This is a genomic window from Kribbella sp. NPDC055110, from assembly GCF_053607525.1.
Map to the genome: position 1 here is coordinate 149964 of NZ_JBSGTS010000014.1, position 41486 is coordinate 191449.

At 69.0% G+C, this 41486-nt stretch carries 38 protein-coding genes and 1 riboswitch (1 of these 39 only partly in view); of the genes, 25 read left to right on the top strand and 13 right to left on the bottom strand.

Annotated elements, in window-relative coordinates:
- The 6 genes from ACWF0M_RS22845 to ACWF0M_RS22870 form a co-directional block, all read left to right on the top strand.
- Window positions 1–565: the 3' portion of a carbohydrate ABC transporter permease gene (locus tag ACWF0M_RS22845; protein WP_452237702.1), read on the top strand. Its footprint begins 344 nt before the window's first position; 565 of the gene's 909 nt are visible here — the last part of the coding sequence; the start codon falls outside the window, past its left edge; it ends in the stop codon at window positions 563–565.
- Window positions 562–1806: a transglutaminase-like domain-containing protein gene (locus tag ACWF0M_RS22850; RefSeq protein ID WP_452237703.1), complete on the top strand. Its 1245-nt coding sequence runs from the start codon at window positions 562–564 to the stop codon at window positions 1804–1806. Before ACWF0M_RS22845 ends, ACWF0M_RS22850 begins: the two co-directional genes overlap by 4 nt.
- Window positions 1796–2986, top strand: a complete 1191-nt coding sequence (locus ACWF0M_RS22855) for an N-acetylglucosamine-6-phosphate deacetylase (protein ID WP_452237704.1) — start codon at window positions 1796–1798, stop codon at window positions 2984–2986. The genes ACWF0M_RS22850 and ACWF0M_RS22855 overlap by 11 nt, the downstream gene beginning before the upstream one ends.
- Window positions 2983–3750, top strand: a complete 768-nt coding sequence (locus ACWF0M_RS22860; RefSeq protein WP_452237705.1) for a 6-phosphogluconolactonase — start codon at window positions 2983–2985, stop codon at window positions 3748–3750. The genes ACWF0M_RS22855 and ACWF0M_RS22860 overlap by 4 nt, the downstream gene beginning before the upstream one ends.
- A 59-nt stretch (window positions 3751–3809) precedes the next feature.
- Entirely contained in the window at window positions 3810–4799 is a 990-nt protein-coding gene (locus ACWF0M_RS22865) for a LacI family DNA-binding transcriptional regulator (protein ID WP_452237706.1), read from the top strand.
- A gap of 83 nt (window positions 4800–4882) precedes the next feature.
- A riboswitch (SAM riboswitch) is annotated at window positions 4883–4996 on the top strand.
- Window positions 4997–5013: 17 nt separating this feature from the next.
- A complete protein-coding gene (locus tag ACWF0M_RS22870; protein ID WP_452237707.1) occupies window positions 5014–6378 on the top strand; it encodes an aminotransferase class V-fold PLP-dependent enzyme in 1365 nt (454 codons plus the stop codon).
- 27 nt (window positions 6379–6405) lie between these two features.
- Here ACWF0M_RS22870 and ACWF0M_RS22875 read toward each other — a convergent pair whose 3' ends face one another.
- Window positions 6406–8463, bottom strand: coding sequence for a prolyl oligopeptidase family serine peptidase (locus tag ACWF0M_RS22875; protein ID WP_452237708.1), 2058 nt, complete (start codon window positions 8461–8463; stop codon window positions 6406–6408).
- 37 nt (window positions 8464–8500) lie between these two features.
- Between ACWF0M_RS22875 and ACWF0M_RS22880 the strand changes: the two genes are divergently transcribed.
- From ACWF0M_RS22880 to ACWF0M_RS22890, 3 genes are read left to right on the top strand one after another with little or no spacing between them, the layout of a single operon-like run.
- The gene (locus ACWF0M_RS22880; protein ID WP_452237709.1) at window positions 8501–10342 is read left to right on the top strand and encodes a LuxR C-terminal-related transcriptional regulator; all 1842 of its coding nucleotides are present in this window, start codon (window positions 8501–8503) and stop codon (window positions 10340–10342) included.
- Window positions 10343–10390: 48 nt separating this feature from the next.
- Window positions 10391–11125, top strand: coding sequence for a mycothiol-dependent nitroreductase Rv2466c family protein (locus ACWF0M_RS22885; RefSeq protein ID WP_452237710.1), 735 nt, complete (start codon window positions 10391–10393; stop codon window positions 11123–11125).
- Entirely contained in the window at window positions 11122–11763 is a 642-nt protein-coding gene (locus ACWF0M_RS22890) for a maleylpyruvate isomerase family mycothiol-dependent enzyme (RefSeq protein ID WP_452237711.1), read from the top strand. Before ACWF0M_RS22885 ends, ACWF0M_RS22890 begins: the two co-directional genes overlap by 4 nt.
- Window positions 11764–11833: 70 nt before the next feature.
- Here ACWF0M_RS22890 and ACWF0M_RS22895 read toward each other — a convergent pair whose 3' ends face one another.
- Window positions 11834–13360 (bottom strand): alkaline phosphatase D family protein, encoded by a 1527-nt coding sequence (locus ACWF0M_RS22895; protein WP_452237712.1) that lies wholly within the window; start codon window positions 13358–13360, stop codon window positions 11834–11836.
- Window positions 13361–13607: 247 nt separating this feature from the next.
- On the opposite strand from ACWF0M_RS22895, the gene ACWF0M_RS22900 reads away from it, so the two are divergent.
- From ACWF0M_RS22900 to ACWF0M_RS22950, 11 genes are all read left to right on the top strand, one after another.
- The gene (locus ACWF0M_RS22900; RefSeq protein ID WP_452237713.1) at window positions 13608–15170 is read left to right on the top strand and encodes an amidase family protein; all 1563 of its coding nucleotides are present in this window, start codon (window positions 13608–13610) and stop codon (window positions 15168–15170) included.
- Complete coding sequence (locus ACWF0M_RS22905) at window positions 15167–16456, top strand: MFS transporter (protein ID WP_452237714.1); 1290 nt, start codon at window positions 15167–15169, stop codon at window positions 16454–16456. Before ACWF0M_RS22900 ends, ACWF0M_RS22905 begins: the two co-directional genes overlap by 4 nt.
- A 109-nt stretch (window positions 16457–16565) precedes the next feature.
- Window positions 16566–17594: an ABC transporter ATP-binding protein gene (locus ACWF0M_RS22910; RefSeq protein WP_452237715.1), complete on the top strand. Its 1029-nt coding sequence runs from the start codon at window positions 16566–16568 to the stop codon at window positions 17592–17594.
- A 1-nt stretch (window position 17595) separates the two neighbouring features.
- Window positions 17596–19212: an ABC transporter substrate-binding protein gene (locus ACWF0M_RS22915; protein WP_452237716.1), complete on the top strand. Its 1617-nt coding sequence runs from the start codon at window positions 17596–17598 to the stop codon at window positions 19210–19212.
- Window positions 19213–19215: 3 nt separating this feature from the next.
- A complete protein-coding gene (locus tag ACWF0M_RS22920) occupies window positions 19216–20160 on the top strand; it encodes an ABC transporter permease (RefSeq protein WP_452237717.1) in 945 nt (314 codons plus the stop codon).
- Window positions 20157–21119 carry an ABC transporter permease gene (locus tag ACWF0M_RS22925; RefSeq protein ID WP_452237718.1) on the top strand — a complete coding sequence of 321 codons (963 nt, stop codon included), beginning with the start codon at window positions 20157–20159 and terminating at the stop codon, window positions 21117–21119. Before ACWF0M_RS22920 ends, ACWF0M_RS22925 begins: the two co-directional genes overlap by 4 nt.
- Before the next feature lie 25 nt (window positions 21120–21144).
- Window positions 21145–22125, top strand: a complete 981-nt coding sequence (locus tag ACWF0M_RS22930; protein ID WP_452237719.1) for an ABC transporter ATP-binding protein — start codon at window positions 21145–21147, stop codon at window positions 22123–22125.
- 10 nt (window positions 22126–22135) lie between these two features.
- Window positions 22136–22339: a hypothetical protein gene (locus tag ACWF0M_RS22935; RefSeq protein WP_452237720.1), complete on the top strand. Its 204-nt coding sequence runs from the start codon at window positions 22136–22138 to the stop codon at window positions 22337–22339.
- Window positions 22339–23739, top strand: coding sequence for an amidase (locus tag ACWF0M_RS22940; protein WP_452237721.1), 1401 nt, complete (start codon window positions 22339–22341; stop codon window positions 23737–23739). The genes ACWF0M_RS22935 and ACWF0M_RS22940 overlap by 1 nt, the downstream gene beginning before the upstream one ends.
- Window positions 23740–23752: 13 nt before the next feature.
- A complete protein-coding gene (locus ACWF0M_RS22945) occupies window positions 23753–23935 on the top strand; it encodes a hypothetical protein (protein ID WP_452237722.1) in 183 nt (60 codons plus the stop codon).
- Complete coding sequence (locus tag ACWF0M_RS22950) at window positions 23932–25359, top strand: amidase (RefSeq protein WP_452237723.1); 1428 nt, start codon at window positions 23932–23934, stop codon at window positions 25357–25359. The genes ACWF0M_RS22945 and ACWF0M_RS22950 overlap by 4 nt, the downstream gene beginning before the upstream one ends.
- On the opposite strand, the gene ACWF0M_RS22955 is transcribed toward ACWF0M_RS22950, so the two are convergent.
- Window positions 25323–26165 (bottom strand): GntR family transcriptional regulator, encoded by an 843-nt coding sequence (locus tag ACWF0M_RS22955; protein ID WP_452237724.1) that lies wholly within the window; start codon window positions 26163–26165, stop codon window positions 25323–25325. The two genes, ACWF0M_RS22950 and ACWF0M_RS22955, sit on opposite strands and share 37 nt — an antisense overlap.
- 215 nt (window positions 26166–26380) lie before the next feature.
- Here ACWF0M_RS22955 and ACWF0M_RS22960 point away from each other — a divergent pair, with 215 nt between their 5' ends.
- A complete protein-coding gene (locus tag ACWF0M_RS22960) occupies window positions 26381–27460 on the top strand; it encodes a fatty acid desaturase family protein (protein ID WP_452237725.1) in 1080 nt (359 codons plus the stop codon).
- A gap of 75 nt (window positions 27461–27535) precedes the next feature.
- On the top strand, window positions 27536–28618 hold the full coding sequence (locus ACWF0M_RS22965) for a fatty acid desaturase family protein (RefSeq protein WP_452237726.1): 1083 nt from the start codon (window positions 27536–27538) through the stop codon (window positions 28616–28618).
- Here ACWF0M_RS22965 and ACWF0M_RS22970 read toward each other — a convergent pair.
- From ACWF0M_RS22970 to ACWF0M_RS22985, 4 genes are all read right to left on the bottom strand, one after another.
- A complete protein-coding gene (locus ACWF0M_RS22970; RefSeq protein WP_452237727.1) occupies window positions 28592–29623 on the bottom strand; it encodes a LacI family DNA-binding transcriptional regulator in 1032 nt (343 codons plus the stop codon). The two genes, ACWF0M_RS22965 and ACWF0M_RS22970, sit on opposite strands and share 27 nt — an antisense overlap.
- A 47-nt stretch (window positions 29624–29670) precedes the next feature.
- On the bottom strand, window positions 29671–31365 hold the full coding sequence (locus ACWF0M_RS22975; RefSeq protein WP_452237728.1) for a ribonuclease J: 1695 nt from the start codon (window positions 31363–31365) through the stop codon (window positions 29671–29673).
- On the bottom strand, window positions 31362–32255 hold the full coding sequence (gene dapA, locus ACWF0M_RS22980; RefSeq protein ID WP_452237729.1) for a 4-hydroxy-tetrahydrodipicolinate synthase: 894 nt from the start codon (window positions 32253–32255) through the stop codon (window positions 31362–31364). The genes ACWF0M_RS22975 and dapA overlap by 4 nt, the downstream gene beginning before the upstream one ends.
- A gap of 328 nt (window positions 32256–32583) precedes the next feature.
- Window positions 32584–33399, bottom strand: a complete 816-nt coding sequence (locus ACWF0M_RS22985) for a metal-dependent hydrolase (protein ID WP_452237730.1) — start codon at window positions 33397–33399, stop codon at window positions 32584–32586.
- 378 nt (window positions 33400–33777) lie between these two features.
- Here ACWF0M_RS22985 and argG point away from each other — a divergent pair, with 378 nt between their 5' ends.
- Window positions 33778–35211 carry an argininosuccinate synthase gene (argG, locus tag ACWF0M_RS22990; protein ID WP_452237731.1) on the top strand — a complete coding sequence of 478 codons (1434 nt, stop codon included), beginning with the start codon at window positions 33778–33780 and terminating at the stop codon, window positions 35209–35211.
- 87 nt (window positions 35212–35298) lie between these two features.
- Here argG and ACWF0M_RS22995 read toward each other — a convergent pair whose 3' ends face one another.
- From ACWF0M_RS22995 to paaA, 6 genes are read right to left on the bottom strand one after another with little or no spacing between them, the layout of a single operon-like run.
- Entirely contained in the window at window positions 35299–35901 is a 603-nt protein-coding gene (locus ACWF0M_RS22995; protein ID WP_452237732.1) for a hypothetical protein, read from the bottom strand.
- A gap of 26 nt (window positions 35902–35927) precedes the next feature.
- Entirely contained in the window at window positions 35928–37013 is a 1086-nt protein-coding gene (gene paaE / locus ACWF0M_RS23000; protein ID WP_452237733.1) for a 1,2-phenylacetyl-CoA epoxidase subunit PaaE, read from the bottom strand.
- The gene (gene paaD / locus ACWF0M_RS23005; protein WP_452237734.1) at window positions 37014–37484 is read right to left on the bottom strand and encodes a 1,2-phenylacetyl-CoA epoxidase subunit PaaD; all 471 of its coding nucleotides are present in this window, start codon (window positions 37482–37484) and stop codon (window positions 37014–37016) included.
- On the bottom strand, window positions 37478–38227 hold the full coding sequence (paaC, locus tag ACWF0M_RS23010) for a 1,2-phenylacetyl-CoA epoxidase subunit PaaC (RefSeq protein WP_452237735.1): 750 nt from the start codon (window positions 38225–38227) through the stop codon (window positions 37478–37480). Before paaC ends, paaD begins: the two co-directional genes overlap by 7 nt.
- A complete protein-coding gene (gene paaB, locus ACWF0M_RS23015) occupies window positions 38224–38502 on the bottom strand; it encodes a 1,2-phenylacetyl-CoA epoxidase subunit PaaB (protein WP_130379720.1) in 279 nt (92 codons plus the stop codon). Before paaB ends, paaC begins: the two co-directional genes overlap by 4 nt.
- Window positions 38499–39407 carry a 1,2-phenylacetyl-CoA epoxidase subunit PaaA gene (paaA, locus tag ACWF0M_RS23020; protein WP_452237736.1) on the bottom strand — a complete coding sequence of 303 codons (909 nt, stop codon included), beginning with the start codon at window positions 39405–39407 and terminating at the stop codon, window positions 38499–38501. The genes paaB and paaA overlap by 4 nt, the downstream gene beginning before the upstream one ends.
- A 162-nt stretch (window positions 39408–39569) precedes the next feature.
- Here paaA and ACWF0M_RS23025 point away from each other — a divergent pair, with 162 nt between their 5' ends.
- Window positions 39570–40754: a DUF418 domain-containing protein gene (locus ACWF0M_RS23025; RefSeq protein ID WP_452237737.1), complete on the top strand. Its 1185-nt coding sequence runs from the start codon at window positions 39570–39572 to the stop codon at window positions 40752–40754.
- 18 nt (window positions 40755–40772) lie between these two features.
- A complete protein-coding gene (locus ACWF0M_RS23030) occupies window positions 40773–41381 on the top strand; it encodes a GNAT family N-acetyltransferase (RefSeq protein ID WP_452237738.1) in 609 nt (202 codons plus the stop codon).
- Window positions 41382–41486: the final 105 nt, after the last annotated feature.

The window sequence follows — 41486 nt, forward strand, 5'->3', positions numbered from 1 at the left end:
GGCCGCATATGTGCTGTCCCGGATCCCCTTCCGCGGCAGCACGCTGATCAACTACTACTTCATCGCGGGCATGGGACTGCCGTTCCAGCTGATCCTCGTGCCGCTCTACGTGCTACTGGTGCAGATCGGGCTGATCGACACCCGGGCCGGCCTGACGCTGACGTACGTCGGCGTGTCCATCCCGTTCACGATCATCCTGCTGACCGGCTTCTTCAGGTCGCTGCCCTCGGAACTGGAGGAGGCCGGGGCGGTCGACGGCTGCTCCGAGCTCGGCATCTTCTGGCGGATCATGATGCCGATCGCGACGCCCGGGCTGTTCACGGCCGCGATCTTCAACTTCGTGATGATCTGGCAGGAGTTCCTGCTCGCCCAGCTGCTGCTGAGCTCGGACGGGAACAAGACGCTGCCGGTCGGCCTGATGGGGCTGCGCCAGACCATGCAGTACAACAGCAACTGGGCCGCCATGTTCGCGGCGGTCATGATCATCGTCGTCCCGTCGTTCATCGTGTTCGTCGCGCTGTCGAACCGGATCATGGCGGGCCTCACCCTGGGAGCCGGCAAATGAGTGGGCTGGTAGCAACCGAAGCAGGCCGGGTCGTGGCGACCCTGGGCGAGGAGGTCAACGGCCGGCGGCACGCGCGCAGCCGGCTCGACCTCGACGCCGGCGCCGAGACGCTGTACGTGCTGGCGCGATCGCACCGACCGGACGGACCACCGCTCGAGGTCCACGTCGGTGATACTCCGGTCGGCGCGATCCCCGCGACCAACGATCACGTGCTGACGTGGCGAGAACTGGTGCTTCCAGCCGGCGCGCGCACCGGCCCCGTCACGCTGTCGTCGTACGGCAATGCGATGGACGCGTGGACCGTCGGCGTCGACTACACGACCGGCGGTGGTGACGAGTTGTCGATCGATGCCGGGGGCACCTGGTCGGCCGATCGGATCGGCCACCTCCACCTGGCGCCAGGGCGTTACGTGGTTCGGGCGCGCGTCGAGGGCGTCGACGACCCGCATCCGCCGGCGCACGTCTGGGAGGACGTCGAGCATCCCGCCGTACGAGAGTTCCTCGGGCAGTTGCCGGCGGAGGCTCTGCAGTCGAGCGATCCGTTGGCCACAGCGCAGGCGCTGAGCACGTGGGTCTGCCGGTCGTGGCGGTACCGCAACACCAGCGAGGCCAGCCAGTACACGCCGTGGGACCCGCCGACGATCCTTTCCTGGGGTGCGAGCGAGCAAGGCCATGCGGGCAACCTCCCGGTGGTGATGTGCGTGCACTACGCGCTGGTGCTGACCGCGGCGTGTCAGGCGCTCGGGATCCCCGCGCGCTGCGCGGTGCTCACCGGTTCGATCAACGGGTACGACGGTCATTTCGTCAGCGAGGTGTGGAGCGAACGACTGGGCCGCTGGGTCATGCTCGATCCGACCTTCGACGTTGCCGTCGTGACACCGGACGGCCCCGCCGACCTGCGGACGATCCGCGACCTCGGCACCGACGTACGGCATCACGTGGTTGCCGGCCCTGGTATCGAGGACCGGCTGATGATGCCGTCGCAGCGGACGTGGTTCGAGGAGAACCTCTTGAAGGGGGTGTGCTTCCGCAACCGGAGCCTGTGGCCGCGCAGCGATTTCCTGTCGCGCCCGGACCTCACTCCCCCGGGTCATGGCTCAGCGTCCTACACCGAACTGGATCTGGTGTGGGAAGACCGCTGCCGGGATACCGGGTTCGGTATGTTCCAGTACTTCGCCGGCGACGACTGGTTCAAGGCCCCGCCGGCTGTGTGGGCGAAGGTTGCCGCCGATGCCCGTTGAGGCGCTGGTCGGCCCGCGCGTGGTCCTCGAGGACGTCGTGCTCGACGAACATGCCGTGCTCGTCCGCGACCGCCGGATCGAGGCGATCGTCACGGCGTCGGAGGTCCCTGCGGACGCCGTACGCCGGAATCTCGGCGACGGGATCCTGACGCCGGGTTTGATCGACGTCCACACGCACGGCGCCGGCGGACACAGCTTCAACGAGGGCACCGAGCCCGCGACCCGCGCCGCTCTCTCTGCCCTGCTGGCCGCTGGCGTCACCACCGTGCTTCCGACCATCGCAACCGCTCCGCTGGAGGACATCGAGGCAGCCGTGGGTGCGATCGCCTCCGTCCACGGCGACCCGGGCTTGCCGCGCGTACCGGGTGCGCATCTGGAAGGGCCGTACTTCGCTCGCGCCCAGTGCGGTGCGCAGGACCCGGACAATCTGCGCTCTCCGGACGACGGCTCGATCGACCGGCTGCTCGAACAGGCCGCCGCGATCCGGATGATCAGCTTCGCCCCTGAGCTGCCCGGTGCCGTGGCCCTGACCCGGCGGCTGGTCGACGCGGACATCCTGCCCGCGGCCGGACACAGCGACGGCCGCGACGAGGACCTGCGCGCCTGTCAGGAGGCCGGGCTGCGGCACGTGATTCACATCTTCAGCGGCCAGTCCAGCACGGTACGGCGGGGGCCGTGGCGGCAGCCCGGTCTGCTCGAGGCAACCCTGACGTCCGACGACCTGACCGTGGAAATGATTGCTGATGGCAAGCACCTTCCACCGACCCTGCTCCGGCTGGCGCACCGCTGCCTGCGCGGACGGCTGTGTCTGGTCTCGGACTCCACGCCGGGCGCCGGCCTGCCCGACGGCGAGCGCTACCGGATGGGCCGACGCGAGTACGTGGTCGCGGACGGCGTCGGCATGACGCTCGACCGGACGGCGTTCGGAGGCAGTACGACGCTGTTGCCGCAGATGATCCCGATCGCTGTGCAGGCGCTGGGAATCGCACTACCCGAGGCCGTCGCGATGGCGTCGGCCGTCCCGGCCCGCGCCGCCGGTCTCGACGACGTCGGCAGGATCGCGGCCGGCTGCCACGCGGACCTCGCGCTGTTCAACGAAGACCTCACCCTCAAGGCCGTCGCCGTCGGCGGCCACTGGAACGACAACGACTCATCAACTGGAAAGGAACCATCACGGTGAAACAACTCCGGTACGGCGCGCTCGAGGTGTTCGTCGCGGACTCGCCCGACGAGCTCAGCACGGCCGCCGCCGAACACTTCGCTGCCGCCGTCAAGGCGGAGCTCGCGGAGCGGGACGAGATCGCCGTCATTCTGGCGACCGGGAACTCGCAACTGGGTTTCATCAAGGCCGCCCGCGAACGCGACGACATCGACTGGTCCCGGCTGACCGTCCTGCACATGGACGAGTATCTCGGCATGGACGAGAACCACTCGGCCAGCTTCCGCCGGTGGATGCACGAGAACCTGGCCTCGTTCGTGAAGCTCAAGGCTTTCCACGGCGTCGAGGGCGACCATGAGCCGATCGAGGAGGAGCTCGAGCGGTACGGCGAACTGCTCCGCACCCTCGACCCGGCGATCTGCGTGATGGGGATCGGGGAGAACGGCCACCTCGCGTTCAACGACCCGCCCGCCGACTTCGAGACGCGTGAGCTCATCCACCTGGTGACGCTCGACGAGGCCGCCCGTAAGCAGCAGGTCGGTGAGGGCCACTTCCCATCGCTGGCGGAAACTCCGGAACAAGCGCTGTCGCTGACGATCCACGCGCTGCTGCGGCCGCGCACCGTGCTGGTAATCACGCCGGAAGCCCGCAAGGCGCCCGCGGTCGAACGAGCCTTGACCGGCCCGGTGACCCCGGACTGCCCTGCGTCCATCCTGCAGACGACACCGCACGTGCGGCTGTTCCTCGACGACGAGTCGTCGGCACGCCTCGGCAACGACCAGTAGACGGCAACGTTTCGGCTAGGGTTTGCGGTGTCGCTTCGGCGCCGTCGGGAGGGAGAACGGTGAGGGTCACTCTGGCCGACATCGCGAAAGCCTGCGATACGTCCTTGTCGACGGTGTCGCGGGCGTTGTCCGACCCGGACCGGGTGAACCCGCAGACCCGGGAACGGATCCAGCGGGTCGCCCGCGAGATGGGCTACATGACCAACCCGATCGCCCGGGCGCTCGCGGTCGGGCGGACCGGCGTGATCGGACTGATCGTGCCGGACATCGCGAACCCGTTCTTCCCGCCGATCATCAAGGCGGTCCAGGCGCGCGCCGGGCGGAAGAACACCGCGGTCCTGCTGGCCGACACCGACGAGCACGCCAGCGACGAGCTCGAACGGGCCGCCGTCCTGAGCAAGCAGGCCGACGGCCTGATCCTGGTCTCGCCGCGGACGGCGGAGCAGCGGCTGGCCGAGTTCATCGAGCTGTCGCCGGTCGTCTTCGTGAACCGGCAGGTCGAGGGTGCGCCGAGCGTGATCATCGACAATTCCGACGGCATCACCCAGGCCGTTCAGCACCTCACCGCGCTCGGCCATCGCCGGATCTGCTACCTGAACGGACCGCGCCGGTCGTGGTCCAACGAGCGCCGGCGGACCGCGCTGCAGGAGGCGTGCGCGCAGTACGGCGTCGAGCTGGTCGAGTTCGGCCCGTTCGAGCCGCAGGTCCAGGCCGGCGTCCGCGCGGCCGACCTGGTGCAGTCCAGCGGGACGACCGCGGTCATCGCGTACGACGACCTGATCGCGCTCGGCCTGATGGCGAGGCTGGCCGAGCACCGGCTGGTGGTGGGGCGCGACGTGAGCGTGATCGGCATCGACGACAGCCCGATGTCCGATGTCGCCTATCCCACGCTGACATCGATCCATGTGCCCGGCGCCGAGGCGGGCGCCGTCGCCGTGGATCTCCTGCTGGAGCAACTCGACGCCGACGGCGACGACCGGCCCGCCCTGGTGCAGCTGGAGACGCGGTTGATCATCCGCGGGTCGACAGGCCCCGCTCCCACCCGGTAGCCATCTCACGATGTGACCGCCTATCTCATTGAGCGAGATAGGCACTGGCGCCGGCCGTAGCCCGTTCGTTACGGTTCTCGGCAGGTCATGAGTGTCAGCGACAAGCCCCGGCTAGCTGGCCGGCAACCCTCCTCCGCGGTGGGGTGCCCCGGGTGAAGACCAGGCCGTGCGGATACCCCGCTCGGCAAGTGCGGACTTCCCTGGGAGCAGCATCATGTCGATCCTGTCCATTCTCGAGCCGGCCAGTACGACGACTCCGCGGCCGGCGATCGCCCGGCTCGCGACCGGGAGCATCCCCGCCACGGTCGGCTCGGACCTCCTGGTCCCGCTCGCCGACGGCCGGGTCACCGACTACGCGAACTTCGACCACGGTGCGAGCGCGCCGTGTCTGGAGTCCGTCCGGGCCAGTGTCGAGGCCGCGCTGCCGTCGTACGCGTCGGTGCACCGCGGCAACGGGTACGCCTCGCGGATCACCACCCAGTGGTACGAGCGGGCGCGCGCCGAGGTGCACGCCTTCGTCGGCGCCCGTGCGGACGACCAGGTGATCTTCACCCGGCAGACCACCGACGCGCTGAACCTGCTGGCCCGTGCGGTGCCGGCGGACGCGACCGTGATCGTGTTCGAGTCCGAGCACCACGCGGCGCTCCTGCCCTGGCCCAGCGACCGGACTGTGCGGCTCACAGCGCCGTCGAGCCCGGCCGAGGCCGTGACCCGTATCGCCGACGCGCTCCGTCAGGCGCCCGAGGGTCCGCGGCTCGTGGTGATCACCGGCGCGTCCAACGTCACCGGCGAGATCTTCCCGATCGCCGACATCGCCAAGGTGGCCAAGGCGCACGGCGCGCGCGTCTGCCTGGACGCCGCGCAGCTCGCCCCACACCGGCTGGTCGACATCGCCGCGCTCGGCGTCGACTGGGTCGCCCTGTCCGGTCACAAGCTCTACGCGCCGTACGGCGCGGGCGCACTGATCGGCCGCTCCGACTGGCTCGACGCCGCCGACCCGTACCTGCACGGAGGCGGCGCGACCCACGCCGTCACGAGCGACACCGTGGTGTGGACGACCGGTCCGGCCCGCCACGAGGGCGGCTCCCCGAACGTCATCGGCGCGATCGCTCTGGCGAGTGCCTGTGCCGCGATCAGCAAGCACCGCGACGCGATCGAGCAGCACGAGCGCAGCCTGCTGGCCCGTCTGCGCACAGGGCTCGCCCAGATCCCCGGCGTCACGACGTACTCGATCTTCGGCGAGGACGCGGACCGTGTCGGCACGGTCTGCTTCACGGTCGCCGGTCTGACCTCGACCCTGGTGTCCGCGGCGCTGAGCGCGGAGTACGGCATTGGCGTCCGGGACGGCAAGTTCTGCGCGCACCCGCTCGTCGGCCACCTCCTCGCCGGTTCCACCGAGCACGGTACGGCGGTCCGCGCCAGCCTCGGCCTCGGAACTACCCGTGAGCACGTGGACCGGCTCGTCAACGCCGTACGGACGCTGGCCACGAGCGGGACGCGCACGGAGTACGCGGAGAGCGCGCACGGCTGTCAGCCGGCCGACGATCCCCGCGATCTCCAAGCACCCCACATCTGGTGAACCCACGCATCTGGTGAAACGGCCCTCCTACTGCTCAGGAGGTACGAGACCTACATGGTGAGCAGCGAACGCCAGTAGGTCCGCCCACTCCGCCGCGATCATCGCGGCGGGCTTTCCGAAGCCATGGCCGGTGTTGACCTCGACCCGAGTCAAGACCGGCTGCGGACCGGACTGGGCATGCTGCAGCGCCGCGATGAACTTGTGGCTGTGCAACGGAACCACCCGGTCGTCGTGGTCACCTGTGGTCACGAGAGTTGCCGGGTACGCCGTACCGTCGCTGACGCGATGCAGTGGCGAGTACGCCAAGAGGTCCTCGAACTGCTCCGGGTCGTCCGGCAGACCGAAGTCGGAGGCCCACGCCGCTCCCACGGTGAACAGGTGGAACCGCAGCATGTCCAGGACCCCCACACCGGGCAGTGCGACGGCGAAGAGGTCTGGCCGCTGCGTCATGACCGCGCCGACGAGCAGACCGCCGTTGCTGCGACCGTGGATGGCCAGCTGCGCCGGTGTGGTCACGCCGGTGTCCCGCAGGTGTTCACCGACCGCAATGAAGTCGTCGAACACGTTCTGCTTGTTCTTGAGCCGCCCCGCGTCGTGCCACTCGGTCCCGTACTCGCCGCCACCGCGCAGGTTCGTGATCACGAGTACGCCGCCTGCAGCGAGCCACGCCGGCCAGCCGGGGCGGTAGTCGGCCTCGATCGGGATGCGGAACCCGCCGTACCCCCACATGAGCGTCGGACGCGGCGTCTCGAAGTCGAGGTCGGACCGGGTGATCAGGAAGTAGGGCACGTCACGGCCTGGAGCGATCCGGCGTGTGACGGTGACCTGCGGCGAGGTGAATCCACCAGAGCCTCGGACCAGCTCCGGCAACGCGCGTACGTCGCCTGACCCGGTCGAAACGGCGTACGCGAGCGTGGGGTCGGTTGTCGTCGACAGCCCGATGAACAGCTCGTCGTACTCCGGTCCGGCGTTGAGGCCGACCACTCCCCCACCCGATACGTCGACGACACGCTGCCCCGACCCGTCCAACGCGTAGAGCGTCAGCACCGGCTGCGCGTCGACAAGCGTCAACGTGGCCAGGCCGTCCGCCGTACCGCGGACTGCCTGCAGTGTCGACTCGCCCTCCGGGACGAGGTCGGTGAACTCGCCGGCCAGCGTAGAGAGGACCACGCGGCCACGGGACGCGTCCCGGTCGGTCCGCAGTACCAGCTGGTCGCCGGACATCCGTACGAAGGCGATCTCGTCCGCGAACTCGTCGACGACCTTCACCGGCTCACCGAAGCCGTCGGAGGCGATCGGATAGACCCAGAGCCGCGTGCTCGGGTCTGTCCCCTCGGTGATGTGGACTACGAGGTAGCGGTCGTCGTCGGACACCTCAGGCATGAAGAAGTACTGGTCCTTGCCCTGGAAGCTCAGCACCAGCTCGTCCTCGGACTGCGGTGTGCCGACCCTGTGCAGCATCAGCCTCCCACCACCGAGCGACGCCGTCTCGGTCCCCTCGCTGCGCCCGCTGGCCGGGTAGTGCAGATACAGGTACGCCGAACTGTCCGGAAGCCACGTCGCCTCGCTGAACTTGGCTTCCGACACCACATCGTCGACCGGCGCACCAGCCGCGATGTCGAGCAGCCGGAACGTCGTCCAGTCGCTGCCGCTCTCGTTGATGCCGTACGCGAAGTACTTCCCGTCCGGGCTCACGGTGAACGAGCCGAGTGAGTCGGTGCCGTCCTCGGAGAGGGTGTTCGGGTCGATCAGCACGCGACCGCGGGACACCAGCTCGTCGAGCGAATCGGCAACGTAGATCACGTCCTGTGCCTGCGTGCCGTCGTTGCGCCCGACGAAGTACCAGCCCGCCTTCTTGACCGGTACGCCGGCGCGTGGGCGGGCGAGGATCTCGGCCATGGTGGTCTGGAACCAGCCGCGCTCGGAGTACCCGGCCAGCTCGGCCTGCGTGTACTCGTTCTGCCGGTTCACCCAGTCCTGGGTGTCGGCCGAGTCAGGGTCTTCCAGCCAGCGGTAAGGGTCGGTGATCTGGTGCCCGTGCAACGTCTCGACCACATCGTCACGGCGGCTTTCCGGATAGGTCATGCTGACAAACCTAGCTCGTGACGGTCACACTGCGAGCGTGATTAATGACCTGCTGCTGGGTGCCGCTGCAGTGGCCGGTGAGCGGGTGCGTCTCGACGTACTCCAGCGGGTCGTCGACCTACCGCCGAAGGACTTCCTGGACGCCCTGGACGCACTGGTGCGTGCGGGCGTTCTGGTCGTCGCAGCGGACGTCGGCGAGGCCTGGTTCGCCGACGAGTCCGTACGCCGGGATACCGAGGCAGGACTGCCCCTGAGCGAGCGCGCCGACCTGCACCGGCGTACAGCGGAGGCCCTGGACGCGCCGGCCGAGGTGCAGCGGCACTGGTCTGCAGCCGCCGCAGTGACACCAGATCCACGAGAGCGCGCACAGCTGCAGCTGAACCTCGCACAGGCAGCTGTCGCAGCTGGCGACCTCCCGGCAGCACACGCGGCTGCCCAGGCCGCGGTCACGACCGCACGCACCTTGCAGGACTTCGACCTGCTCGCAGACGCGGCAGTGACGCTGGAGCCGATCGGCCAGTCCGCGTGGGACGGCGACATCCACCAGTGGTGCACCGAAGCGCTGGCCACGCCCAGCCACTCAGCAGCGACAACGGTCCACCTACTAGCCCGCCAGGCACAGACAGCGATCTACCTCGGTCGCTGGTCGGAGGCGGCGACTGCGAGCAGCGAAGCGCTCCGCCAGGCCGAGAGCATCCGCGACGACGACCTGCTCGTCGAGGCACTCACTGCACGCCAACTCGCCACCAGTGGACCTGACGACGTCGACGAACTGGCCACCGCGGCACGCCGGATGATCGAGCTCGGTACGTCAACCGGCCGCGCCGAGATCGAGCTACGCGGACGCCTGTGGCAGGTGGACGCGCTCTGGTACGCCGGCGACCTGGCCGCGATCGCAGCCGAGACAGGCCGACTCGCGAGCTGTGCCGGTCGTGTCAGCGGTCCGCACGGCCGCTGGCACGTGCTGCTCACACGGGCGTCGCTCGCACTGGCCAGGGCTGAGTTCGACGAGACCCAAGCCCTGCTCGACGACGCGCTGACCGGCTTCCGTCAGATCGACCACCCGGCGGCGCATGGTGCCGAGGTCGCCTTCCAGATCCTGCTCGGCCACCACCGCGGTCACACCGAGGACCTGCTGGGCCCCGCGGCCTGGCAGTTCGGGACGGATGTCCGCTGGGACCTGTCCGCCCGCCTGGCCCGCGCATTCGTACTGGTGGACGCAGGTCGGCTCGAGGAAGCAGCTGCGGCGTACGAACGCTGCGGCCGCCCCGAGTCCTGGCAACCCATGCGGGCCGCCGAACTGCTGATGGACGCCATCGCCGCGCGCGTGGCGGCCGCACTCAGCCGCACAGACGACGTACGGCGCTTTCGTGCGCGGCTGGAACCGCACCGCGGCCGGTACGTCGTTGGCGGTGCCGGCGCGACCAACTTCCTCGGTCCGGTCGAACTGGTACTCGGTGCGTGCGCTGCCTCGCTCAGCGATTGGGATGCGGCCGCTGCGGATCTCCAGAAGGCCGGTGCGCTCTGTCGAGCGATCGGTGCGCCCGGCTTCGCGGTCGAGGCCGCCTGTCTGCTGGCCGACGTGTACGAGCAGTCCGGTGATACAGCGCGGGCCCGAGCCCTGGCCGCCGAGACGCTGCCGCTGGCGAAAACACTGGGGATGACTCCCTGGATCCAAAAGCTGGCACCGCCCGCGGGCCCGTTGAGTCAGCGCGAGCGGGAAGTCGCCGATCTGGTCGCCAACGGCCTCAGCAACCGGGAGATCGCCGCTGCACTGGTCATCTCCGAACGAACCGCCCAGAACCACGTCCAGCACATCCTGACCAAGCTCAACTTCGCGAACCGCGCCCAGGTGGCCGCCTGGGTGAGTAAGCGATGAGCATTTCGGACGATGCGCCAGGCCTCCAGGCGGCGGACGCTGAGGAACATGACGCGACACGACCAGACCGGCGCCGACCTCGACCTGTGGGACCAGGTCACCAGCACCTACTTCGCTGAGCGCCTAGGCACCAAAGCGGCACGTACAGCACCCCGTGTGGACCTGTACGTCGACCCCGTCTGCCCCTACACCTGGGTGGTGGCCTGCTGGCTACGAGAGGTGGCCCAGCACCGCGAGCTCGACCTGAGCTACCACGTGATGAGCCTGCTGATGCTCAACGAAAGCCGCGACGACAGCTACAGCCGGCACCTCGACGCGTCGACGGGTCCGTCCCGGGTCGCGACCGCAGTCGTCACGCACCACGGCAGTGAAGCGTTCCGGACCTGGCACGGTGCTTTCGGCAACCTGATCTTCGACCACTGGCGCTACCCGACGCCAACGGAGTACCGCGACGCCTCGGCAGCGGCCCTGAGCGTGGCCGGACTGCCCGCGACGCTCGCGGCCGCCGCCGACACCACGGAGTACGACGAAGCGCTGCGGCGGAGCCATGACGAAGGAACTCTTCCGGTGGGGATCGACGGCGGTACGCCGGTTGTCCACATCGACGGGGCTGCCTTCTTCGGACCGGTCCTGAACGCGGTCCCCCGTGGCGACGACGCGCTCCGCCTGTTCGACGGCGTACGGCTGCTCGCGGGGTGTCCTGACTTCTACGAACTCAAACGCACCCGGACTGCGCCGCCCGATGTGCGCTACGTTCCCAACAAAACGAAGGCACGGTCATGAACGACGACGAACTCTGGGCCGCGATCGATGCGCAGCGGCTGCGCACGGCCGAATTGCTAGCAACGCTAGGGCCGGACGACTGGTCGCACCGCTCGCTGTGCGACGGCTGGACCGTGCGCGACGTCGCCGGCCACCTCACCCTCCAGCAGACGACCATCGGCGACGTACTCCGCCTCGCCCTGAAGCATCCGGGCGTTCACAGCCTCAACTGGATGATCCAGACCTCCGCCCGCGACCAGGCGGCCCTGCCGACCGAACAGCTCATCAGCGAGATCCGCGGCATGGTCGGCTCCCGCCGGCACAACCTCGGCGTCACGCCGCGAGAGACGCTGATCGACATCGTCGTCCACGGGCAGGACCTGGCGATCCCGATCGGCCGGACGCTCGCCGTCCCGCCAGAGGTCGCCGCGACGGCGGCCTCGCGCGTCTGGGAATGCCGGGGCACGCGGCTGTCCAAGGTCTTCAAGCCGGTGCCGTACGACGGTCTGAGACTGGTCGCCGACGACATCGAGTGGAGCGTCGGCGACGGGCCGGAGCTCCGCGGTCCCGTGCTGTCGTTGCTCCTGCTGCTCACCGGGCGTCGCGTCGTACTGCCGCAGCTCGTCGGTCCCGGCGCAGAGGTTCTACAGCGGGTGTGACGTCGTACTCACCGGCTCCGGCTGGCGGCATCCCGCGCAGGCGCCGGAGCCCGGTGAGCACGACTGGCCCTCAACTACGGGCCGGGGTGATGTCCTTGCTCCAGAGCACCGCGCCGAACAGGTTCCGCAGCGAGACCCTGAACACGCCGGTCCGCGGGTCGATCCGGGTGTGCCCGAAGAACTGGTTGCCGGCTGCCGGCGACTGGTTCGGGAAGTCGGCCGCCTTCGACCACACGACCTCGGGCCCGAACGTGCTGTCCAATGCGTTCGGCCCGAAGGTGCCGGCGTTGATCGGCCCGGCGACGATCTCCCAGAACGGGTCGAAGTCGGTGAACGCCGCTCGCGACGGGTCGTAGTGGTGCGCCGCGGCGTAGTGCACGTCGGCCGTCAGCCAGATCGCGTTGCGGACCTTGCGCTTCTTGAACTGGCTGAGCACCCAGGCGATCTCGTGCTCACGACCGCCGGGCGCACCGGGCAGACCGTTCGCGACCGCCTCGATCAGGTCACCGTCCGGGACCAGGAGACCGAGCGGCATGTCGCTGGCGATCACCTTCCAGGTGGCCCGCGACGCCGCGACCTCACGCACCAGCCAGGCGGCCTGCTCGGCGCCGAGCATCGCCACCGGGCCGACCGTCGACGGCACCGGGTTCGCGCCGCGGAACGTGCGCATGTCGAGGCAGAACACGTCGAGCTGCGGGCCGTAGCTCACCTTGCGGTAGATCCGGTCCCGCCCGCCGACGTGTTCCATCGGCAGGTACTCGAGGAAGGCCTTCTTCGCCCGCGCCGCGAGTACGTCGACCCGCTTCTCGGTGTACCGGTTGTCGGTGAGGATCTCGCCCGGGTACCAGTTGTTCAGCGTCTCGTGGTCGTCCCACTGCGCGACCAGCGGTACGTCGGCGTACAGCGAGCGCACGTTCTCGTCGAGCAGGTTGTACTTGTACCGGCCGCGGTACTCGGCGAGCGTCTCGGCGACCTTCGAGACCTCCTCGGTCACCACGTTCTTCCACACCGTGCCGTCGGCAACTTTCAGCTCGGCCTGGATCGGGCCGTCGGCGTAGATGTTGTCGCCGGAGTGCAGGAAGAAGTCCGGCCGGGTGTCGTGCATCGCCTTGTACGCGATCATCCCTCCGAGCTCGGGGTTGATGCCGTACCCCTGGCCCGCGGTGTCGCCGGTGAACACGAACGACACCGGCCGGTTGCGCCCCGGAGTGGCGAACGAACCGTCCAGCGTCTCGCCGATCCGGCCATCGGAGTCCTCGAAGCCGAGCCGATAGTCGTAGCGCTGTCCCGGGCGCAGACCGCGCAGCGGCAGCCGCGCGGTGAAGTCGTCCGCGGCGTCCGCCTTCGGGCCGCGCAGGCAGATCGCCTTGTCGAAACGCCCGTGGCTGGTCAGCTGCACGACCAGCCGGCCGGGCCGGTCGGCGCGCGACCAGACGACGGCCGAGTTCGGCGTCACGTCGGCGCTCGCGATGCCGGACGGCAGCGCGGCGCGACCACGACGGACAAGGTTCGGTGCTGCGGCAGCGACCCCGGGCACGGCGACAGACGCACCGGCGACGGCGGAGGCGGCAAGGAGTTGGCGGCGACTCAGTTTCATGACCCGAAGGTGCTCTCCGCGGATGACCGCCAGGTGACACCGGTGCGAACTGGGCGCCAACTTGCCCAATGCCCGGCGCTGGCCCGGCGGAGGACCCGCGTTGCCGGGCTGCCGCCGCCGGATCCGCCCAGGTCAGCGCCCGATTGGCGGTCCGCCGAACCCGCTTAACACGGTACGAACGCGACTGGGCGCACGACGTAACCGGGCCCGGCGACCGTCGGTGCATCAAACGATCGAGGAGGCTGCCATGTACCGAGTTCCCGATCTTCCCGAGTTGCAAGCCGCTGCCGAGCGGCTCGGCGTCACCCTCGGCACCGAGGAGGCGGCGGTCTTCCGCCTGCATCTGGGCCGGATGCTGGCCGAGTTCGACGACTTCGTCCAGAGCCGCACTCCGGAGGTCCGGCCGCCGCGGTTCCCCGGCGCGCGCGAACCCGGCTACCGGCCCGGCGCGGACGAAGACCCGCACAACGCCTGGACCTGGAAGTGTTCCGTCCCCGGCAGCGGCGAGGGCATCCTCACCGGCCGGACCGTCAGCTACAAGGACCACATCGCGGTGGCCGGGATGCCGATGGCGTTCGGCGCGCACGTGCTGTCCGGGCATGTGCCCGACTTCGACGCGACCGTCGTACAGCGCGCGCTGGAGGCCGGCGCCACGGTCGTCGGCAAGAACGTGATGAACGGGCTCGCCGGCGGTTTCGGATTCGGCGGCGGTGTCGGCGACTACGGCCGGCCGATGAACCCGCATAATCCGGACTACCTGACCGGCGGGTCGTCGTCGGGTTCCGCGGCCGCGCTGGTCGACGGAGACGTGGACATCTCGTTCGGCGGCGACCAGGGCGGCTCGATCCGGATCCCGGCATCGTGGTCGGGCACCGTCGGGCACAAGCCGACGTTCGGCCTGATCTCGCACTTCGGCATCGGGTTCGGCTCGGACCAGAGCATCGACTACACCGGCCCGATGACAATGTCGGTCCGCGACGCCGCTCTCGCCCTCGAGGCCGTCGCCGGGTACGACGGCCTCGACCCGAGGCAGACCCGTGAGGTCCCCGAGCGGTACGACGCGACGACCGGGCTGACCGGCGACGTCGAGGGCCTGCGGATCGGTGTCCTGCGGGAAGGTTTCGACGGCGCGACCGAAGCCGTCACCGACTCCGTCCAGCAGGCGATCGAGGTGTTCGAGAAGCTCGGCGCCGTCGTCAGCGAGGTGTCCGTTCCCGAGCACCTGACCATCGGCACGGCGCAGCAGGCGATGTCGGCCGAGGCGGCGCTGGCGGTCCGGGGTGCCGGTTTCTACGGCGCCTTCACGCGAACCTACTACCCCGAGGACACGATCGCGGCCATCACCCGGGCCTGGCAGCACCAGCAGGAGTTGCTCGATCCACGCGGTCTGCTCACCTTGCTCACCGGCGAGTTCAGCCGGCGGTACTGGGCCGGACGGCTCTACGCGAAGGCACAGAACGTCCGCCCCGGCTTCATCGCGGCGTACGACCGGGTGCTGGCGGATGTCGACGTACTCGTGATGCCGACGACAGTCACCCAAGCGCCGAAGTTCGAGCCGATCGACGATCCGCTGACGGCGCTCGACTCGGCGATGCGCAGTCCGGTGTCGCAGAGCGCGGTCGCGAACACCCGGCCGTTCAACTTCACCGGGCACCCGGCGCTCGCCGTACCGTGCGAGAAGCGGGACGGGCTGCCGGTGAGCATCCAACTGGTCGGCCGGATGTTCGACGACGCGCTGCTGCTTCGTGCCGCCCAGGCGTTCTCCGCCGCCGTCCCGTTCGCGGAGTGGCTCGCGGTCGACGCCGTATGAGACGTCTACCGATGTTCCGCTCCTTGCAGGTCCGGAACTACCGGAACTTCTTCTGGGGTGGGACGGTCAGCAACATCGGCGTCTGGATGCAACGCACCGCCCAGGCGTGGGCCGTCGTCGTGCTCAGCCACGGCGACGGCCTGGCGCTCGGCATCGCGACGTTCCTGCAGTTCTTCCCGACCGTCCTGCTCGGCCTTGCGACCGGGGCCCTGGTCGACCGGGTCGACAAGATCCGCCTGCTGATCGTGACCCAGGCTCTCATCGGCCTGGGCAGTGTGCTGATGGCGATCCTGGACGGGCTCGGAATCCTTACCCTGACGCAGGTTTGGCTGCTGGCCGCGGCGATGGGCATCGTCACCGCATTCGACGTCCCGGCCCGCCAGGCCGTGGTGTCCGAGCTCGTCGGGCCGGACCGGGTGGTGAATGCGATCGGCCTGAACTCAGCCTCGTTCAACGTCGCCCGCCTGGTCGGTCCGGCGCTGGCGGGTCTGCTGATCGGGGTCGCCGGTACGCCGCTGATCTTCGCGCTGCACGCGGCCAGCTCGGCCGGCATCCTGATCGCGCTGGCCAGGATCGACCGATCCGAACTGCGAGCCGGACCGAAGATCCCGGCCGGCCGCGGCGAGCTGGGAGCAGGTCTGCGGCAGGTCGCCGGCGATCCCGTCCTCGCCGCGCTGATCGTGCTGGCCGGGGTGATCGGCATCGTCGGCGCCAACAGTCTGCAGGTCGTACTGCCCTTGGTCGCGACCGAGGTCTTCGACGTCGGCGCGCTCGGCTTCGGACTGGTCACCTCGTGCCTGGCAGTCGGCGGTCTGACCGGCGCGTTGCTGGCGGCGTCGACCAGCGGGATACCGAAGTACCGCTGGGTCCTCGGCGCCGCGGCCGCGCTCGGAGGCAGCCTGGTGATCGCCTCGCTCATGCCGGTGCTCGTCGCCTTCGGCCTGGCCTTGGTGTGCTGCGGCGCGATGTTCATGTCCTTTGCCGTCCTGGCGAACACGTCCGTCCAGCTCGCCGCGGAGCCGTCGCTGCGCGGCCGGGTGATGGCGGTCTACCTCACGTGCTTCCTCGGCGGCGGCGCGCTCGGCGGTCCGCTCCTCGGATTGCTTGCAGAGCACGTCGGGCCGATGCACGCAATGACCCTGGCCGGCGTCTTCGGATTGCTCGCCGCGGCCGTCGGCACCGTCGTCCTGACCGCCTTGCAACGCCGTCCTGCAATACCGGTGAATTCCACTGTGACAATTCCGGCGATCGTTTACGAGCGGGACACCGGAATGGTCGATCACTGAAACATGACCGACCTATCTTTGATGCTGAACACCCTTCTATGACAGGGCTTTCAGCCCCGTCACCTCCGTTTGAAACCCCTCCGGAGAATCCCCTGGAAGGAATTTGAAAATGTCGATGACAATTGAGACCCGGGACACCGGAAAAGCGACGCCGGCGATCGCGCCCGCACTCCAGGTTCGGGACCTCGTCACCGAATTCCGCGGCCGGTTCGGCGCGGTCCGCGCGGTCGACGAGGTGTCGTTCACGGTGCCGCGGGGCAGCGTGCTGGCAGTGATCGGCGAGTCCGGCAGCGGCAAGAGCGCGATGCTGCGCTCGATCATCGGGATCAACCCGCCGACGACCCTGGTCACCGGGGAGATCTCGGTCGGTGGCCGGGATCTGCAGGCGATGTCCCCGCGGGACCGCCGGACCGCCCGCGGCAAGGACGTGTCGATGGTCTTCCAGGACCCGCTGACCGCGCTCGACCCGGTGTACACGGTCGAGAAACAGTTGGTCGAGGCGATCCGCAAGCATCACGAAGGCCTCGACAAGACACAGGCGCGGCAGCGCGCGCTCGAGCTCCTCGAGCTGGTCCGGATCCCGTCCGCGGCGGCCCGGCTGACGGCGTACCCGTCCGAGCTGAGTGGTGGCATGAGGCAACGAGTCGTGATCGCGATGGCGATCGCCGGCCGCCCGACCGTGCTTCTGGCGGACGAGCCGACCACTGCGCTCGACGTCACCGTGCAGGCCCGGATGATGCGGTTGTTCCGGCAGATCCAGCGCGACATCGACATGGGTCTGGTGGTCGTCACGCACGACCTCGGCGTCGCCGCGGAGCTGGCCGACGAGGTGGCGGTGATGTACGCCGGCCGCTTCGTCGAGCACGGATCCGCCGCTCAGGTCCTCACCCGGCCGTCGCACCCGTACACCGAGGGGCTGATCGAGGCGAACGTGCGGGCCGGCCAGGACCGGCGGCCGAACGCGATCCCCGGTGCCCCGCCGAGCCTCGACCAGTTGCCGCCCGGATGTGCCTTCGCGCCGCGCTGCCGGTACGCCGTCAGCGCTTGCTGGGACGACCGTCCGACGGCGCGACCGGTGGGCGACGGACATTCGAGCAGCTGCCTGCTCGTCCACGGTGAGACCGCGCTGGCGTCCTGACATGCACCCCGTCCGCCCTCTCACCTCGCTGCGCTACGCCCTGCTGGCGTTGTTGCTCGTGCTCGCCGGCTGTACGTCGGCGGCCGCGAGCGGACCGCCACCGTCCGGCGGCGAGCTCCGGATCGCCATGTCCGCGGGCAACATCCCGTTCCCGTCCACCCCGCCGAACGAGGGGTACGAGGGATACCGGTTCGTGGGCAACAACATCTACGACGGTCTCACTCGCCTGAACCTCGACCAGTCCAAGGAGCTGCCGACGCCGCAGCCGTCCCTGGCCCAGTCGTGGACCACGTCCAAGGACCTCCGTACGTGGACCTTCACGCTGCGCCAGGGTGTGCACTTCCACGACGGCACGAGCTTCGACGCGGACGCGGTGATCTTCCAGTTCGACCGGCTGCGCACGAAGACTTCGCCGTACTACGACGCGCGATCCGCCGCGAGCGCCGCCGCAGCGTTCCGGTACTTCAAGTCCTGGCGGAAGGTGGACAACCGGACCGTCGAGATCACCACCACCAAGCCGTACGCGTGGCTGCTGTGGGACCTGGCCGGCATCTTCTTCCCGAGCCCGGCGGTGGTGAAGAAGTACGGCAACAACAACTACAACCAGCACGCCTCCGGCACCGGTCCGTTCCGGATGACGAAGTACGTCGACGGCGAGGAGATGGAGCTGACCCGCAACGACGACTACTGGCGCGGCCGGGTCAAACTCGGCCGGATCGTGCTCTACCCGCAACCGGAGGCGGCGTCGCGGTTGTCGATGCTGCAGTCCGGTGAGGTCGACTGGGCCGAGGTGCCGTCCCCCGACTCGGTGCAGCAGCTGAAGAACGAGGGCTACCAGATCGAGCTGGGCAAGTACCCGCACGGGATCATGCCGCGGTTCAACCTGTTCCGCGCGCCCTTCAAGGACAACCTCGCGTTGCGGCAGGCCCTCAATTACGCCCTCGACCGGCAGGGCACCGCCGCCCTGCTGAACAACATGGGCTATCCGGCCTCGGAGTACGTGTACGACGGCAACCCGTCGTACACCAAGCAGACCCAGGGCTACAGCTACGACGTGGACAAGGCGAAGAAGCTGCTCGCCGAGGCCGGCTATCAACCCGGCCAATTGACGATCACGATGGCCTATCCGACCGGTGGCTCCGGGAACATGTACCCGGACACCATGATGCAGAAGCTGCAGGCGGACTTCGCCGCGATCGGCGTGACAACGATCCTGCGGCCGCTGGAGTGGAACACGATCATCTCGATCGGTCTCGACGGCCTGAACGCCCAGCAGTGGAAGGGCATAGACATCCTCTGGGCCTCCCCCGCCGCCGGGATGATGCCGACCGGTTTCAGCGCCAGCTTCTTCTGCAACCGTCCCGGTGGACTGCCGAACGCGACCGGGCTGTGCGACCCGAAGATCGACGCGGCACTCGGCGCGGCGAGTCAGCAGGCCGACGTCGCCTCGCAGTACCGCTATCTCCAGCAAATGATGGACGTCGCGCTGAAGAACGCCTACTTCCTGTTCTGGATGCACGACCTCAACCTGCGCGTGCTCAGTCCGAAGGTGCACGGCTACGTCCAGCCCCAGTCCTGGTGGGTGGACTTCACCCAGGTCACGGTCGAGGAGGACTGACCCATGCTGCGTGTTGCGGTACTCCGGATCGGAATGGCGATCCCGATTCTGTTCGGTGTCTCGGTGATCGTGTTCCTGCTGATGAACGTGCTGCCCGGCTCCGCCGAGGCGTCACTGGTCAGCGAGGACATGTCGGCGGCCGAGCGGCAGGCGATCCGCGCCGAGCTCGGGCTCGACGACCCGCTGCCGCTGCGGTACCTGCACTGGCTCGGGGACGCCCTCCACGGCAACCTCGGCTACTCCGTCCAGCGGCGCCGGGACGTGGCCGACCTGCTCGTCCAGGCCTGGGGCAACACCGCCGTCCTGGCGATCGTGTCCGCGGTGTTCGGTATCAGCCTCGGCCTCTGGCTCGGGTACGTCGCCGGCACCCGGCGGGGCACACTGATCGACCGGGTAACCGGCGTAGTGAGCCTGTCCGGCCTGAGCATCCCGTCGTTCTTCCTGGCGATCATCCTGCTCGCGGTCTTCGCCGGCTGGCTGCGACTGCTGCCGTCGGGCGGCGCGAACCTCAACTCCGGGCTGCTGACCGCGCTGCGGAGCCTCGTGCTTCCGGTGCTTTCCGGATCACTCGTCACCCTGGCGATCACAGCGCGCGTCACCAGAGCGAGCATCGTCGACGTCGCCGGCGCGGACTTCGTGGAAACCCTGCGGGCCAAGGGATTGACCGAGCCCGAGGTACGCCGGCACATCCTGCGGAACGCGATCTCGCCGGTGCTGACCACCTCCGGCGTACAGATCGGCGCGCTCCTCGGCGGCTCGGTGCTGGTCGAGACGATCTTCCGATGGCCCGGCATGGGTCTGCTGGTGTTCACCGCGATCTCGGCCCGCGACCTGCTCGTGGTCCAGGGCGCCACGCTGGTCATCGCGGTCACGTTCGTCCTGCTGAACCTGGTCGTCGACCTCCTGCAGGCCTGGATCGACCCGCGGGTGAGAGGAGCGGTCGCATGACCGAGGTTGTGGTTCCGACCCTGCTGGACAAGAGCTTCGGCGCCGGTACGACGGCGGCCGACCGGGCCGAGGCCGCGCGGCGCCGGGACGAGTGGCACGCGGCCCGGACCAGCGAGCAGCCGCAGTCGTTCTGGCAGGCGACCCTGCGCCGGTTCGTCACGAACAAGGTAGGTGTGGTTGCCGCCGGCATCGTTGTCCTGCTGGTCCTCGGCGCGATCTTCGCACCGTTGCTGACCAGCGCGGACCCGTTGATCGGCAAACCGCTGGAACGCCTGCAGAACCTCGGCTCCCCCGGCCACCTGCTCGGCACCGACGAACAGGGCCGCGACATGCTCGCGCGCGTCCTGTACGGCGGCCGGTTGTCGCTGCTCGCCGGTTTCGTGCCGACGATCGGCGCGGCCCTGATCGGTACGGCGATCGGCGTCACGTCCGGAATCGTCCGTGGTGCGGTCGGGACCGTGCTAATGCGGGCGATGGACATGCTCTACGCGTTCCCCGCGATCCTGCTGGCGATCGCGGTCGGTGCCTCGCTCGGTCCCGGGCTGACCAACACGATCATCGCGGTGACGATCGTCTTCGTCCCGCCGGTGGCCCGGGTGGCCGAGTCCGCCACCCGGCGGATCGTCGTCCAGGAGTTCGTCGAGGCGGCCCGGCTCAGCGGCGCGAGCACGCTGCGGGTCGCCCGTACCCAAGTCGTGCCCAACGTGCTGAACGACGTCATCGTGTACGCCTCCGGGCTGGTCGGGGTGGCGATGATCATCGCCGCCAGCCTGAGCTTCCTCGGCCTCGGATCGGCGCCGCCGGCGCCGGAGTGGGGCTACATGCTGAACAGCCTGCGCGGCATGGTCAGCGTCGCGCCGCTGGTCGCGATCGTGCCCGGCTTCTTCATCTTCCTCACCTCGGTGGCCTTCAACCTGGCCAGCGACGCGTTGCGCGAAGCCATGGACAGCCGGCTCTGAACCCCAACTCCCGAAAGGAGGAGCGATGGCCGAGTTGCTCGAACTGATCGATGTTTCGAAGACCTTCCAGGTCCGCTCCGGCGGCCACCGGGCCAGCCTGTCCGCGGTCGACCACGTGTCGCTCGCGGTCCGGCCCGGTACGACGCTGGGCATCGTCGGCGAGTCCGGCTGCGGGAAGTCCACGCTGGCCCGGGTGATCGTCGGGCTGCACCTGGCCGACGACGGCGAGATGGTCTTCGACGGCAAGCAGGTGCTGACCGGCAAACGCCGTACGCCGGCCGAGCTCAAGCAGATGCAGATGGTCTTCCAGGATCCGTCGTCGGCGCTCAACCCGCGGGCCACGATCGGCGAGTCGATCGGGTTCCCGCTGCAGGTGCAGGGCGCGTCGAAGGCGGTGATCGCCGAGCGGGTGGCCACGGTGATGCGGGACGTCGGGCTGCCCGCGGCGTACGCGTCCAGGTACCCGCATCAGCTGAGTGGTGGCCAACGGCAACGAGTCAACATCGCCCGTGCACTCGCACTGCAACCGAAGCTGGTCGTCCTGGACGAGGCGGTCTCGGCGCTGGACAAATCGATCCAGGCCCAGGTGCTCAACCTGCTCAGCGACCTGCAGGACGAGTACGGCCTGACGTATGTGTTCATCAGCCACGATCTCAACGTGGTGCGCTACCTCAGCGACGAGGTCGCGGTGATGTACCTCGGCCAGGTGGTCGAGCAGGGCAGCGCGCAGGAGTTGTACGACGACCCCAAGCACCCGTACACCCAGCTGCTGCTGTCCTCCGTGCCGACCCTCGACCCGGCCGAGAGCACCCGCGACGAGCCGGTCGACACCGCCGACAGCACGGAGATCCCGAGTCCGATCGATCCGCCGAGCGGCTGCCGGTTCCGCACCCGCTGCCCGTTCGCGACCGACATCTGCGCCGAGGTCGTGCCGGTGCCGATCCAGGTCGCCGAGGGCCGCACCGTTGCCTGCCACCTCTACTCCGACCCGATGCCCACCCCCTAGGAGGCCAACCATGCCCGAACCAGCCGACATCGTCCCGGCGCTGCTCACCGCCGCGCAGCTGACCGTTTCCGACACCGAGCTCGCCACCTTCGTCCGCGACTACCCGCTGATCCGGCAGGGCGCCGACGCGCTCTACGAGCTGGACCTCGGCGCAGCCGAGCCCGCGAGCAGGTTCGACCCGCTGGACTTCTACCGCACCGGAAAGGACGCCTGATGCTCCCAGTCACGATCAAGGACGCCGCTGCCGCGCTGCGCGACGGCAGTCTCACCTCGACCGCTCTGACTCAGCAGATCCTCGACAAGACAACTGCTCTCAACCCTGCCCTCGGCGCGTACGTCGAGATCACCGCCGACGCCGCGCTCGAGCAGGCGGCCGCCGCGGACGCCGCACTGGCCGCCGGTGACGACCACGGTCCGCTGCAGGGCATCCCGCTCGCGATCAAGGACATCATCGCGCTCGAGGGCACGCCCACCACCGCGAACAGCCGCGTCCTCGCCCCGGACTGGAACGGCGGTGTCGACGCGCCGGTGGTGAACCGACTGCGCGGAGCCGGCGCGGTGTTCGTCGGCAAGGCGACCACCAGCGAGTTCGCCATCGGGTTGCCGGACGCAACCAAAGGCTTCCCGGTCCCGCACAACCCGTGGAACGTCGAGCACACGCCGGCCGGTTCGAGCTCCGGCACCGGCATCGCGGTCGCTGCCGGTCTCGCGCTCGGCGGCCTCGGGACGGACACCGGCGGATCGGTGCGGAGCCCAGCCGCCGTCAACGGTCACACCGGGCTCAAGGTCACGTTCGGCCGGGTGCCGAAGAGCGGCGTCGTACCGCTCGGCTTCAGCCTGGACAGCATCGGCCCGATGGCGCGGAGCGCGTGGGACTGCGCCGCACTCCTGGAGGTGATGGCCGGGTACGACGCCAGTGACCCGAACTCCGCGCAGCAGCCGGTGCCGTCGTACACCGAGCTCCTGGACGGATCGGTCGACGGGCTGCGGATCGCCTTGCCGATACCGTACTTCTTCGACCACGAGCAGCTCGATCCGGAGGTGCACGACGCCGTACTGAGCGCGGTCAAGCAGCTCGTCGGGCTGGGTGCGTCCTCGTCCGAGGTAGAGCTCGCCCACGCCGCCGAGGCCAAGGACGCGAACCACATCATCCTGGTCGCCGAGGCGTTCGCGTACCACCGCAACAACCTGGTGAACCGCTGGACCGACTACGGCGAGCACACTCGCCCGACGCTGGCCCGTGGTGCCTTCTACAGCGCCGGTGACGTTGCGCAGGCCGAGCGCTTCCGGCGGTACTTCGCTCGCCAGGTCGCCGCGTTGCTCGACGAATACGACGTGATCGTCACGCCGTCTGCGCCGGTGCCTGCCGAGCGGGCAGCCGACCTGACCCCGAGCAAGCGTCTGCAAGTCCCGAGCTTCACCGGTCATTGGAACCTGACCGGTTTGCCGGCAATCGCCGTACCGGTCGGCTTCTCCACGAGTGGATTGCCGCTGTCGATGCAGATCGTCGGCAAGCCGTTCGCCGAAGGCACTGTGCTGAAGGTCGCGGACGCGCTGCAGCGGGTCAGCGACTGGCACGTCGCAGTACCGTCCGTCGACGCGCTCGTCGCGTGAGAAGGAGAGCTTCATGAGCACTGAGTCCGAGACGATGACCACCGTTCTGGCGATGGCCGGCGTGGAGCCGGCCGAGGCCGAGCTGGCGCCGATGGCCGCCGCGTTCGCCACCGCCCGCGAGAACGCCGCTCTGGTGCATGCCGTCACCGCCGCCCGCTACGAGGAGCCGGGCCTGATGTTCTCCGCCCGCCCATGACCGCCCGGACGATCTCGGCCGCCCTGGCCGCGTTGCGGTCCGGCGAGGTCACCGCGACCGCCTTGCTGGACGAGGCGATCGCGGCGGCGGATGCCCACGACGATGCCCTCGGCATCTATCTGGCCCGGTACGACGACTCCGCGCGGAAGGCGGCAGCCGAAGCCGACGCGATCTACGCGGCCGGCGACCCGGCCGGATCGCTGCTGGGTATCCCGCTCGGGATCAAGGACATCATCACCAGCATCGAGGGACCGACCACCGCACAGAGCCTCGTGCACGACCCGTCCTGGGGCGGCCAGGCGGACGCCCCGGTGGTCGCCCGGCTGCGCGCCGCGGGCGGCGTCATCACCGGGAAGACGACCACGATGGAGTTCGCCACCGGTGTCCCGGACCCGTCGAAGCCGTTCCCGATCCCGCGCAACCCCTGGAACGCGGACCACTGGACCGGCGGCTCGAGCTCGGGCACCGGGAACGGCGTCGCGGCCGGCGCGATGCTCGGCGGCCTCGGCACCGACACCGGCGGCAGCATCCGGATACCGGCCGCGTTCTGCGGTATCTCCGGCATCAAGGCCAGCTTCGGCCGGGTGCCGAAGTCCGGGTGCGTGCCGCTCGGGTACAGCCTGGACAACATCGGCCCGATGGCCCGCTCGGCCCGCGACTGCGCGATCATGCTGACCGTTCTGGCCGGGTACGACGCGAGCGATCCGTCCGCGGCGAACGAGCCGGTGCCGGATTACGAGGCCGCGCTGACCGGTGACCTCACCGGTTTGCGGATCGGCGTCGACACGCTCGCGGAGTACCGCCGCGCCGACCAGGATCCAGGGCTGGGCGAACTGCTCGACGCGGCTCTCGGCGTACTCACGGCCCGTGGTGCGACCGTCGTACCCGTGCGGCTGCCGTACTACCGCGAGCTGACCGCGGCGACCGGGATCACGTCCCGCAGCGAGGCGTTCGCGTACCACGCGCCCGATCTGCGGACCCGGTGGCCGGAGTACTTCGCGGCGACCCGGCAAGGTGTGGGTATCGCCGCGGCGTACTCGGGCGCCGACTACGTGCAGGCCCAGCGGGTACGACGTCTCGGCCAGCGCGAACTCGCGCTCTTGTTCGAAACGGTCGATCTGATCGTGACGCCGACAGCGAGCGTGGAGGCGTTCACTGTCGACGGGCTCGGCGACATGACCGAGCGGTTCCGGGCGATGCACACGTCGTACTGGAACGCGGTCGGCAATCCGGCGCTGTCGGTCCCGATGGGGTTCGGCGCCAACGGGTTGCCCCTGGGACTGCAGGTCGCCGGGCGGCCGTTCGACGAGGCGACCGTGCTGCGAGCGGGCGACGCCTATCAGCAGCAGACGGACTGGCACCTGCGGGAGCCTGTTCAGGACACCACTCAGGAGGCCACCGAGCGCTCGGTGGTCGCGGTCTGAGGCAGGCTCGGGGGCGGCCGTCCAGCCGTCCCCGACCGGCCGCCCGGTCCGCGCATCACGGTCGCGAACAGCAGGCGGTCCGAGCGCGCGTGGGACACGCTGTACTCCAGCGGGCGGCCGTCGAGAGCCCTGACCACCCGGCTCGTGTCCAACAGCGCGAATCCGACGTCGACCTGCAGCGAGGCGGCGCTGATCGGATCAGCCGGCGAGCAGCCGATCTGCAACTCGGTGTCGCCGACCGGCTCGTTGATGACGTCGGCGATCAGCTCGTACGGCGACCTGTTCAGGCTCGCCGCCGGACCGCGCAGCAGCACCGCGAACGGGTGGGCGGGCATGAACGCCGAACGAATGCTGAGCGGATACCCGTCCAAGGAGGTGACGGACTCCAGGATCACCACGTCGGCGCCGGTCCCGAGCTCGAGCCGCTCGGCGATGAAGGCCGGCGCCGGGTGCAGGCTGGCGTAGGTGTTCCGGATCGCCACCCGGGTCCCGCCGGCGTTCAGGTCCTGGGCGAGATCCCGGGACACCTCGATCCCGTGCTGCAGCGTGCTCGGCGTCAGCGCGAACGTCCCCGCGCCGCGCACCCGCTCGACCAGGCCCTGCTCGGCGAGGATCGCCAGCACGTCGCGGATGATGCCGCGGCTGACGCCGTACTTGCGGATCAGCGCGTCCTCGGCCGGAAGCGGCGTGTCGGCCCAGTCACCGCTGAGCAGCTCGGTCCTGAGCAGGTCGCAGACCCACTGCACCGTGCGCGAGCGACCGGGACCTCGACGCGAGCGCCGGCCCTGGGCGGAAGGGTGTGTCAACGGATCTCCTCCGACTCGCCGGAGCGTGAGATTTCGGGCCACGGTACTGCCGCCCGACGGGCCCACCAAGCGATATCTCGATTTCGAGGACGCGCGGGGCCGGCTTGTGCAGGGCCGGCGAACATGGTTCTGTTGAGGCCTCAGCACCTTCTTGTGACGCTGCCCCGGACCTGGTGGCGCATCGGCCGATGCACTACCTGGAACGGGGCGCTCCCATGTCATCGCTTCTCGCCGAAGACCGCGACCCCTTGCGGGCGCAGAACAAGTACACGCACCTCTACACCGACCTGCTCCGGACCGTCCGCGAACTCGGACTGCTCCGGCGGCGTCGCGGGTACTACTTCACCCGGATCGGCTTGGTGCTGGCCGCCTTCGCAGCGGTCTGGGTCGGCGTCGGACTGCTCGGCAACTCCTGGTTCCAGCTCCTGATGGCAGGTGCCCTGGCGCTGGTCCTCACCCAGGTCGCCTTCCTCAGCCACGACAGCGCGCATCGCCAGGTCTTCGACTCGGCCGCCTGGAACGACTGGACCGCGCGCCTGCTGGCCGGCGGTCTCATCGGGATCAGCGCCGCGTGGTGGAAATCGAAGCACAGCCGCCACCACGGTGCGCCGAACCAGCTGGGGAAGGACCCGGACATCGACATCGGCGTCGTCGCGTTCACCCCCGAGCACGCCGGCCGACGCAAGGGTTTCCAGGCGTGGCTGACCCGCCGCCAGGGCTGGCTCTTCTTCCCGCTGCTGACCCTCGAGGGCCTGAGCCTGTACGTCGCGAGCATCCAGCACCTGTTCCGGCGCGGAACGAGCACCGTCGAGCGCATCGAGGCCGCGATCGTGGTGACCCGGATCGCCGGGTATCTGACCGTGCTGTTCCTGCTCCTGCCGATCGGCAAGGCCGGAGCGTTCCTCGGGCTGCAGCTGGCCGTGTTCGGGGTCTGCCTCGGCGGTTCGTTCGCCCCGAACCACAAAGGCATGCCGCTGGTCCCGAAGACGATGAGGCTCGACTTCCTGCGCCGCCAGGTGCTGACGTCGCGCAACATCCGCGGCGGTCTGTTCACCGACTTCGCGATGGGCGGGCTGAACTACCAGATCGAGCACCACTTGTTCCCGAGCATGCCGCGGCCGACGCTGCGCAAGGTGCAGCCGATCGTCCGCGAGTACTGCGAGCTGCACGGCGTGAAGTACACCGAGGTCAGCCTGTTCACGTCGTACAAGATCGTCGTCGGGTACCTCAACAACGTCGGTCTGCGCGCCCGGGACCCGTTCGACTGCCCGTTGTCGTCACAGTACGGGCGGTAGCTCTTTGCCTGGCCGACCTCGCCGGGTCACGTGTCCGCAGGCGTGCCGTCATGCCAGGTCACTAGGCTGGCTGACGTGACAGCCCAGCAGCAGTACGTCAGCCTCTACACAGATCTCCTGCAGACCGTCCGCGACCTCGGTCTGCTGAAGCGGCGGCAGGGGTACTACGTCACGCGGATGAGCATCGTCCTCGGCGCCCTGGCCGCCGTCGTCGCGTGCATGGTTCTGCTCGGCAACTCCTGGCACCAGCTCTGGCTCGCCGGCGCCCTGGCGCTGGTACTGGTGCAGGTGGCGTTCCTCAGCCACGACAGCGCCCACCGGCAGATGTTCCAGTCGAACGCCCGCAACGACTGGACCGCGCGGATCCTCGCCGGATGTGTCCTCGGCATGAGCGTGAGCTGGTGGCGCAGTAAGCACAACAAGCATCACGCCGCCCCCAACCAGGCGGACCGCGATCCCGACGTACAGCTCAAGGTGCTCGCGTTCACGCCCGATGCCGTCGTCGAGCGCGGGCCAGTCGGTCGCTGGTTCGCTGCGCGCCAGGGCTGGCTGTTCTTCCCGCTACTCACGCTCGAGGGCGTCGGCCTGCACGCGTCCAGCCTGACGCACCTCCTCCGGCGCGGCGCGACCCGCGCGGACCGCATCGACGCCGCCGTCGTCGCCTCGCGGATCTCGGTGTACGTCGCTGCGCTCTACTTCCTGCTGCCGCCCGGGAAGGCCACCGCGTTCCTCGGTCTGCAGCTCGCCGTGTTCGGGGTCTGTCTCGGCGCCGCGTTTGCCCCGAACCACAAGGGCATGCCGATCGTGCCGGCCGGGATGAAACTCGACTTCCTCCGCCGCCAGGTGCTGACGTCACGCAACATCCGCGGCGGCGTCCTCACCGACTTCGCGATGGGCGGGCTGAACTACCAGATCGAGCACCACCTGTTCCCGAGCATGCCGCGACCGACGCTGCGGCGGGTGCGCCCGATCGTCCGCGAGTACTGCGAACTCCACGGCATCGCGTACGCCGAAGTCGGCCTGTTCACGTCGTACCGGGTCGTCGTCGACTACCTGAACAACGTCGGCCTCCGCGCCCGCGACCCCTTCGACTGCCCCTTGGCAGCCGAACTGCGAACCACGAGCGGCCCCTCAGCGAGCGGGCGGGATCTCGCCTGAGCCGCGGATCGTGAGCTTCACCGGGACGCGGACCGTGCGGCCGGGGCGGTGCGGCTCCGGGAGGCGCTCGGTCATCAGCTGGATCGCTGTCCTGGCCATCACGTCGGCGGACTGCGCCACCGCGGTCAGCCCGGGGCTGAGCAGGTCGCCGAGCGCCAGGTCGTCGAACGACACCAGCGCTACCCGGTCTCGACGGCCCGCGAGACCTCGCAGTACCTCCGCGGTGGTCATGTTGTTGGCCGACAGCAACGCCGTGGCCGGTTCGGAGCGGTCCAGGACAGCCGAGAGCGTGATGCCGATGCCCTCGGTGGTCGGCTCGGACAAGTGCACCAGGTCCTCGTCGACGACGATCCCGTGCCGGGCCATCGCCGCCCGGTAGGCCACCACCCGCTCGCGGGCCGTGAAGATCCGCTCGTCGTCACCGAGGTACGCGATCCGGCGGTGCCCCTGCCGGACCAGGTGGTCGATCGCCTGGTCGATCCCGCCGGCGTTGTCCGCGAGTACAGCGTCCGCCTCGATCCCGTGCGCGGGACGGTCGATCGTGACGACCGCCATCCCGGCATCGACATGCGGCGCCAGGTAATCCTGGGTCTCCCCGATCGGCGCCATGATCAGCGCGTCCGGCCGCCGCGCGACGAACTCCAGGCAGACGTCCCGCTCCCGCTCCGGATCCTCGTCGGTCAGGCCGATCATCACGACCGAACCGGACGAGCGCGCCCAGAGCTCGACCGCGCGGCCGAGCGACGCGAAGAACGGGTCGCCGATGTCACGGATCACCACGGCGATCGTCCCGGTCTTGCCGCGGCGCAGCATCCGGGCAGACTCGTTCGGGGTGTAGTTGAGCTCCTTGATCGCGGCCTGGACCTTGGCGGTCAGCTCCGGGCTCACGTTCGGTTCCTCGTTCACCACCCGGGACACGGTCTTCAACGCGACCCCGGCCCGGGCGGCGACCTCCTTCATCGTGGGCCGGCGCTGGCCCGTCCCGTTCACCCCGCTGACAGTCATCGCCGGCCCACCCTTTCCTTAGCTCGCGCCGAGGCTACACCGAGTAGTCAGCTCTCCACCACGACCGGAATGATCATCGGACGGCGGCGGTGGGTGTCGCTGACCCACTTGCCGACGACCCGGCGGATCACCTGCTGCAGCTGGTACATGTCGTCCAGCCCGCTGCCGATCGCCTTCTCGATCTCCGCCTCGATCTTCGGCTTCAGGTCGTCGAACACGGTGTCGTCCTCGGCGAACCCGCGGGCCTGGATCTCCGGGCCGGCGGTCAGCTTGCCGGTCACCGAGTCCATCACCGCGATCACCGAGATGAAGCCCTCGTCACCGAGGATCCGGCGGTCCTTCAGCGAGGTCTCGGTGATGTCGCCGACGGTCGAGCCGTCGACGAACACGTACCCGCAGTCCACCTTGCCGGCCACCACGGCCTTGCGGTCGATCAGGTCGACCACCACGCCGTCCTCGACGACGACCACGTTCTCCCGCGGTACGCCGGTCTGCACCGCCAGGTCCGCGTTCGCGTGCAGGTGCCGGATCTCGCCGTGCACCGGCATCACGTTGCGCGGCTTCACGATGTTGTAGCAGTACAGCAGCTCGCCCGCGCTCGCGTGACCGGACACGTGCACCAGCGCGTTGCCCTTGTGGATCACGTTCGCACCGTGCCGGATCAGCCCGTTGATCACCCGGTACACCGAGTTCTCGTTGCCGGGGATCAGCGACGACGCCAGTACGACGGTGTCGCCCGGCTGCAGGTGTACGACGTTGTGGTCGTTGGCGGCGATCCGGGACAGCGCCGACATCGGCTCGCCCTGCGAACCGGTCGACACCAGCACCACCTGCTCCGGCGGGTAGTTGTCCAGGTCGCGCATGTCGATCAGCGTGTCGCCAGGCACGTTCAGGAAGCCGAGATCCCGGGCCACGCCCATGTTGCGGACCATCGAACGCCCGACGTACGCGACCTTGCGGCGATGCTTCACCGCGGCGTCCATGACCTGCTGGACGCGGTGCACGTGCGAGGCGAAACAGGCGACGATGATGCGCTGGTTCTTCGCCTTGGTGAAGACCCGGTCGAGCACCGGAGCGATGTCGCGCTCGTGGGTGGTGAACCCGGGCACCTCGGAGTTGGTGGAGTCGACCATGAACAGGTCGACACCCTCCTCGCCGAGCCGCGCGAACGCCCGCAGGTCGGTGATCCGGTTGTCCAGCGGCAACTGGTCCATCTTGAAGTCACCGGTGTGCAGCACCACGCCGGCCGGCGTCTTGATCGCGACCGCGAGCGCGTCCGGGATCGAGTGGTTGACCGCGACGAACTCGCAGACGAACGGCCCGATCTGGAGCTTCTCGCCCTCGACCACGGTCTGCTGCGGCACGTTGCGGTGCCGGTGCTCCTTCAGCTTGCCCTCGAGCAGCGCGAGCGTGAGCTGCGAGCCCACCACCGGGATGTCGCCCCGCTCACGCAGCAGGTAGGGCAACCCGCCGATGTGGTCCTCGTGGCCGTGCGTCAGGACGACCGCGACGACGTCGTCCAAGCGGTCCCGGATCGGCTCGAAGTCCGGCAGGATCAGGTCCACGCCGGGCTGGTTCTCGTCCGGGAAGAGTACGCCGCAGTCCACGATCAGCAGCTTGCCGTCGTACTCGAACACAGTCATGTTCCGGCCGACCTCCCCGAGGCCGCCGAGCGGGATGACCCGCAAAGCGCCCGGAGCGAGTGGTCCGGGCGCGGAGAGATCTGGATGGGGATGGCTCATGCAATCAGTCCTGCCGTCTTGAGGTCGGTGGTGAGCCAGTCCACTTGCTCGGCGGTCGCCTCGATCAGCGGCAACCGAAGCGTCGCATGCTCGATGACGCCGGCCAGCTTGAGCGCGGCCTTCACCATGATGGCGCCCTGGGTCCTGGTCATGATCGTCTCGACGGCGGGCACCAGCCGTCGATCGATCTTCTGTGCGGTGGCGAGGTCGCCGGCCACCACGGCGTCGATCAGCTGCCGGTACTCCCGGCTCGCGATATGGGCTACCACGCTCGCGATACCGACCGCGCCGATCGCCAGTGAGGCGAGGTTCAGCTCGTCGGCACCGCAGTAGTAGAACAGATCGGTGTTCGCCAGCACCTTGGTGGTCCCGGCGAGGTCGCCCTTGGCGTCCTTCACCGCGACGATCCGCGGATGCTCGGCGAGCGTGATCAAGGTCTCGGACCTGATCTCGACACCGGACCGGCCAGGGATGTCGTACAGCATGTTCGGCAGGCCGGTGGCGTCGGCGACCGCGGTGAAGTGCGCGCGCAGCCCGTCCTGCGGAGGCTTGTTGTAGTACGGCGTGACGACGAGCAGACCGTCCGCGCCCGCGGCCTCGGCCTGCTTGGCGCACTCGATCGTGTGCGCGGTGTCGTTGGTCCCGACACCGGCGACGAGCTTGATGCCGTCACCGACGGCCTCGCGGACCGCCTGGATGACCTGGACCTTCTCCTGGTCCGACGTGGTCGGCGCCTCGCCGGTGGTCCCGTTCAGCACCAGGGCGTCGTTGCCGCCGTCGACGAGGTACGTCGCGACCTTCTGGGCGGCCTCCAGGTCGAGGGAGCCGTCAGGCCGGAACGGGGTGATCATCGCGGTCGTCAGGCGGCCGAACGGCAGTGCCGATGACACTGTCGACGAGAATGCCGAGGTCGATGCCGACGAGGGCGTGGATGCTGGCGAGGACATGGGCCTCAGATTACCGCTCCCGAACCCTGAAGAAATGGGTAGGCCTGGTGGCTGTCCGCTCGGGGGTCCGGGCAGCCACCAGGCTCACTCGTCCTATCGGGCCCCGCCCCGTAGTCGTTACAGCTTCCACCAAAAAAGTCCGGAAAAACTTCTGTGAATACTCTGCGCAAGCAATTGGCTGCATTGTGTGGAGATTCCGATGCTTTGGTCTCATCGGCGTGTCGGCACCACCCACGAACCCTGCCACGCCGGCCTACCTCACCAGTCAGCTTCAGGACTGACCGGCTAGCCAGATCGACGTTGCGTCGAAGAGGTGCTGCAACGCCTGGAGAGCGCCGGGGAGCAGTAGTACGCCACCGACGGTCAGCACCGGGACGATCACCAGGTGCTCGAACCACTTGCCGGTGCTGAAGCGCAGTGGTTTGGGGAGACGCAGCTCGTACCAGGTCTCGCCTCTGATCGGCAGCGGCCAGAGCCAGGGGCAGCCGGAGCGGGTGAGGCTGTCGCCCAGGCAGTGCACGAACATGCCGACGGCCACGGCCGCACCGATCCAGCCGCCGATCTGGCTGAGGCCGGCCTGGAGGGCGTCAGCGGCCGCTGTCCCCGGTAGTACGTCGCCGGTGCCGACGATCGACCAGCCGGCGGCGGCGATGACGGCGAGGACGATCCAGTCGCCGAGGGCATCGGCGGCGAGGACGAGGCCGGTCACGGCGACGGCTAGTACTGCCCATTTGCCGCGGTCGCCGAGGCTTGCAGCGAGCATGCCCAGGAGGATCGCGGCGACGAGCGTGTGGGTCGCGTGCCGGTGTTTGCCGGTGCTCTCCTCGTCGCGCGGACCTTTAGTCAGGTTGTAGAGCACGCCGGAGAACGCCCGTACCGCTGCCGACACCAGCCGCGTCACCGGCCCGAGCAGGCGCGACGCGCTCGCCCCCGGATGATCCAGGTCCGGCACCAGCGCGTACCCGGCCGTGGCCGCCGCGAACGGCACCACCTCCGCGACCGAGGTCAGCCCGACCAGCGGCGCCACCGCCAGCCCGGCACACCACCCCGACAAAGCATGCGACCGCCCCATCATCCGAAGCCTCACTCCCCTCACAGTCCCGCACATCCTCCCCCACCAACCCCACCACCCCCACCAGCCACGCAGAAGAACCCCACCACCCCCACGCACCACACCTCCTCGAACCTCACGCACCACACCCCCTCCAACCCCACGCCCCGTCCACCCACGCACCACACCCCCTCCAACCCCACGCCCCGTCCACCCACGCACCACACCCCCTCCAACCCCACGCCCCGTCCACCCCACGCACCACGCCCCCTGCGCCCACGTCTTTGGGCCCTCGCCAGCTCTTTGGGTCCCCACCAACCGGATTCCGCCGCCGAATTTGGTTGGTGGGGGCTCAAAGACGGCTTGGGATGGAGTGGCTTTGCATAATCATGCAGGGTGGTGCATACTTTTCCTGTGTCCAAGGTGCTTACTTCTTTGCCGGTCGGTGAGCGGGTCGGGATTGCCTTCTCTGGTGGTCTCGACACGTCGGTTGCGGTTGCGTGGATGCGGGACAAGGGTGCGATCCCGTGCACGTACACCGCTGATCTCGGGCAGTACGACGAGCCCGACATCGGGTCGGTCCCCGGCCGCGCGACGGCGTACGGAGCCGAGATCACCCGGCTCGTGGACTGCCGCGCGGCGCTCGTCGAGGAAGGGCTGGCGGCGCTGGCCTGCGGTGCGTTCCACATCCGGTCCGGCGGGCGGACGTACTTCAACACCACCCCGATCGGCCGGGCGGTGACCGGCACCCTGCTGGTCAAGGCGATGCTCGACGACGACGTCCAGATCTGGGGCGACGGCTCGACGTTCAAGGGCAACGACATCGAGCGGTTCTACCGCTACGGCCTGCTCGCGAACCCGCAGCTGCGGATCTACAAGCCGTGGCTGGACGCGCAGTTCGTGCACGAGCTCGGCGGCCGGAAGGAAATGTCGGAGTGGCTGGTCGCGCACGACCTGCCGTACCGGGACAGCACCGAGAAGGCGTATTCCACCGACGCGAACATCTGGGGCGCCACCCACGAGGCGAAGACGCTCGAGCACCTCGACACCGGGGTGGAGACGGTCGACCCGATCATGGGCGTCGCGCACTGGGACGCAGGCGTCGAGATCGCCGCGGAGGACGTCACGATCGGCTTCGTGCAGGGCCGGCCGGTGACGATCAACGGCAAGGAGTTCGGTACGGCGGTCGACCTCGTCCTGGAGGCCAACGCGATCGGCGGGCGGCACGGGCTCGGGATGTCGGACCAGATCGAGAACCGGGTCATCGAGGCGAAGAGCCGGGGCATCTACGAGGCGCCCGGGATGGCGCTGCTGCACGCGGCGTACGAGCGGCTGGTGAACGCGATCCACAACGAGGACACCGTGGCGGCGTACCACAACGACGGCCGCAAGCTCGGGCGGCTGATGTACGAAGGTCGTTGGCTCGACCCACAAGCGCTGATGGTGCGGGAATCGTTGCAGCGGTGGGTCGGTACGGCGGTCACCGGCGAGGTCACGCTCCGGCTGCGGCGTGGCGAGGACTACTCGATCCTCGACACCACGGGCCCCGCGCTCAGCTACCACCCGGACAAGTTGTCGATGGAGCGGATCGTCGACTCGGCGTTCGGCCCGGTCGACCGGATCGGTCAGCTGACGATGCGGAACCTGGACATCGCGGACTCGCGCGCGAAGCTGGAGCAGTACGCCGGCCTCGGCATGTTCGGCTCGTCCAACCCGGCGCTCGCGTCGTCCACCGAGCTGATCGGCGAACTCCCGAAGGGCGGCGCCGAAGCGATCGCCTCCCGCGGCGAGGCCCCCGAAGAGGAAGCCCTCCTCGACCGCGCCGCAATGGAATCCGGCACCGACTGACCGACGGCTGACGTTGCCCGCTCGGCTGGACGGTTGCCCCCTGCGGTGGAGGGTTTGGCGAAGTCCGGCGTGACGGCTGGTTGCCCGTCAGTCGCGCACGTGGGGTTGGTGACGCTCGTTCTTGGTCCGATCGGCAGGCGCGGCGGCGGCGTCCACGTCGACTGTGCCGGAGGTGCTCCGAGACCCGGCCGGCGTCACGCCCGCGGCCGCGTGGCGTTGGGTCTGTTCCATTTGGCGGAAGTGGGCGCGGTTGATCGCGCCGCCCAGGACCAAGCCGACCTGGCCGCCGGCCTCCTGAGCGACCTTCTCGTACTGTCCCCGCAGCAGGCGGTCCGCGCCCTTGCCTGCCAGCTCACCGAGCCGCCCTTCGGCGGCCTGCACGGTCAGCCTCGCGTCGATCACCGTGGCTGCCGCGAGCGCGGCCTGCTGGGCGACTGCGGATCGCTCCTCCGCCGGCACCGTCGCGAGGCGCCGGCTTGCGTTCAGGTGCGCCTCGACGGCCGTCTGCAGCCGCTCTCCGGGCGCCGCGGCGGACATCCGTTCCGCGATCTCCGCCGCGGGCCGGTCGTACGGCCCGATCTCGTGCGCCACCGCGTCGAGAAACGCGGGACGCATCGACTTCTCGACGCGTCCGACGAACTCCCGTTCCTCGGACGTGATCGGACGTGGCGCCGGAAACGGTTCGGTCATACGCCGGAGTGAACCAGCTCGCGGGGTCAAGCGTCGAAGTCGAGTGTGACGGTTGGGGTTGTCGGGTGGGACTGGCAGGTGAGGACGTAGCCGGCGCGGATCTCGTCGGGCTCCAGGGCCCAGTTCGTGTCCATGCGGACCTTGCCGTCGAGGACCTTGGCGCGGCAGGTGCCGCAGACGCCGCCCTTGCAGGCGAACGGTGCATCGGACCGCACGGCGAGGGTCGCGTCGAGCACCGCCTTCGAGTGCTCCCCCAGTGCGAACGTCGACCGGCGGCCGTCGAGGATCACGGTCACCTGGGCCGCGTCTTCGTCGACTGTGGTCTCCTCGACCGGCGCCTTCGGGGCCTCGTCGCCGACGTGGAAGAGCTCGGCGTGGACGTGTTCGCGCGCGACGCCCTCGGACAGCAGGAGTTCCTGGGCGCCGACGACCATCGCGTACGGGCCGCACAGGAACCATTCGTCGACGGTGTCCAGCGGGAGGATCGTCGCGAACATCCGCTGCAGACGGTCCGCGTCGATCCGGCCGCTGAACAGCTCCACCTCGGTCGTCTCGCGCGACAACACGTGTACGAGATGCAGGCGCTCGGCGTACCTGTCCTTCAGATCGGCCAGCTCGTCCACGAACATCACCGAACCCGCGGTCCGGTTGCCGTACAGCAAGGTCACCCGGCTCGAGGGCTCGATCGAGAGGATCGTCGCGACCAGCGACAGTACGGGCGTGATTCCGCTGCCCGCGGCAACGAACGCGTAGTGCTTCGCGTTGGCGACGTCGAACGTCGTACCGAAACGGCCGAGCGGGGTCATCACCTCGAGCTCGTCGCCGACCTTCAGGTCCTTCGCGGCGTACGACGAGAACTCGCCGCCGGGGATGCGCTTCACACCGATCCGCAACACGCCTGATCCCGCGGGCGAGCAGATCGAGTAGCTGCGCCGTACCTCTTCCCCGGTACGGCGGATCGTCAGGTGCTGGCCCGCGGTGAACTCGTACTCGCCCGCGAGCTCCGGCGGTACGACGAAGGTGATCGCGACCGCGTCGTCGGTGATGGGGTCGATCGCTGCGACCTTCAGCGAGTGGAAGGTGGCGCGCCGGCGAGGGGCGATGGTCGTCATCTAGATCGCCTTGAAGTGGTCGAAGGGTTCTTTACAGCTGTTGCAGCGCCACAGTGATTTGCAGGAGGTGGAGCCGAAGCGGCTGAGCTCGGAGGTGTTCGGCGAGCCGCACTGGGGGCAGCGAATGCTCAACTGCAGCAGGACCGGGGTTGTCGTGCCGAGTGGTGGGGCGATGCCGTAGTCGGTCAGCTTCGCCTTTCCTGCTTCCGTCATCCAGTCGGTTGTCCAGGCTGGGGACAGAACGGTCTCGACTCTGCCGTCCACGTTCAGCGAGCGGAGTGTCAGTTCGACCTCGTGGCGGATCAGGTCCATGGCGGGACAGCCGGAGTACGTCGGGGTGATCGTGACGACGACCTCGTCGCCCTCGTGCCGCACACCGCGCAGTACGCCGAGGTCCGCGATCGTCAGCACCGGGACCTCGGGATCCGCGACCTCGCCGACCGCTTCGAGGATGGCGGCGTCGGTCACCATGTCGCACCCGGATGTGAACGCGCCACGTGCTGCAGCTCGGCCAGCAGATAACCCATGTGTTCGGTATGACGACCCACGCGGCCGCCGGTGTGCTGGTACGAGGACGAAGGTCGCTCGCACGTGGACTCGTCGATGACGCCCAGGACGCGAGCCGTCCAAGCGTCGTGAAGCGTCGAGGGGTCCACGGCAACATCCAGCCGTTGCACCAAGGCGTCGGACTCGAAGAGCTCTGCGGTATACGGCCAGAGCGCATCCAGGCCGGCCTGCATCCGCCGGTGGCTCTCCTCGGTCCCGTCGCCCAGCCGCAGCACCCACTGCGTCGCGTGGTCGACGTGATACGCGACCTCCTTGACCGCCTTCCCCGCCACCCCGGCCAGCGTCTCGTCGGCACCCGCGCGCAGCTCGTCGTACAGCAGATGCTGGTACGTCGCGAAGTACAGCAACCGTGCCATCGCGAACGCGAAGTCACCGTTCGGCAGCTCGCACAGCTGCAGGTTCAGGAACTCGCGCTCGTCGCGGAAGTACGCGAGCTCGTCCTCGGTGCGGCCGTCCAGCGAGCCGGCGTACTGCAGCAGCGAACGCGCCTGCCCCAGCTGGTCCAGCGCGATGTTGCCGAGCGCAACGTCCTCCTCGAGCTGCGGCGCGGCCGCGATCCACTCGCCGGTGCGCTGCGCCGCGATCAGCGCGTCGTCACCGAGCCGAAGCCCGTACACAATCAAATCGTTCTCAAGCAGGTCGTTCACAGGTGCTCGACGCCTTCCGGGACCTCGTAGAACGTCGGGTGCCGGTACACCTTGTCGCCGGCCGGGTCGAAGAACTCGTCCTTCTCGTCCGGCGACGACGCGGTGATGTCGGACGCCCGCACCACCCAGATCGACACGCCTTCCTGGCGGCGCGTGTACACGTCCCGCGCGTTCCGCAACGCCATCGTCGCGTCCGGCGCGTGCAAGCTGCCGACATGCGTGTGCGACAACCCGCGCCGCGACCGCACGAATACTTCCCACAGAGGTTCGATCATGCGGCACGCTCCGCTTGCTTGGATGCGTAGGCAGAAGCGGCCTCGCGGACCCATGCGCCGTCCTCATGCGCCTTCACGCGATGCGACAGCCGCTCCTGGTTGCACGGACCGTTGCCCTTCACCACGTCGTACAGCTCGGTGTAGTCGGGCTCGGTGAACCGGTAGTGCCCGTCCTCGTACACCAGTCCGTCGTCCGGCACCCGCAGCCCGAGTACGTCGGCCTGCGGCACGGTCATGTCCACGAACCGCTGCCGCAGCTCGTCGTTGCTGTGCCGCTTGATCCCCCATGCCATCGACTGCTCCGAGTGCGTCGACGCCGAGTCCGGCGGGCCGAACATCATCAGCGACGGCCACCACCAGCGGTCCAGCGCATCCTGAGCCATCGCCTTCTGCCCGGGAGTGCCGTTGGACAACGTGTAGAGGATCTCGAACCCCTGCCGCTGGTGGAACGACTCCTCTTTGCAGACCCGGACCATCGCCCGGGCGTACGGCCCGTAGGAGCAGCGGCAGAGCGGGACCTGGTTGACGATCGCGGCGCCGTCGACCAGCCAGCCGATCGCGCCGATGTCGGCCCAGGTCAGCGTCGGGTAGTTGAAGATGCTGGAGTACTTCTGCCGCCCGCTGTGCAGCAGGTCGAGCAGGTCCGCGCGGTCCACGCCGAGCGTCTCCGCGGCGGCGTACAGATAGAGGCCGTGGCCGGCCTCGTCCTGCACCTTCGCCATCAGGATCGCCTTGCGGCGCAGTGACGGCGCGCGACTGATCCAGTTGCCCTCCGGCTGCATGCCGATGATCTCGGAGTGCGCGTGCTGCGCGATCTGCCGGATCAGGGTCTTGCGGTACCCGTCCGGCATCGCGTCCCGCGGCTCGATCCGGCCGTCGGCGTCGATGGTCGCCTGGAAGTCCATACCGACAGCATATGTGACACTTTTTCTCAGAATCAACAGCAGGTGTCACAAAGGTGGTGCTGGACCCACCCAGACAGTGGGGGTGACGCACTGGGGAGGGCTCGCGGGGGTCGCGAGGATTGAGCCAACAGCTCAACCCTTCCACAGTTCTCGGAGGACCCCGTGACTACAACCACCCTCCCGGCCGTCGATCACCGCGGACCGGTCACCGGCCGGGAGCGCGCCCTCGCACCCGACCTGATCCGCGGCGCGATGCTGCTGCTGATCGGCCTGGCGAACGGCGCCAACTTCGCGTTCGCCGGCCAGCCCGGCGTGGAGAGCGCGCCGCACGGCTTCGAGCGGATCCTGAACTTCCTCAAACTCACCTTCGTCGACGCCCGGGCGTACCCGGTCTTCGCGGTGATGTTCGGCTACGGCCTCGTGCAGCTGGCCCGGCGGCAGCGGACCTCGGGCGCCACCCCCGGCGCGGTCCGGCGGATCCTGCTCAAGCGCAACGCCTGGCTGATCGCCTTCGGCCTCGCCCACGCGACGCTGCTGTACTTCGGCGACTTCCTCGGCGCGTACGGCGTCGTCGGCATCATCTGCACGCTGTTCCTGCTCAACCGCGGCGACAAGTTCCATCGGATCGTCCTCGCCCTCTGGGCATTCATGGCCGTCGAGGTCCTGTTCGTCGGCGCCTTGGCCTTGCTCGCGATCGTCAACAGCACCGGCCCTGCGCATGCGCTGACGAACTCCCCGAACCCGTCGCTGGCCGCAACGTCGTACCTGGGCAGCCTGGTCGACCGGCTGCACGAGTACCCGCTGCACGCGGCGAGCGTGCTGCCCTTCATCGTGATCGTCTGGCTCGGTATCTGGGCCGCCCGCAAGCAGATCCTGGAGAACCCGGGCGCCCACAAGACCCTGCTCACCCGGGTGGCCGTCGGCTCTCTCGGCATCACCGTTCTGGGCGGCCTGCCGCTCGCACTGGTCGGAGCCGGCTGGATCCGCGTCGACGAGAGTGCGGTGGACGCGCTGAGCCTGCTGTCCCACGTGTCCGGCATGTTCGGTGGTCCTGGGTACATCGCTCTGTTCGGCCTGCTCGTCCTGCGCATCCGCAAGCTGTCGCTGCCGGTCCGCGCGATCTCCGCGCTCGGTCAGCGGTCGCTGTCCGGGTACCTGTTCCAGTCGGTCTCGTGGATGATCCTGCTGGCCCCGTTCACGCTGGACCTGCGGTTCGGAAGTACGGCGTACACCGCGGCGCTGGTCGCGATCGGTGTCTGGGTCGTCTCGGTCGCCGGCGCGTACGCGATGAGCCGGCGTTCGTACCGCGGTCCGGCCGAGACCCTGCTGCGCAAGCTCGTGTACTGACTTGCGAGGATGACGGTCATGAGTGACTTCGGCGTACCGGAACCGGCCAACCTCTCGGATCTGTCCGGTGACACCCCGATCGCCGAAACGAGCGTGCGGCTCGCGCTCCCCGCGGAGGCAGCAGAGATCGGCGAGATCCAGGTCGCGGCCTGGCGCACGTCGTACGCCGGGCTGCTGCCGGCCGACGTTCTCGCCGATCTCAACCCGGACCAGTTCGCGGCCCAGTGGCGGGCCGCGCTGGTCGCTCCGGGCGAGGCACGGAACCGGGTGATGGTCGCGCTGGCCGGCCGCACCCTGGTCGGCTTCGCGGCCATCACACCGTCCGACGACCCGGACGCCGATCCGCGGGGTGACGCGATGATCGCCGAGCTCGCCGTCAGCCCGGAGGCAACCCGCGCCGGCCACGGCTCCCGCCTCCTGAACGCCGTCGTCGACACGGTCCGCGCCGACGGCTTCCGCCGGGTCACCGTCTGGGTCAACTCGACCGACGACGTACTCCGCGCCTTCTATACCGAAGGCGGCTGGGCCCCCGACGGCGCCCACCGCGAACTCGACCTCTACGGCGACGAGTCCGTCCGCATCAAGCAGATCCGCCTGCACACCGACCCTGGTCCGATCGGCGACTAGGGCGTGTCTTGTGATCCAGCGCCGTAGCGAGGAGGTGCTCGGTGCGGTGGCTCGGCGTGCGGGGGCGAAGGTCTCGATGCGGAGCATCGTGGCCTTTGCACCCGT

Coding starts and splice junctions, on each gene's coding strand:
- ACWF0M_RS22850 (WP_452237703.1), top strand. CDS start 562: ATGAGTGGGCTGGTAGCAACCGAAGCAGGCCGGGTCGTGGCGACCCTG.
- ACWF0M_RS22855 (WP_452237704.1), top strand. CDS start 1,796: ATGCCCGTTGAGGCGCTGGTCGGCCCGCGCGTGGTCCTCGAGGACGTC.
- ACWF0M_RS22870 (WP_452237707.1), top strand. CDS start 5,014: ATGTCGATCCTGTCCATTCTCGAGCCGGCCAGTACGACGACTCCGCGG.
- ACWF0M_RS22875 (WP_452237708.1), bottom strand. CDS start 8,463: ATGACCTATCCGGAAAGCCGCCGTGACGATGTGGTCGAGACGTTGCAC.
- ACWF0M_RS22885 (WP_452237710.1), top strand. CDS start 10,391: ATGACGCGACACGACCAGACCGGCGCCGACCTCGACCTGTGGGACCAG.
- ACWF0M_RS22890 (WP_452237711.1), top strand. CDS start 11,122: ATGAACGACGACGAACTCTGGGCCGCGATCGATGCGCAGCGGCTGCGC.
- ACWF0M_RS22895 (WP_452237712.1), bottom strand. CDS start 13,360: ATGAAACTGAGTCGCCGCCAACTCCTTGCCGCCTCCGCCGTCGCCGGT.
- ACWF0M_RS22900 (WP_452237713.1), top strand. CDS start 13,608: ATGTACCGAGTTCCCGATCTTCCCGAGTTGCAAGCCGCTGCCGAGCGG.
- ACWF0M_RS22905 (WP_452237714.1), top strand. CDS start 15,167: ATGAGACGTCTACCGATGTTCCGCTCCTTGCAGGTCCGGAACTACCGG.
- ACWF0M_RS22910 (WP_452237715.1), top strand. CDS start 16,566: ATGTCGATGACAATTGAGACCCGGGACACCGGAAAAGCGACGCCGGCG.
- ACWF0M_RS22915 (WP_452237716.1), top strand. CDS start 17,596: ATGCACCCCGTCCGCCCTCTCACCTCGCTGCGCTACGCCCTGCTGGCG.
- ACWF0M_RS22920 (WP_452237717.1), top strand. CDS start 19,216: ATGCTGCGTGTTGCGGTACTCCGGATCGGAATGGCGATCCCGATTCTG.
- ACWF0M_RS22925 (WP_452237718.1), top strand. CDS start 20,157: ATGACCGAGGTTGTGGTTCCGACCCTGCTGGACAAGAGCTTCGGCGCC.
- ACWF0M_RS22930 (WP_452237719.1), top strand. CDS start 21,145: ATGGCCGAGTTGCTCGAACTGATCGATGTTTCGAAGACCTTCCAGGTC.
- ACWF0M_RS22935 (WP_452237720.1), top strand. CDS start 22,136: ATGCCCGAACCAGCCGACATCGTCCCGGCGCTGCTCACCGCCGCGCAG.
- ACWF0M_RS22940 (WP_452237721.1), top strand. CDS start 22,339: ATGCTCCCAGTCACGATCAAGGACGCCGCTGCCGCGCTGCGCGACGGC.
- ACWF0M_RS22945 (WP_452237722.1), top strand. CDS start 23,753: ATGAGCACTGAGTCCGAGACGATGACCACCGTTCTGGCGATGGCCGGC.
- ACWF0M_RS22950 (WP_452237723.1), top strand. CDS start 23,932: ATGACCGCCCGGACGATCTCGGCCGCCCTGGCCGCGTTGCGGTCCGGC.
- ACWF0M_RS22960 (WP_452237725.1), top strand. CDS start 26,381: ATGTCATCGCTTCTCGCCGAAGACCGCGACCCCTTGCGGGCGCAGAAC.
- ACWF0M_RS22970 (WP_452237727.1), bottom strand. CDS start 29,623: ATGACTGTCAGCGGGGTGAACGGGACGGGCCAGCGCCGGCCCACGATG.
- ACWF0M_RS22975 (WP_452237728.1), bottom strand. CDS start 31,365: ATGAGCCATCCCCATCCAGATCTCTCCGCGCCCGGACCACTCGCTCCG.
- ACWF0M_RS22995 (WP_452237732.1), bottom strand. CDS start 35,901: ATGACCGAACCGTTTCCGGCGCCACGTCCGATCACGTCCGAGGAACGG.
- paaE (WP_452237733.1), bottom strand. CDS start 37,013: ATGACGACCATCGCCCCTCGCCGGCGCGCCACCTTCCACTCGCTGAAG.
- paaD (WP_452237734.1), bottom strand. CDS start 37,484: ATGGTGACCGACGCCGCCATCCTCGAAGCGGTCGGCGAGGTCGCGGAT.
- paaB (WP_130379720.1), bottom strand. CDS start 38,502: ATGATCGAACCTCTGTGGGAAGTATTCGTGCGGTCGCGGCGCGGGTTG.
- paaA (WP_452237736.1), bottom strand. CDS start 39,407: ATGGACTTCCAGGCGACCATCGACGCCGACGGCCGGATCGAGCCGCGG.
- ACWF0M_RS23030 (WP_452237738.1), top strand. CDS start 40,773: ATGAGTGACTTCGGCGTACCGGAACCGGCCAACCTCTCGGATCTGTCC.